This is a genomic window from Citrobacter tructae (assembly GCF_004684345.1).
Classification (GTDB): domain Bacteria; phylum Pseudomonadota; class Gammaproteobacteria; order Enterobacterales; family Enterobacteriaceae; genus Citrobacter; species Citrobacter tructae.
In genome coordinates, this window is the sequence record NZ_CP038469.1 from 346,029 (window position 1) to 403,699 (window position 57,671).

The 57,671-nt window shown below is 52.9% G+C and carries 47 protein-coding genes (2 of these 47 cut by a window edge); 18 read left to right on the forward strand and 29 right to left on the reverse strand.

Features of this window, described 5'->3' with window-relative positions:
* The 6 genes from artJ to E4Z61_RS02245 all read right to left on the reverse strand — a co-directional run.
* A protein-coding gene (gene artJ / locus E4Z61_RS02220) for an arginine ABC transporter substrate-binding protein ArtJ (RefSeq protein ID WP_135321336.1) crosses the window boundary here: on the reverse strand, positions 1 to 75 show its beginning. The gene continues 657 nt to the left of window position 1, outside the view; only the first 75 of its 732 coding nucleotides appear in the window; its start codon is at positions 73 to 75; the stop codon falls past the left edge of the window.
* Positions 76 to 254: 179 nt separating this feature from the next.
* Positions 255 to 923 (reverse strand): arginine ABC transporter permease ArtM, encoded by a 669-nt coding sequence (artM, locus tag E4Z61_RS02225; protein WP_135321337.1) that lies wholly within the window; start codon positions 921 to 923, stop codon positions 255 to 257.
* The gene (gene artQ, locus E4Z61_RS02230) at positions 923 to 1,639 is read right to left on the reverse strand and encodes an arginine ABC transporter permease ArtQ (protein WP_135321338.1); all 717 of its coding nucleotides are present in this window, start codon (positions 1,637 to 1,639) and stop codon (positions 923 to 925) included. The genes artM and artQ overlap by 1 nt, the downstream gene beginning before the upstream one ends.
* Before the next feature lie 6 nt (positions 1,640 to 1,645).
* Entirely contained in the window at positions 1,646 to 2,377 is a 732-nt protein-coding gene (gene artI / locus E4Z61_RS02235) for an arginine ABC transporter substrate-binding protein ArtI (protein WP_135321339.1), read from the reverse strand.
* A 16-nt stretch (positions 2,378 to 2,393) separates the two neighbouring features.
* Positions 2,394 to 3,122 (reverse strand): arginine ABC transporter ATP-binding protein ArtP, encoded by a 729-nt coding sequence (gene artP, locus E4Z61_RS02240; RefSeq protein ID WP_135321340.1) that lies wholly within the window; start codon positions 3,120 to 3,122, stop codon positions 2,394 to 2,396.
* A gap of 227 nt (positions 3,123 to 3,349) precedes the next feature.
* Positions 3,350 to 3,865: a lipoprotein gene (locus E4Z61_RS02245; protein ID WP_135321341.1), complete on the reverse strand. Its 516-nt coding sequence runs from the start codon at positions 3,863 to 3,865 to the stop codon at positions 3,350 to 3,352.
* A gap of 636 nt (positions 3,866 to 4,501) precedes the next feature.
* On the opposite strand from E4Z61_RS02245, the gene cspG reads away from it, so the two are divergent.
* From cspG to E4Z61_RS02270, 5 genes are all read left to right on the forward strand, one after another.
* Positions 4,502 to 4,714 (forward strand): cold shock protein CspG, encoded by a 213-nt coding sequence (cspG, locus tag E4Z61_RS02250; RefSeq protein ID WP_046479624.1) that lies wholly within the window; start codon positions 4,502 to 4,504, stop codon positions 4,712 to 4,714.
* Positions 4,698 to 4,913: a cold shock small protein YmcF gene (gene ymcF, locus E4Z61_RS24005; RefSeq protein WP_135321342.1), complete on the forward strand. Its 216-nt coding sequence runs from the start codon at positions 4,698 to 4,700 to the stop codon at positions 4,911 to 4,913. Before cspG ends, ymcF begins: the two co-directional genes overlap by 17 nt.
* Positions 4,914 to 5,127: 214 nt before the next feature.
* The gene (locus E4Z61_RS02260; RefSeq protein WP_135321343.1) at positions 5,128 to 5,301 is read left to right on the forward strand and encodes a GnsA/GnsB family addiction module toxin; all 174 of its coding nucleotides are present in this window, start codon (positions 5,128 to 5,130) and stop codon (positions 5,299 to 5,301) included.
* Positions 5,302 to 5,764: 463 nt separating this feature from the next.
* On the forward strand, positions 5,765 to 6,088 hold the full coding sequence (locus E4Z61_RS02265; RefSeq protein ID WP_135321344.1) for a heavy metal-binding domain-containing protein: 324 nt from the start codon (positions 5,765 to 5,767) through the stop codon (positions 6,086 to 6,088).
* Positions 6,085 to 6,915 (forward strand): N-acetylmuramoyl-L-alanine amidase, encoded by an 831-nt coding sequence (locus E4Z61_RS02270; RefSeq protein ID WP_135321345.1) that lies wholly within the window; start codon positions 6,085 to 6,087, stop codon positions 6,913 to 6,915. Before E4Z61_RS02265 ends, E4Z61_RS02270 begins: the two co-directional genes overlap by 4 nt.
* On the opposite strand, the gene E4Z61_RS02275 is transcribed toward E4Z61_RS02270, so the two are convergent.
* The 4 genes from E4Z61_RS02275 to poxB all read right to left on the reverse strand — a co-directional run bounded on the left by E4Z61_RS02275 (position 6,912) and on the right by poxB (position 12,221).
* Positions 6,912 to 7,925, reverse strand: coding sequence for an NAD-dependent epimerase/dehydratase family protein (locus tag E4Z61_RS02275; protein WP_135321346.1), 1,014 nt, complete (start codon positions 7,923 to 7,925; stop codon positions 6,912 to 6,914). The genes E4Z61_RS02270 and E4Z61_RS02275 overlap by 4 nt on opposite strands.
* A 98-nt stretch (positions 7,926 to 8,023) precedes the next feature.
* Positions 8,024 to 9,454 carry an SDR family oxidoreductase gene (locus E4Z61_RS02280; protein WP_135321347.1) on the reverse strand — a complete coding sequence of 477 codons (1,431 nt, stop codon included), beginning with the start codon at positions 9,452 to 9,454 and terminating at the stop codon, positions 8,024 to 8,026.
* A gap of 10 nt (positions 9,455 to 9,464) precedes the next feature.
* A complete protein-coding gene (gene ltaE / locus E4Z61_RS02285; protein ID WP_135321348.1) occupies positions 9,465 to 10,466 on the reverse strand; it encodes a low-specificity L-threonine aldolase in 1,002 nt (333 codons plus the stop codon).
* 36 nt (positions 10,467 to 10,502) lie between these two features.
* Positions 10,503 to 12,221: a ubiquinone-dependent pyruvate dehydrogenase gene (gene poxB, locus E4Z61_RS02290; RefSeq protein WP_135321349.1), complete on the reverse strand. Its 1,719-nt coding sequence runs from the start codon at positions 12,219 to 12,221 to the stop codon at positions 10,503 to 10,505.
* A gap of 153 nt (positions 12,222 to 12,374) precedes the next feature.
* Here poxB and E4Z61_RS02295 point away from each other — a divergent pair, with 153 nt between their 5' ends.
* Positions 12,375 to 12,809 carry a DoxX family protein gene (locus tag E4Z61_RS02295; RefSeq protein ID WP_135321350.1) on the forward strand — a complete coding sequence of 145 codons (435 nt, stop codon included), beginning with the start codon at positions 12,375 to 12,377 and terminating at the stop codon, positions 12,807 to 12,809.
* A 69-nt stretch (positions 12,810 to 12,878) separates the two neighbouring features.
* Here E4Z61_RS02295 and E4Z61_RS02300 read toward each other — a convergent pair whose 3' ends face one another.
* The 5 genes from E4Z61_RS02300 to aqpZ form a co-directional block, all read right to left on the reverse strand.
* Positions 12,879 to 14,498 (reverse strand): FAD-NAD(P)-binding protein, encoded by a 1,620-nt coding sequence (locus E4Z61_RS02300; protein ID WP_135321351.1) that lies wholly within the window; start codon positions 14,496 to 14,498, stop codon positions 12,879 to 12,881.
* A gap of 166 nt (positions 14,499 to 14,664) precedes the next feature.
* Positions 14,665 to 15,633: an NADH oxidoreductase gene (gene hcr, locus E4Z61_RS02305; protein WP_135321352.1), complete on the reverse strand. Its 969-nt coding sequence runs from the start codon at positions 15,631 to 15,633 to the stop codon at positions 14,665 to 14,667.
* Positions 15,634 to 15,643: 10 nt separating this feature from the next.
* The gene (gene hcp, locus E4Z61_RS02310; RefSeq protein WP_135321353.1) at positions 15,644 to 17,296 is read right to left on the reverse strand and encodes a hydroxylamine reductase; all 1,653 of its coding nucleotides are present in this window, start codon (positions 17,294 to 17,296) and stop codon (positions 15,644 to 15,646) included.
* A gap of 155 nt (positions 17,297 to 17,451) precedes the next feature.
* Complete coding sequence (locus E4Z61_RS02315; protein WP_135321354.1) at positions 17,452 to 18,351, reverse strand: LysO family transporter; 900 nt, start codon at positions 18,349 to 18,351, stop codon at positions 17,452 to 17,454.
* 146 nt (positions 18,352 to 18,497) lie between these two features.
* Positions 18,498 to 19,193: an aquaporin Z gene (gene aqpZ / locus E4Z61_RS02320; protein ID WP_135321355.1), complete on the reverse strand. Its 696-nt coding sequence runs from the start codon at positions 19,191 to 19,193 to the stop codon at positions 18,498 to 18,500.
* A 369-nt stretch (positions 19,194 to 19,562) separates the two neighbouring features.
* Here aqpZ and E4Z61_RS02325 point away from each other — a divergent pair, with 369 nt between their 5' ends.
* The gene (locus tag E4Z61_RS02325; RefSeq protein WP_135321356.1) at positions 19,563 to 21,221 is read left to right on the forward strand and encodes an ATP-dependent endonuclease; all 1,659 of its coding nucleotides are present in this window, start codon (positions 19,563 to 19,565) and stop codon (positions 21,219 to 21,221) included.
* On the opposite strand, the gene E4Z61_RS02330 is transcribed toward E4Z61_RS02325, so the two are convergent.
* Entirely contained in the window at positions 21,218 to 22,165 is a 948-nt protein-coding gene (locus E4Z61_RS02330; RefSeq protein WP_135321357.1) for a VirK/YbjX family protein, read from the reverse strand. The genes E4Z61_RS02325 and E4Z61_RS02330 overlap by 4 nt on opposite strands.
* A 161-nt stretch (positions 22,166 to 22,326) precedes the next feature.
* Here E4Z61_RS02330 and macA point away from each other — a divergent pair, with 161 nt between their 5' ends.
* Together macA and macB are read left to right on the forward strand one after the other, a co-directional pair.
* Entirely contained in the window at positions 22,327 to 23,442 is a 1,116-nt protein-coding gene (gene macA, locus E4Z61_RS02335; RefSeq protein WP_135321358.1) for a macrolide transporter subunit MacA, read from the forward strand.
* A complete protein-coding gene (gene macB / locus E4Z61_RS02340) occupies positions 23,439 to 25,385 on the forward strand; it encodes a macrolide ABC transporter ATP-binding protein/permease MacB (RefSeq protein WP_135321359.1) in 1,947 nt (648 codons plus the stop codon). Before macA ends, macB begins: the two co-directional genes overlap by 4 nt.
* Before the next feature lie 84 nt (positions 25,386 to 25,469).
* Here macB and cspD read toward each other — a convergent pair whose 3' ends face one another.
* Complete coding sequence (gene cspD / locus E4Z61_RS02345) at positions 25,470 to 25,694, reverse strand: cold shock-like protein CspD (RefSeq protein ID WP_096756563.1); 225 nt, start codon at positions 25,692 to 25,694, stop codon at positions 25,470 to 25,472.
* 322 nt (positions 25,695 to 26,016) lie between these two features.
* On the opposite strand from cspD, the gene clpS reads away from it, so the two are divergent.
* Both clpS and clpA read left to right on the forward strand, forming a co-directional pair.
* Complete coding sequence (gene clpS, locus E4Z61_RS02350) at positions 26,017 to 26,337, forward strand: ATP-dependent Clp protease adapter ClpS (protein ID WP_135321360.1); 321 nt, start codon at positions 26,017 to 26,019, stop codon at positions 26,335 to 26,337.
* Between the two features lie 30 nt (positions 26,338 to 26,367).
* The gene (gene clpA / locus E4Z61_RS02355) at positions 26,368 to 28,644 is read left to right on the forward strand and encodes an ATP-dependent Clp protease ATP-binding subunit ClpA (protein ID WP_135321361.1); all 2,277 of its coding nucleotides are present in this window, start codon (positions 26,368 to 26,370) and stop codon (positions 28,642 to 28,644) included.
* 247 nt (positions 28,645 to 28,891) lie between these two features.
* Here the strand turns inward: clpA and trhP are convergent, their stop codons facing one another.
* The 9 genes from trhP to E4Z61_RS02405 all read right to left on the reverse strand — a co-directional run bounded on the left by trhP (position 28,892) and on the right by E4Z61_RS02405 (position 44,255).
* Positions 28,892 to 30,253 carry a prephenate-dependent tRNA uridine(34) hydroxylase TrhP gene (gene trhP / locus E4Z61_RS02365; protein WP_135321363.1) on the reverse strand — a complete coding sequence of 454 codons (1,362 nt, stop codon included), beginning with the start codon at positions 30,251 to 30,253 and terminating at the stop codon, positions 28,892 to 28,894.
* A gap of 119 nt (positions 30,254 to 30,372) precedes the next feature.
* Positions 30,373 to 31,086 carry a tetratricopeptide repeat protein gene (locus tag E4Z61_RS02370; protein WP_135321364.1) on the reverse strand — a complete coding sequence of 238 codons (714 nt, stop codon included), beginning with the start codon at positions 31,084 to 31,086 and terminating at the stop codon, positions 30,373 to 30,375.
* Positions 31,086 to 33,194 (reverse strand): DUF4034 domain-containing protein, encoded by a 2,109-nt coding sequence (locus tag E4Z61_RS02375; protein WP_135321365.1) that lies wholly within the window; start codon positions 33,192 to 33,194, stop codon positions 31,086 to 31,088. The genes E4Z61_RS02370 and E4Z61_RS02375 overlap by 1 nt, the downstream gene beginning before the upstream one ends.
* Positions 33,195 to 33,273: 79 nt before the next feature.
* The gene (gene baeR / locus E4Z61_RS02380) at positions 33,274 to 33,996 is read right to left on the reverse strand and encodes an envelope stress response regulator BaeR (RefSeq protein WP_135321366.1); all 723 of its coding nucleotides are present in this window, start codon (positions 33,994 to 33,996) and stop codon (positions 33,274 to 33,276) included.
* Positions 33,993 to 35,396 (reverse strand): envelope stress sensor histidine kinase BaeS, encoded by a 1,404-nt coding sequence (gene baeS, locus E4Z61_RS02385; RefSeq protein WP_135321367.1) that lies wholly within the window; start codon positions 35,394 to 35,396, stop codon positions 33,993 to 33,995. Before baeS ends, baeR begins: the two co-directional genes overlap by 4 nt.
* Positions 35,396 to 36,808, reverse strand: coding sequence for an MFS transporter (gene mdtD, locus E4Z61_RS02390; protein ID WP_135321368.1), 1,413 nt, complete (start codon positions 36,806 to 36,808; stop codon positions 35,396 to 35,398). Before mdtD ends, baeS begins: the two co-directional genes overlap by 1 nt.
* Complete coding sequence (gene mdtC / locus E4Z61_RS02395) at positions 36,805 to 39,885, reverse strand: multidrug efflux RND transporter permease subunit MdtC (protein WP_135321369.1); 3,081 nt, start codon at positions 39,883 to 39,885, stop codon at positions 36,805 to 36,807. Before mdtC ends, mdtD begins: the two co-directional genes overlap by 4 nt.
* Positions 39,886 to 43,008 carry an MdtB/MuxB family multidrug efflux RND transporter permease subunit gene (locus E4Z61_RS02400; protein ID WP_135321370.1) on the reverse strand — a complete coding sequence of 1,041 codons (3,123 nt, stop codon included), beginning with the start codon at positions 43,006 to 43,008 and terminating at the stop codon, positions 39,886 to 39,888.
* The gene (locus E4Z61_RS02405) at positions 43,008 to 44,255 is read right to left on the reverse strand and encodes an MdtA/MuxA family multidrug efflux RND transporter periplasmic adaptor subunit (protein WP_135321371.1); all 1,248 of its coding nucleotides are present in this window, start codon (positions 44,253 to 44,255) and stop codon (positions 43,008 to 43,010) included. Before E4Z61_RS02405 ends, E4Z61_RS02400 begins: the two co-directional genes overlap by 1 nt.
* 278 nt (positions 44,256 to 44,533) lie before the next feature.
* Between E4Z61_RS02405 and ibsA the strand changes: the two genes are divergently transcribed.
* Entirely contained in the window at positions 44,534 to 44,593 is a 60-nt protein-coding gene (gene ibsA / locus E4Z61_RS02410) for a type I toxin-antitoxin system toxin IbsA (RefSeq protein ID WP_135324854.1), read from the forward strand.
* 99 nt (positions 44,594 to 44,692) lie between these two features.
* On the opposite strand, the gene yegD is transcribed toward ibsA, so the two are convergent.
* Complete coding sequence (yegD, locus tag E4Z61_RS02415) at positions 44,693 to 46,045, reverse strand: molecular chaperone (protein ID WP_135321372.1); 1,353 nt, start codon at positions 46,043 to 46,045, stop codon at positions 44,693 to 44,695.
* A 136-nt stretch (positions 46,046 to 46,181) separates the two neighbouring features.
* On the opposite strand from yegD, the gene alkA reads away from it, so the two are divergent.
* Complete coding sequence (gene alkA / locus E4Z61_RS02420) at positions 46,182 to 47,051, forward strand: DNA-3-methyladenine glycosylase 2 (protein ID WP_135321373.1); 870 nt, start codon at positions 46,182 to 46,184, stop codon at positions 47,049 to 47,051.
* Here the strand turns inward: alkA and E4Z61_RS02425 are convergent.
* The gene (locus tag E4Z61_RS02425; protein ID WP_135321374.1) at positions 47,019 to 50,348 is read right to left on the reverse strand and encodes a diguanylate cyclase; all 3,330 of its coding nucleotides are present in this window, start codon (positions 50,346 to 50,348) and stop codon (positions 47,019 to 47,021) included. The two genes, alkA and E4Z61_RS02425, sit on opposite strands and share 33 nt — an antisense overlap.
* Before the next feature lie 315 nt (positions 50,349 to 50,663).
* Between E4Z61_RS02425 and udk the strand changes: the two genes are divergently transcribed.
* The 3 genes from udk (at position 50,664) to asmA (ending at position 53,858) form a co-directional block, all read left to right on the forward strand.
* The gene (gene udk / locus E4Z61_RS02430; RefSeq protein ID WP_005128328.1) at positions 50,664 to 51,305 is read left to right on the forward strand and encodes a uridine kinase; all 642 of its coding nucleotides are present in this window, start codon (positions 50,664 to 50,666) and stop codon (positions 51,303 to 51,305) included.
* A gap of 91 nt (positions 51,306 to 51,396) precedes the next feature.
* A complete protein-coding gene (dcd, locus tag E4Z61_RS02435) occupies positions 51,397 to 51,978 on the forward strand; it encodes a dCTP deaminase (RefSeq protein ID WP_135321375.1) in 582 nt (193 codons plus the stop codon).
* A 26-nt stretch (positions 51,979 to 52,004) separates the two neighbouring features.
* Entirely contained in the window at positions 52,005 to 53,858 is a 1,854-nt protein-coding gene (gene asmA, locus E4Z61_RS02440) for an outer membrane assembly protein AsmA (protein ID WP_135321376.1), read from the forward strand.
* Positions 53,859 to 53,906: 48 nt separating this feature from the next.
* On the opposite strand, the gene E4Z61_RS02445 is transcribed toward asmA, so the two are convergent.
* Positions 53,907 to 55,493 carry a TerC family protein gene (locus E4Z61_RS02445; RefSeq protein ID WP_135321377.1) on the reverse strand — a complete coding sequence of 529 codons (1,587 nt, stop codon included), beginning with the start codon at positions 55,491 to 55,493 and terminating at the stop codon, positions 53,907 to 53,909.
* A gap of 655 nt (positions 55,494 to 56,148) precedes the next feature.
* Here E4Z61_RS02445 and E4Z61_RS02450 point away from each other — a divergent pair.
* Complete coding sequence (locus tag E4Z61_RS02450) at positions 56,149 to 57,288, forward strand: polysaccharide export protein (protein ID WP_135321378.1); 1,140 nt, start codon at positions 56,149 to 56,151, stop codon at positions 57,286 to 57,288.
* A 5-nt stretch (positions 57,289 to 57,293) separates the two neighbouring features.
* Positions 57,294 to 57,671, forward strand: partial view of a low molecular weight protein-tyrosine-phosphatase Wzb gene (gene wzb, locus E4Z61_RS02455; protein WP_135321379.1) — the 5' portion only. Its footprint extends 72 nt past the window's final position; 378 of the gene's 450 nt are visible here — the first part of the coding sequence; its start codon is at positions 57,294 to 57,296; its stop codon lies off the right edge, out of view.

The following is a 57,671-nucleotide window of genomic DNA, read 5'->3' on the forward strand; positions in this document are numbered from 1 at the left end:
GAAATTAATTTTATCAGCAGCTGAGGCGCCAGCGGCGAAAGTAGCCAGTAATGCGGCCAGGACTAACTTTTTCATGGTAGAACTCCCGTCTGTCAATCTTATGATTATTTACCGTGTCTGCGGCGTGGATTAACAATGCCAGTTAATGAATTTATATGCAATAAAAACGATTAATTATTTTTAGTTAAATAAAAAAAGGCGGACAGCCCAGAGACATGCCCGCCTTTAATAATCTAATTTATGCAACTACTGACTTAATTCCGATGTTCAAACGCCAGCGCTTTACGCTCGATTAAGCGCATCATCAACGTCAGCAGCCCGTTAACAATCAGATAAATCACGCCCGCCGCGCCGAAGACCATAACGTCATAGGTACGACCATACAACAGTTGGCTGTAACCCATGACTTCCATCAGCGTGATGGTGTAGGCGAGAGAGGTACTTTTAAACACCAGCACCACTTCATTGGAATACGAGGAGAGGGCACGTTTAAAGGCGTACGGCAGCAAAATGGCCAGTGTGTCTTTTTTGCTCATCCCCAGCGCACCACAGGATTGCCACTGACCTTCCGGGATCGCGCGGATAGCACCGTAGAACAGCTGCGTGGTATACGCGGCACTGTTTAGCGACAGTGCAATCAAGGCGCACAGCCACGGTTCGGACAGCAAATGCCAGAGTACTGGATACTCCTGCAACGCCGGAAACTGCCCTGGCCCATAGTAGATCAGGAAGATTTGCACCAGCAGCGGCGTACCGGTAAATAGTGTGATATAGGCGCGCACCACCCACACCAGCACCGGCGTTTTCAGCGTCAGGATGACGGTGAAAATCAGCGCCATGATCAGCGCAACTACGATGGAGGCGACCGTCAGCGTCAGACTGGTATGCAGCCCTTTCATCAATTCAGGTAAATACTCAAGCATCAGCCCGGCCTCCGCTCAAAACGTGTCGCGCGCAGGTCAATGCGTTTGAGAATGTACTGACTCACCAGCGTAATCACCAGGTAAATAGCCGCTGCCACGATGTACCAGGTAAACGGTTCCTGGGTACGCGTAGCAATGCTTTTAGTTTGCAGCATCAGATCGTTGACGCTGATAAGGCTTACCAGCGCGGTATCTTTCAGGAGAACCAGCCACTGGTTGCCCAGCCCTGGCAGAGCATGGCGCCACATTTGCGGCATTACCAGGCGAAAGAAGATCGCGGTTTTGGACAAACCCAGCGCCTGACCCGATTCCCATTGCCCGAGCGGAACGGCTTTCAGCGCGCCGCGCAGCGTTTGCGATGCATAGGCGGCATAGAGCAATGACAGCGCGATAACCCCGCACAGGAACGGGCTGACGTCGAAGTTTTCGATCTGCATCTGTACTGGGATCTGCACAAACCCAAGATTTACCGTAAACCCGTCCGCCAGCGTCAGCAGCAGCTGTGAGGAACCGAAATAGATAAACAGAACTACCAGAATTTCTGGTAGTCCGCGCAGGAGTGTGACCAGAGCCGAGCCTGTCCATGCCACCAGACGCCATTTTGCAGACTCCCAGACGGCAAAAAACATGGCGAGTGCCAGGCCAATGATCAGCGCACAAACGGCAAGGCCGACGGTCATCCCGGCGGCGCTTGCTAAAGGAAAAAATTCATTCATCTAATATTACTTCTGGAACCATTTGTTATAGATGGTTTCGTACGTCCCATCTTTCTTCACTTTTTCCAGCGCAGCGTTAAATTTCTGCTGCAGCTCGGTATTGCCCTGGCGCACTGCGATGCCTAGACCGGTACCGAAGTAATCTTTATCCGTCACTTTGTCGCCAACTGCGTCCAGTTTTGGATTGTCTTTCAGCCATTCAGTCACCACTGCGGTATCACCAAAGACGCCATCAATACGGCCATTCTGCAGGTCGAGCTTGGCATTCTGGTAGCTGTCATACGGGACGGTGGTGACTTCCGGATGTTTATCCATGATGAATTTCTGGTGCGTGGTACCGTTTTGTACGCCGACTTTCTTGCCTTTCAGCTGGTCAATGCTGGTGTATTTACCTTTTTGACCCACAAACAGCGCGGAGTTGTCGTAGTAAGGCGTGGTGAACAGCACCTGCTTTTCACGTTCCGGCGTGATGTCCATACCGGCCATCACCGCGTCGAAACGACGGAATTTCAGGCTGGGGATCAGACTGTCGAAGGCCTGGTTGGTGAACGTACAGGTGGCGTCGATCTCTTTACACAGCGCATTCGCCAGATCAACGTCAAAACCCACGATGTTGTTATTGGCATCGATGGATTCAAACGGAGGATAAGACGCTTCGGTTGCGAAACGAACGGTTTGGGCTGCGGTAGCGGAAAGGCTAAAACCTGCGATTAGCGCGGCAATCAGAACTTTTTTCATTGTACTGTCCCGAATCTTAGTGAGAAAGATAGTTTTTAAACGCTTCGGTTTGCGGGTTGGCAAAGCAGCTCGCATCCCCAAACTCGACGATATGACCGTTTTCCATATACACCACACGACTGGCCGTTTTACGAGCCACTTCCACTTCGTGGGTGACGATCACCTGAGTAATGTTGGTTTCTGCCAGCTCACGGATGATGCTGACGATTTGCGCGGTAATTTCTGGGTCAAGCGCGGCGGTCGGTTCATCAAACAGCAGCACTTGCGGTTCCATCATCAACGCGCGGGCAATGGCTACGCGCTGTTGTTGACCACCAGAGAGATGCAGTGGGTAGCGATCGCTGTAGGGCTTCAGACGCAGACGTTCCAGCAGCTTCTCGGCGCGCGTCAGCGCCTGATTTTTTGTCAGACCCAGCACGCGGCAGGGGGCTTCGATCAGGTTCTGTTGCACCGTAAGATGCGGCCAAAGATTGTATTGCTGAAAGACCATGCCCACGTTTTGACGCAGCTCACGAATGGCCTTATCGGAAGGTGTTTTCGTGAAGTCGAAACGGTTACCGGCAATAGAGAGCGTGCCCGAACGCGGCATCTCAAGCAGGTTGAGTACGCGCAGTAGCGAGCTTTTCCCGGCCCCACTAGGGCCAAGTAACACCAGTGTTTCGCCCTGAGGGCAATCCAGCGTGATATCGAACAGCGCCTGATGTGCGCCGTAGAAGCAGTTAATGCCGTTTAATTGAATACTCATTGACACTCGTATACTGGCAGTCTGATAGCTATTGAAGCCGCAGATACTACCTTTGACAGAATAGTTATGCAATATTTATGCGTTAAAAGTTAAATGCAAACCGCATTCTTATCTAAACATAGCACAAAATAGCGAGGTCACCAGTGGACAAGGATAATTGTCGGCATTCTATGCAGAATGCCAGACAATTTATGGGGGTTATAACGTAACTGATTGAATAAATGGGGTTAACGATTTTCGACAGACTGGCGCAGCGTCCCGGCTGGCGCGTGCACGCTGCCTCCCAGGTAACGGACATCGTCCACGACCCAACATTGACCTTCATGGATCATCAGCACTTCATCACGCCAGGTCTGAGTACCCTGTTTCAACTCCACGCGCAGCGGAATATTGCGTGCATCACTATTTGGAATCGTTGATGCGCTGGCTACGCTGGCGCTATCCGGTAACGTGGCGCGGCTGGAGAAGGGATCGCTGTTAAACAGCTCGCGGTGAGCGTTATCACGGCTGGCATCGGTCAGCAATTTTGCCAGATTGTCGCTTAAGTACGGACGCAGGGCGGTGATGTCGTTGTTACGATGTTGAATGCGGTAATCATAGAACTGTTGAGCCACGCTGTCCGGCCCGCCTTCCACGCAGGCGCCGCTACGCGTGCCGTTGTCTTTATAGGCCGGGGTGACGGTGGTACAGGCGCTGAGAAGAAGTGCACATGGGACCAGCAGAGAGAGTTTCGAGTAGCGCATAATGATTTCCTTATAAGCTTTCTACTATTAGTGTTCTACGATGAACAATTATATCCTTTCAATGATTGTATAATCGATTAACACATTGTTTATCTGACATAAATTTGCAGACTTCACCTTTCAGGACGTCTATGGGTTCTTACTGCTAACCTCGGTTAAGTATATCAAACCGCGACGCGGTGTTGTCGCCAACGATGCTCCATATAGTGTATAGACCATCTAAGTATTTGCATGCCCCATTTGAGATGATAAGTGGGGTGGAACAGACGGTGGCTGTAGGCACAAGTGTGCCGCGAGGGATAACCTTTTCGGGATTGCCACCTGACGGCTTTCAATGCAGACTTCCTCTACTTGTTCAGCGGGAGCGGTTAGCGGACTAAAAATGACGCTATTCATATATAATGGCTGTCAGGGTATCCGGATGGCTAAAATAAAAGTTGATTAATCTCTATGTCCATGCGTTAATAGCTAAGTCGGTTTCAAGAACAGACGATTTACAAAGTAGTTTACTCAAGCAGTTCTCATTTTCAGGTTTATCCAATTATCCCTTCTTTGAGTCTCTCCGCTAAGCACTAAGTCGATTCTGTAATAAAACCAAAAAATATGCCGGAAGGCTCAAGTTAAGGAATAAAATATATGTCTAATAAAATGACTGGTTTAGTTAAGTGGTTCAATCCTGAGAAAGGTTTTGGATTCATCACCCCGAAAGATGGTAGTAAAGATGTGTTTGTACATTTCTCTGCTATCCAAAGTAACGACTTTAAAACGCTGAATGAAAATCAGGAAGTCGAATTTAGTGTAGAGCAGGGACCTAAAGGCCCATCTGCTGTTAATGTTGTGGCGCTCTAAGGTAACTATCATTAATAACAATATTCACTTTCGTTGCCCATGTTGCCATGGTTCGCAGTACAGAACATCGAGCTTCGATGTTACTGACGGAAATCCTTTTGGCGCGAAATGTATTTTTTGCAAATCTAAAATGATTACATTTGATAATATTGCAATGTACATTCGCTCTGGCCAAACGCCACTGGATTTCAGAAAATAATTCTTTAAGGCTCCTGTAAGGGGCCTTTTTTAACGATTGAACTGGTGACTCGGCCTTCTTTTGTGTAATGTGTAAGCATGCTTTGTGTGACTAGTGACCAGTCATGCCTGGGTTATTGAATCTTTCTATTGTATGGTTTATATATATCAAAGGTTATACAGATAATTCTATCTACTGGCGCGTTGATGCCGTTACAGACCAGAAGAGGTGAAAAGTGGACGTCGAAAAGTTAAAAACTAAAACAGAAGCTGATATATCTGAATTTATCACAAAGAAAATACTTGAGCTCAAAAAAAAGACAGGGAAAGAAGTTTCCGATATTCAGTTTATCGCTCGTGAGAAAATGACTGGGCTTGAAAGTTATGATATTAAAATTAAATTGATCTAATTTTCAAACGCAATCCAATATGAGTTAAAGCATCACCATACAGTTACAGTAGAGGTGATGCTTTTTTGTTTCTGTGATCATATTTGGAAAGATGGCTGTACTGTTGTAGGTAGATTTTTTTTGCATTCAATGTGTGTTTGAGAAGTCTGTTTCTATTGCCATAAATGGAATGGCTAACCAATAATCGTGATTTCAAGACGCTTCATGAGTAATGAAGCTAGATAGCTGTTTGGCTTGATGCCTTCAAATTAATTCCCCCGAACATCAAAAAACGAGTTCAGCAAGGCGTTGATGGAATTCAAAGAGTACTCATCTGAACGTTATGCAACATGCTGAAAAATAATATGCTTCTGTACATACTTCGGTCATTTTGAAAATTATACAATCAGAACCTTTCAATGCTAGCGTATCGGTTCGATAATACTTTTAAGACAGCAATCTTAGTGCAATCAGGAGATGAACCATGCAGTTTTCGACCACCCCTACGCTGGAAGGGCAGAACATCGTGGAATACTGCGGTGTGGTAACCGGTGAGGCGATTTTAGGCGCCAATATTTTCCGCGATTTTTTTGCCGGTATTCGCGACATTGTCGGCGGTCGCTCCGGCGCGTATGAAAAAGAGCTGCGCAAAGCGCGTGAGATTGCTTTCCAGGAGCTCGGTGAACAGGCGAAAGCGCTGGGAGCGGATGCGGTCGTTGGTATCGATATTGATTACGAAACCGTGGGCAAAGACAGTAGCATGCTGATGGTGAGCGTCAGCGGTACTGCGGTGAAAACTCGCCGATGAAACGTTTGTTATGTCTGCTGGCGTTTACGCTGTTATTGGCAGGATGTGCGGGTGAGAAAGGTATTGTTGATAAAGACGGGTATCAGTTGGATACCCGCCGTCAGGCTCAGGCGGCCTATCCACGCATTAAAGTGCTGGTTATTCACTACACGGCCGATGATTTTGACTCTTCTCTGGCAACGTTGACCGATAAAAACGTCAGTTCGCACTATCTGATCCCAGCTGTGCCGCCGCGCTACCACGGAAAACCGCGTATCTGGCAACTGGTCCCGGAAAAAGATTTGGCCTGGCATGCGGGGATTAGCTTCTGGCGCGGTGCCACCCGTATTAACGATACTTCGATTGGCATTGAGCTGGAAAACCGTGGCTGGCAGAAATCGGCGGGCGTTAAATATTTTGCGCCATTTGAACCGACGCAGATCCAAGCGTTGATCCCATTGGCGAAGGATATTATTGCTCGCTACGACATCAAGGCGCAAAACGTGGTGGCTCACGCGGATGTTGCGCCGCAGCGCAAAGATGATCCCGGCCCGCTGTTTCCCTGGCGTGAACTGGCGGCACAGGGCATTGGTGCCTGGCCAGATGCGCAACGCGTTGCGTTTTATCTCGGTGCGCGCGCGCCCCATACGCAGGTAGATACCGCAGCGTTGCTTGATCTGCTGTCGCGCTATGGCTACGAAGTGAAGCCGGAAATGACGCCGCGCGAACAGCAGCGGGTGATTATGGCGTTCCAGATGCACTTCCGCCCGGCGTTGTGGAACGGCGTGGCGGATGCAGAAACTCAAGCAATTGCCGAAGCGTTACTGGAGAAATACGGGCAGGATTAACGCGGTAGCTTACCGTGGTCGCGCAGCCAGGCCGCGGTACGCTCAATCCCTTCATCCAGCGTCACTATCGGCTGATAGCCCAGCTCTTCTTGGGCACGGGTGGTATCCAGCGTAAAGTCAAAATTGAGCTTCGACACGCCGTAGTGCGTGAGTTTGGGCTCTTTCGCCGATTTATTACCCAGACGCTCCATACTGCGGGCAATCATGTCGAGCATCGGATAGGGAACAGAGCGGATGCGGCAATCAATATTGAGCTCGTCAATTAGCTTCTGCACGATGCTGCGTAGGGTGCGATGTTCGCCGTTAGTGATGTTATACACGCGGCCTGACGGCAGATTGTCACAGGCTTCCTGACTTGCCAGCCACATCGCGTGAATCGCATTTTCATAATAGGTCATATCTACCATCGCACTCCCGCCGTGTGGGAGCAGGACGCTGCCGTAGTGGTACATCATGTGCGCCAGGCGGGGAATGAAAACCTTATCGTGCGGGCCGAACAAACTTTGCGGGCGTAGAACCGTAAACCGGGTCTGCGGGTTAGCCTGGGCTAACAGCGCAACCACGTCTTCGCCGGCTGCCTTACTGCGGGCGAATTCGTTGGCGAAGCGGTGTGGACGAAAATCCTCTTTGATATCGCGATGATGGTGATAATCAAAATAGAGCGACGGGGAGGAGATATGAATAAAGTTACGCACGCCCCAGGCAACCGCCCATTCACCCAGACGGCGGGTGGCCCGGACGTTCGCCAGGTCAAAGGCTTCCTGAGTTCCCCACGGCGAAGTAAAACTGGAACAGTGCCACAGCGTGTCGATGCCTGCGAGCATTACTTTCGCCTGCGAAGAGACCAGCTCGGTCAAATCCGCATGCACAAATTCTGCACCCATTTTCTCCAGCAGCTTACCCATCGCTTCATTGCGACCGGTGGCTCTGACGCTGATGCCTTTCTTGCGTAAAAACTCAACCGCATTTCGGCCTAAGCCGCTGGTGGCTCCGGTAACCAGTACCTTCATATCAATCCGCTGTGTTTAATAGAACTTCACGCGCATTCTTCCGTGAAATACGCCTGTATGCAATGGGAAACATGAAAGAATACAGTCTCTTTTTGTCTTTAGTCTGTGATTTGTTCTGCAAGTTTGGCGATACGCTTTGCCATCCCTCTGAAAATAAACAGGTGCGCTGGGATCATCAGTAGCCAGTAGAACAGGCCGGGCATGCCGTGCGGGTGCCACCAGGCGCGCACGTCTATGCGTCGGTGATCGCCTTTATCTTCCAGGGTAAAACTCAGACGACCGAGTCCAGGAGCCTTCATGCCAAATAACAGCGTCAGCTGCTTTTCCGGCTCGACGATAATGACCTTCCAGCTATCCACCGTATCGCCGACCTGTAAAATCGGGCGCTCTGGCCGACCTTTTGCCAGCTTATGCCCTACCAGCAGGTCCATTGCTGCGCGCGTTTTCCACAGAATATTGCCAAAGAAATAGCCTTCTTTGCCGCCGAGACGATTCACTACCTGCCATAAAGACTTCAGGCTGGCGGAGGTATCGACGCTGAATCCGGCCTGTTTGGCGAAATAGCCATATTCCGGTCGCCAGCGGGCAAATGCCTGCGCGTCGTAACCCCATTCGCTTGAGTCGACCAATTTTTCTTCTTCCTTGAGCGTGCTGCGTACCGCATCGTCAAAGGCGATGAGCTTTTGGGGTATCAATGCCTTCAGTTCAGTGTCATCGGCCAGCAGGTCGTGTTTCAGGCCCTGTATCAGCGCTTTTGCGGTGGTGGGGGGAACCGAGGTGATCACATTTAAAAACCACACTGAAATCCAGCGGGTCGGAAAAGGGATTGGGATGAGCAGGCGATGCTTGCCGCTGACCGCCATAAAATGTTCGAACTGTTCCTGGTAGCTTAATACCTGCGGGCCTGCCGCTTCGAGTACGCGATGGCTGCTTGCCGGATGTTCCAGCAGAGCAACTAAATAATGCAGCAAGTTCTCCAGCGCGATAGGCGTGGTGCGCGAACGCACCCAGCGCGGTGGGGTCAACACTGGCAGGTTGTAGACCATATCACGCATCACCTCAAAGGCCGCAGAGCCAGCCCCGACGATAATGCCCGCCCGTAACTCCGTGACCGGTACGCCAGATTCACGCAGCGTGTCTGCCGTTATCTGACGTGCGCGCAGGTGATCGGACTGTTCATGTTTGGGGGCTTGCAATGAGCTCAGGAAAATCAGCTGTTTGACTGGCGTATTGCGTAGCGCATCGCGGACATTCAGCGCCACCTGACGTTCGTGGGCGATAAAATCACCCCCTTCGCCCATCCCGTGCACCAGATAATAGACCGTATCAACACCCGTCAGCAGTGGCGTCAGGTTATCTGGCCAGTTTAAATCGACCTTATAGCAACAGACACCAGGCAGTTGCTGTTTATCTAGTCGTTCAATGCGACGTGCCGCAGCCAGGACCTGATGCCCTCGCTGGCTGAGCGCCTGTACCAGATGTTGTCCAATGTAACCACTGGCACCAAGTACCAAAATCCGTTGCGGCACGCTTGTCTCCTTAGCGATTTAAGAATGCGCGCCAGTGGGCGGCGACTTCAGCAAGTTGTTCACGCGAGACGTCCAGATGCATCACCAGACGCACAATCGGCGAGGCGTTAATCAGGACGTCTTTAGACTTCATGTACTCGCCCAGCGCGGCGGCGTGTTCTTCACCCACTCGGACAAACAGCATATTGGTGTCGTGACGCATAACGTCAGCACCCGCTTCACGCAGTTGCTCCGCCATCCAGGCGGCGTTGTCGTGGTCCTCCTGTAAACGCGCCACGTTATTTTTTAACGCATACAGCCCGGCTGCCGCCAGAATACCAGCCTGACGCATTCCACCGCCGGTCATTTTACGCCAACGAATGGCGCGTTTGATGTAATCATGGCTACCGACCAACAGTGAGCCGACCGGCGTCCCCAGCCCTTTGGAGAGACAAATGGTGAACGAGTCGCAGTATTGCGTGACATCTTTTAACTCACAGCCATAGGCGACGATGGCGTTAAAAATACGTGCGCCGTCGACGTGCAGGGCCAGATTACGCTCACGGGTGAATTCCCAGGCCTCTTTCAGATACTCGCGCGGCAGCACTTTACCGTTATGGGTATTTTCCAGACTGAGCAGGCGGGTACGGGCAAAGTGGATATCGTCGGCTTTGATTTTTGCAGCCACTTTGTCCAGCGGCAGAGAACCATCCGGCGCGGCATCGATAGGCTGCGGCTGAATGCTGCCGAGCACCGCTGCGCCACCGGCTTCGTACAAATAGTTATGTGCCCCCTGACCTGCGATGTACTCTTCGCCGCGCTGACAATGGCTGAGCAGTGCCACCAGATTCGCCTGGGTGCCGGTAGGTAAGAAAATAGCCGCTTCTTTGCCAGAAAGCTCAGCGGCATACTGCTGAAGGGTGTTGACGGTAGGGTCGTCGCCGTACACATCGTCCCCGACCGGGGCGGCCATCATTTCTTCGAGCATGGCGCGACTTGGTCGGGTGACAGTATCACTGCGTAAATCAATCACGGGCATTCCTTGGTAAGTGAGGTAATGCCCTCTGTTTTACCTTAGCCAGTTAGTTTTCGCCAGTTCGATCACCTCATCCCCGCGTCCGCTGATGATGGCACGCAGCATATACAGGCTGAAACCCTTCGCCTGCTCGAGTTTAATTTGCGGTGGAATGGCAAGCTCTTCTTTCGCTACCACCACGTCGACCAGTACCGGACCATCAATCGACATAGCCCTTTGTAGCGCTTCATCAACCTCTGAGGATTTCTCTACGCGAATGCCCGTAATGCCACAGGCTTCGGCAATCCGCGCGAAGTTGGTGTCGTGTAGTTCTGTCCCGTCGGTCAGATACCCTCCGGCCTTCATCTCCATCGCCACAAAGCCCAGCACGCTGTTATTGAATACGATGATTTTTACCGGCAGCTTCATTTGCACAACCGACAGAAAATCGCCCATCAGCATACTGAAGCCACCGTCACCGCACATGGCGACGACCTGGCGTCCCGGTTCGGTCGCTTGTGCGCCGAGCGCCTGCGGCATAGCATTGGCCATCGACCCATGGTTAAACGATCCGAGCAGGCGGCGTTTGCCGTTCATTTTCAGATAGCGTGCGGCCCACACAGTCGGCGTGCCGACATCGCAGGTAAAGATCGCGTCGTCGGCGGCGAAATGACTGATCTGCTGTGCCAGATACTGCGGGTGAATGGCTTTATCGCTGGGTTTGGCTAAATCATCCAGCCCTTTGCGTGCATCACGGTAGTGTCCCAGCGCTTTGTCGAGAAACGTCCGGTCAGTTTTTTCTTCCACCAGCGGCAGCAGGGCGCGGAGTGTGGATTTAATATCGCCTACCAGCGCCATATCAACTTTACTGTGCGCACCAATGCTCGCGGGGTTGATATCAATCTGAATAATCTTGGCGTCGGTGGGGTAGAACGGGCGATAGGGGAATTGGGTGCCGAGTAAAACCAGTGTGTCGGCATTCATCATGGTATGGAATCCGGATGAAAAGCCAATCAGCCCGGTCATGCCCACGTCGTACGGGTTGTCGTACTCAACATGTTCTTTGCCACGCAGAGCGTGCACAATCGGTGCTTTGATTTTAGCCGCAAACTCAACCAGCTCTTTATGCGCACCGGCGCAGCCGCTGCCACACATCAGGGCGATATTGCTGGAGTAGCGCAACAGTTGCGCCAGTTTTCTCAGTTCTTCTTCTTCCGGGGTGACCACCGGGAGCGGCGCATGATACCAGTGCGTACTGGCGCTTTCCGGTGCAGCTTTCAGCGCAACGTCGCCCGGCAATACCACTACGGAAACACCCCGATTTAGTATCGCTTTACGCATGGCAATTGCCAGCACCTGCGGGATCTGTTCAGGGCTGGAAACCAGCTCGCAATAGTGGCTACATTCGCGGAACAACTCTTGCGGGTGGGTCTCCTGAAAATAGCCGCTGCCAATTTCACTGGAGGGGATGTGTGCGGCAATCGCCAGCACCGGGACGTGGTTGCGGTGACAATCAAACAGGCCGTTGATCAGGTGCAGGTTTCCTGGTCCGCATGAGCCGGCACAAACAGCCAGTTCGCCCGTCAACTGCGCTTCAGCGCCTGCGGCGAAGGCAGCAACCTCTTCATGACGGGTTGGCATCCAGTCAATCGTTCCCATACGATTCAGACTATCACTGAGACCATTCAGTGAGTCTCCCGTTACGCCCCAAATACGTTTCACGCCAGCTTGTTCAAGGGTTTTAGCAATAAAAGCGGCAACCGTTTGTTTCATGGTTTTCCATCTCCTTTAATGTGATACCGGTTACAAGTTTAGATGAAGATAATAGTTATGCTTCTCATTCCCCCCTTATTTTCGGCAGCTTACATTTCACTAAGATAACGCGTAGCTTGACAGTGGTTATGGTAAAACAAGGAATAAATTCATATGGTTACGAATCTATTAAATGCAGTGAATCGCGTATTGGCGCATGAGGATTTTGGCAAGTTTTTGTTACGCCTTGCTGTTGGGGGGCTGATGCTGTTTCATGGCCTGCATAAACTGTTCGCCGGGATTGACGGCATCAGCGGCATGCTGATAGCGAAAGGTTTTCCAGGTTTTATCGCTTACGGCGTTTTGCTCGGAGAGGTGCTGGCGCCATGCCTGATTATTCTCGGTATTCTGACGCGCCCGGCCGCGTTAGGGCTGGCATTTACGATGGTTGTCGCGTGGCTGATGGTCGGGATGGGAGAAACCTGGGCGCTGGATAAAACCGGTGCATGGGCGATTGAAAGCCTGGTGTATTTCTTTATCGGCGCACTGGCTGTGGCGTTTTTAGGCGCGGGGAAATATGCGTTGGGCGGTCATTCGGCCTGGCGGTAGTTTGCCATCGGGCTATCATACGGAGGCGAGAGCGCGTAATATTTTTGCTCGCCTCCCAATAAAAGAAGGTTACTCGTCAATATCGTTATTGCCCCACAGTTTCCGCCGACGAGCCACCTTGCCTTGCGTCAACGCGTTTGCCATGGCCGCGCCGATTTCAGCGCTGACCACTAATCCCTGAATAAAAGGACGGTCGTGCATTAACCACGGCAGCCCGCCAAAGGCGATACGACCGCAGGCATCTTTTGGCGCACGTAGCGTGTAATCTTCGCCAATATCCGGGATCTCATCGCCACAGGCGAGGAGCTGATGACGCAAGCTGGGGAAGGGGATATCTTTGCTTTTCAATGCCTTCTGCCCTCTGGCATCAATAAATACATCAAATTCACGGCGTTGACTGTCGTGGTAGATAATCGTTTTATCCTGTTCATTTTTGCGTTGGTAATCTGAGCCCAGCGCCAGGATTTCGATCAGCCCAACGTCGCGCAGCGCCAGTAACCGACGAATGGATTCCGAAGGGATCGCCGCGTAGTTATCGATAAATACGCGCCCTAGCCCACGCTTAAAGCGTTCTTTGTCAGAATCGTCAAGATGGGACACGACCTGTTCGATAACCTCGTGTAGTCGCAGTAGGGTATAGCGCCACGCGACGGTGTGTTGTTTGCGCTTATTGCGTTCGACTTCCAGCAGGTTGCGCTCCGCCCAATCAAATGGATCGTGCTGTATCCTGTCTGCAAAGTAGATGTCGGAAAACGTATCTGCCGTCAGCGTCTCAAGTGCGACTTGCTGGCTCCACTGCGGTGCCGCGTTTTGCAGTTGTTTTACGATAAGCCGGAAGAGACGATCCAATAATCCTTGTTGACCTTGTGCAATGATGTGTTCGATCGCCTGTTCGGTGGTGATATTTAGAGGTTCATAAGGAAGAGGACAATAAAAATCAGCCTCCGGCAGCACACCGGTGCGCGACATTAGGGTCAATTTTAGGTTTTGGCTATCAGGTTTGCGCGTAAAATAGAGGGTGTTGTCAGTATGGGTGGTGAAGGTACCATGCTGGCTGGCCACTGCAACCGCTGCGTCGATTGCGCTTAATGAGGTTCCCAGTATGCCCACTCTACAGGCGTTAATCTGTGCGTCCATCAGACCGGTCCACGGGCTTGGGAAAAACTCCCGTGGTGAGTCGTTGTTTTCAGGCCACAGATGACCCGTGGCGATAACGGTGAAATCCACCTCTACGGGCTGCGTCGCGTGGTTGATCCACAACGTGACACCATTCGGATCCGCTCGAAGATCGGTGACTTCACTTGATTCATGAACGGAGACCTCGAAGCCAGATCCTCGAGCCTTACCAACAATGGCTAAGAAGCGATCACGATAATAGTCGCCGAGGATCACGCGGGGTAAAAATTGCCGTTCATGCAAAGACGTGCGTTCAATACCAAATTGCGTCAGATAGTCATCGCTTTGGTTCTGTAGCCACGTCAGGTAGGTTATATAAATCGGTGGGATCTCAATGCTGGCAATATTCGCAAGCATATGGTCTGTATTATTGTTGCTGTTGTAAGGCATACCTACGCCCGCTTCTTTAGCTCGCTCGTAGAGCTTTACTGCCAGCGGTTCGCCTCGTTCAACTAGGGCATGAAACGTATAGATTCCAGTGGGGCCGATGCCGACGATGGCCACTTTTTTCATGAGGATCCTTATTTTGCACGCTCGATGTTGTGGTCCGGATTTTTGATAAGTTGACGAAGAATAAGTGTGGTCGATAAATCGCTGGGGGGAGAGTTTATTTCGGTGAAGCAAAAAAAAGGCCGCCCAGTATAACCAGGCAGCCTTTTCACATTAGGGGTTGAACAACTTACGCCAGCACCAGATCACCCTGCGGATGACAGGAGCAGGCCAGTACATAACCTTCAGCAATTTCCGCCTCGGTCAGCGTCATGGTGCTGTCGACCGTGTAGTTACCGTCAACCACTTTGGTTTTGCAGCAGCCGCAAACGCCCGCACGACATGCGGCGACAACCGGTACTTTATTGCTTTCCAGCGCTTCCAGCAGCGTACTGCCCACCGGCGCATAAAACTCTTTCGCCGGCTGCAGTTTGGTGAACTTCAGACCGCTGGTGGCAGCTTCGGCAACCGGGGTGAAGAACTGCTCTTTGAAGAAGCGCGTCACGCCCAGCGCTTTGACTTCTTTCTCGACCAGATCCATATAAGGTGCCGGGCCACAGGTCATTACGGTACGCGAGGTCAGGTCAGGTACGCTTTTCAGCAGGTCGGTGGTCAGTCGGCCAGAAACAAAACCATGGGTAGCGTTGTTTTCAGCGACTAATGTCACCGGATATTCACGCCATTCGTCGGCAAAAATGACATCTTCCGGTGAACGCACGCTAAAGATCACCTGCACATCGGCCTCTGGACGGTACTTCGCCAACCAGCGACGCATCGACATGATTGGCGTCACGCCACAGCCGGCAGCCAGCATCAGGAACTTATCTTCCGCTTTATCTTCACAGGTAAATTCACCCATGGCATCGGACAGCCAGATATAATCGCCGCGTTTCACGTCGCGGGTCAGCCACTGTGAACCTGCGCCATCGTCAATCCGGCGGATGGTCAGCGTGATGTATTCGCTAACGCCCGGCGTTGAAGAAAGGGTGTAAGCTCGCAGCGTATCCGCTGAGTTACGTACGCTGACCAGTGCATACTGCCCGGCGCGGTACGGATAATAGTCGTGGCATAGCAACGAAATTGTCCATACATCCGGCGTTTCCTGATGGATGTGATGAACCTGCATCCGCCATGGGCACTGAGGGGTTGGCATTGTCATTCTTTACTCCTTACGCGCTCAACAACTGCTTCATGTCTTCTTCAACGGTGGTCACGGAACGCAGACCGAATTTCTCGTTGAGGACAGCCAGCAGATCTGGCGTGAAGAAGCCCGGTGCAGTCGGTCCGGTGACGATGTTTTTCACGCCCAGTGACAGCAGGGTCAGCAGAATAACAATCGCTTTCTGTTCGAACCAGGAGAGTACCAGTGACAGCGGCAGGTCGTTCACGCCACAGCCCAGTTTCTCCGCCAGGGTAACTGCCAGGATGATGGCAGAGTAAGCATCGTTACACTGACCGGCATCAACCAGACGCGGCAGACCTTCGATATCACCGAAATCCAGTTTGTTGAAACGGTACTTACCGCAGGCCAGAGTCAGGATCAGGCAGTCGTCAGGTACGCTGGTGGCGAAGTCGGTGAAGTAGTTACGTTCACCGCGAGCACCATCGCAGCCGCCAACCAGGAAGATGTGGCGCAGTTTTTCGCGGCTCACCAGGTCGATCAGCGTATCAGCGGCACCCAGCAGTGTCTGGCGACCGAAACCAACGGTGATCAGGTGCGGAATTTCGCTATACGGGAATCCCGCCATTTGTTGTGCCTGGGCAATAACCGGACCAAAGTTGTCGCCTTCGAGGTGGCTCACACCCGGCCAACCGACGATGCTACGCGTCCAGATACGGTCGTCGTATGCGCCAACGGTTGGGTCGATGATGCAGTTAGAGGTCATCACTATCGGTCCCGGGAAGCGAGCGAACTCAACCTGCTGGTTCTGCCAGCCGCTGCCGTAGTTACCGATCAAGTGTTTGAATTTACGCAGTTCTGGATATCCGTGCGCCGGCAGCATTTCACCGTGGGTATAGACGTTCACGCCGGTACCTTCGGTCTGCTCCAGCAGGTTGTACAGATCTTTCAGGTCGTGACCAGAGATCAGGATGCATTTGCCTTCGGTCGCTTTAACGTTGACCTGAGTCGGCGTTGGGTGACCGTATTTGGTGGTTTCACCGGCATCAAGAATACTCATTACTTTGAAGTTCATCTGGCCGATTTCCATAGAGCACTCCAGCAGAGCGTTCATATCGGAAGGCCAGGTACCCAGCCACGCCATAATTTTGTGGTACTGCGCGTAGATATCGTTGTCGTACTGACCGAGAACGTGTGCGTGCTCCATATAAGCTGCCGCACCTTTCAGGCCGTACAGGCACAGCAGACGCAGGCCGAGAATGTTCTCGCCGATGGTCGCTTTGTCTTTGTTAGGGGTAAATTCAGCTGCTTGACGCTGCAGGTCGCCCAAATCGTTGCTCACCAGTTGCAGGTCAGCCATTGGGTTATCAACCGTTGCGCTGGCGTCAATGTTCAGACACTGCGCTTTCAGGGCGTCACGCATAGCGATAGCTTCACGGGCATAGCCGACAATACGCGGAGAGTCGAAGTTAACGTTGGTCAGGGTAGAGAAGAATGCGCGCGGGGCAAAGTTATCAATTTCATGATCGATGATACCGTATTCACGCGCTTTAACGGCCCATGCAGACAGACCTTGTAGAGAAGCAATCAGCAGATCCTGCAGATCGGAGGTTTCCGCTGTTTTACCGCACATACCCTGCGCGTAAGAGCAGCCGTTCCCTGCCGGAGTACGGATGGTTTGTTCACATTGCACACAAAACATGGTCACACCTTTTAAAGTTATATTTAATATACATGTTTAAGATTATGCCTGCGCGCGAAGGGATTAAAGGGATTTCTTCTACAACTTACAGGGAGATTGATTTAGCGCAATTTTGGCGGTAGATGACTACCGCCAGAGAGGTATGTATCGGTGTGTCAGGCGGAGAAAAAGGCCATCAACAGAGGCACTAACAGACTCAGAATAAAGCCGTGAACGATGGCTGCAGGTACCATTTCCAGACCGCCGCTGCGTTGTAAAACGGGCAGGGTGAAATCCATTGAGGTGGCGCCACAGAGTCCTAATGCGGTGGAGCGGCTGCGACCCACTAAACCCGGGATCAACATAATGGCGACCAGTTCGCGGGCCAGATCGTTAAAGAAAGCCGCGCTACCAATTACTGGCCCGAATGATTCGGTCAACAGAATGCCGGACAGGGAATACCAGCCAAAACCTGAAGCCATCGCCAGTGCGGTTTTCAGCGGCAGACCAAGGATTAGCGCATTGATCACGCCAGCCAGCATTGAGCTTGCCACCACCACGACGGCAACAATCATCCCCCGGCGGTTCAGCACAATCTGTTTTAAGGTCATGCCGCTGTTGCGCAGTTGAATACCCACCAGGAACAATAAAAAGATCAGCGTATATTCGCTGGCTTCAGTGGCGTGTTGTAAGAATGAAATCCCCGTGAGGCCGAGCAGGAAACCCAGCACGACAACGCCGCAGAGTTGTAACGACTCCAGCGCCATGGCAATGCGTGACGGGAGTTTCTCCTGCCGGTGGTTGTGCCGCCAGGGAAGCGAACGCTCGAGCCACAGCAGTGCGGCAATATTACACAGCAGAATGACCGTCACGCTGACGGCAGAATAATGCAGTATGGATAGCAGATTACTGGCGAGATTATCCAGAAACGCCAGGCTGATGCCCATAAAAAAGAGAATAAGGTAAACGATCCAGCTCAACAGGCGATTGATGAGTTTTAAGGCGGCCCTGTGCCGAAGCGGAATAAGATAGCCCACAATAAGTGGAACCAGAATGATTAACAGCCCTGAAAACATGAAAACCCCGGTCCTTGCTGAGAAGTAATACGAAATGCGCCAGCACACACTACTCAATGCAAAGAAGGGAGTAAAGTTGCAAATAAAAGGAAATAAAGCGGGGGAAGGAAAGACCTGATAAAAAATCAGGTCTTTTTTGTTATCGATTAATCACGTTTTTCGAGCAGCGTTCGATAAATAAGGCCACCAAGGATCCCGCCGATAATCGGCATGACCCAGAACAGCCACAGTTGTTGTAACGCCCAACCACCCTGGAAGAGGGCAACTGCGGTGCTACGCGCCGGGTTTACGGAAGTGTTAGTGACCGGAATACTGATCAGGTGAATCAGCGTCAGTGCGAGACCAATAGCAATCGGCGCAAAACCTGCTGGTGCATGTTTATCAGTTGCACCGTGGATCACTAATAAGAAACCTGCGGTCAGCACAATTTCAATAACAATGGCAGAAAGCATGGAATAACCGCCTGGTGAATGTTCACCATAGCCATTTGATGCAAAACCACTGGCTGTTGCGTCAAAACCTGCTTTACCGCTGGCGATCAAATATAATACTGCTGCCGCGACAATCCCGCCGATAACCTGAGCGATAACATAGCCAATAACGTCTTTAGCCGGGAAGCGACCGCCAGCCCATAAGCCGAATGTCACTGCCGGGTTAAAATGGCCTCCGGAAATATGACCAACGGCGAATGCCATGGTCAATACCGTCAGACCGAATGCCAATGCGACACCGGCAAAGCCAATCCCTAACTCCGGGAATGCTGCGGCCAGCACGGCACTCCCACAGCCACCAAAAACAAGCCAAAACGTGCCGAAGAATTCAGCTGCTAATTTCCTGAACATAACCACCTCAATTAAAAGTTCCGGGTTCGTTTACCTGATCCGGTATTTCATCGCTAAAAGGGACGATGATTAAAGAGCGTGTATTTTAGAAAAAAATCTCATCTCTTTGCTACTTAAATTAATAAGAAAATTTGATTTAAGGCAATATGACGTGAATCCTTTTTGGCATTCTGATAAATAACGCAGAGTTTAATTAGCGGAAAGCAAATGGTTGTCCGTTGTGATTATATCCGGTGTAAATTTTAAGAAGAATATTCCTAGTTTTTTTGTCACAGTTTTACGTCTGTGCGATCGCGGGTATTCTGCGCGGCGGGTTGCCGCTATACTCCTGATAACTTGAAGGAAAAAGTTAGCATTTCCGGAGGCTATATGATTCTCGAACGCGTTGAGATTGTTGGGTTTCGTGGTATTAATCGGCTGTCGTTGATGCTGGAGCAGAACAACGTGCTGATTGGGGAGAACGCGTGGGGTAAGTCCAGCCTGCTGGATGCGCTAACCCTGCTGCTGTCACCGGAATCGGACTTGTATCATTTTGACCGCGAAGACTTCTGGTTCCCGCCGGGCGATATTCAGGGCCGGGAACATCATCTGCATATTATCCTCACCTTTCGTGAATCTCAGCCGGGTCGTCATCGGGTACGCCGCTATCGCCCGTTGGAAGCCTGCTGGTCGCCGTGCCACGATGACTACCACCGTATTTTTTATCGACTGGAAGGCGAGTGTGCGGATGACGGTAGCGTTCTGACGCTGCGCAGTTTCCTCGATGGTGAAGGTCGTCCGCTAGCGCTCGACAATATTAACGATCTGGCGCGTCACCTTGTCCGTCTCATGCCGGTGCTACGTCTGCGCGATGCACGTTTTATGCGACGGATCCGTAATGGAACGATGCCGGACACGGCGGAGGTTGAAGTGACGGCCCGCCAGCTGGATTTCCTGGCGCGAGAGCTGGCGACCCGTCCGCAAAATCTGACAGATGGGCAGATTCGCCAGGGACTATCGGCGATGGTACAACTGCTGGAACACTACTTTTCTGAGCAGGGTTCCAGTCAGTCCCGCTATCGTCTGATGCGACGGCGCTCCAATAACGAGCAACGTAGCTGGCGCTATCTGGACATAATTAACCGTATGATTGATAAGCCCGGAGGACGCACACACCGTGTGATTCTGTTGGGACTATTTTCAACGTTGCTACAGGCTAAAGGTACGCTAAGACTGGACAAAGACGCCCGTCCTTTGTTGCTGGTGGAAGATCCCGAAACGCGTTTACACCCTATTATGCTGTCAGTTGCCTGGCAACTGCTGAACCTGTTGCCTCTGCAACGTGTGGCGACCACCAACTCGGGTGAATTGCTGTCACTTACGCCCGTTGAGCATGTCGTTCGTTTGGTGCGCGAATCTTCCCGTGTCGCCGCATGGCGGTTAGGCCCGGGTGGTCTGAGCCCAGAGGACGGGCGACGCATCGCCTTTCATATTCGTTTCAATCGGGCATCGTCGTTGTTTGCCCGTTGCTGGCTGCTAGTGGAAGGTGAAACAGAAACCTGGGTAATTAACGAACTGGCCCGCCAGTGTGGACATCACTTTGATGCCGAAGGAATTAAAGTCATTGAATTCGCCCAGTCCGGTCTTAAACCGCTGGTGAAATTCGCTCGGCGGATGGGAATCGAGTGGCATGTGCTGGTCGATGGCGATGAGGCCGGTAAAAAGTACGCGGCCACGGTGCGTGGTTTGTTGAATAACGATCGCGAGGAAGAACGCGAGCATTTAACCATGCTGCCCGCGCTGGATATGGAACACTTCATGTACCGGCAGGGGTTCTCTGATGTTTTTCACCGGGTGGCGCAAATCCCGGAAAACGTGCCGATGAATATGCGTAAAATCATCTCGAAAGCGATTCATCGCTCTTCAAAACCCGATCTGGCGATTGAAGTAGCGATGGAAGCTGGGCGGCGTGGCGTCGATGCCGTTCCCACCCTGCTGCGAAAAATGTTTTCGCGCGTGCTGTGGCTGGCACGCGGACGCGCTGATTAGTGGCGGAACATCAGCGACAACTGTGCGTGGATAGTGTCCAGTAACTGATAGCGGCGGCGATATTCAGCACGCTTCTTACTGGCAATATCCACCTCGCTTTTTCGCGCCAGCGTGCGCGGAATATGATAATACCCGTGGCTGTCGCATTCGCCGCCAACCGACTCCCAAAAAGCATTATAGTCGGAAAGAATAACCTTGTTTTTATCATGGTAACGCGGGCCGCGAAAGATATGCTGTTCATTACTGACAGCCATAACGTGTTCGATATTCAACTGTTCTGCTAAACGGCAAATGGTTTCCATCACAATACGTTTCGGGAAAATTCCGTGACAAGACTTTGTTGCTTTCTGTATTGCCTCGTGAGGGAGTTGTGAATTTCCCTGTACGCCGCCAATAAAAATCGTACTTTTCCCATTATATTCGCAGAACGTAAATGTCATTTTAGTCAGCACGTCTCCGGCGCCATTGCGCACCAGAATGGTACTTTCTCCTTCTTTATCCAGTACGGGGAACATCATCATGGTGACGGTAAATATTTCGCCATCTTTGCCCTCAATTTGCGCCAGCTGTAAGCCGTCATTGCTTAACAGAGCGTTAAATTCGGCAGGTAAGAATGCGTGGCGGATGACATGATAGTGAAAACGTACGGCATCTAAGCGCATTTTACGATCGAAGTTTACGGCAAGGTAAGGACGGTGCAGGCGAACTGGCAGCCGGGGTTGACGGGCAAGCAGGTGTTCAAGATCCGGCCATTGCGCCAGTTCAGTCATCCATTCCTGGGTGAGACGAGGTATCAGTATTGAGCGCCAGATAAACTTACGGCGAAAACTCCGCTTATCCCAGCATTGTCCTGGCCGTAATTGACCGCGGCTCAGGCTGTAAAAAAGGCTAAAACTTGTGGCTGGTTTGGTAGAAAGAAAAGTGCTTTCAGTTAGTTGGCTCATAATATAAATCCGATTGATACCCTGGTACTAATTTCAGCACAGCGGATCTTAACCATTCATCAATAACTCTGTTATTCTTGGCGCTTTTCAACGGCTATTTATTTATCGTTGACGTTTAACACTCCACTCTGATGGACGTATTGGGGGAAATTGGGACATTTATGAAGCTCAAGGGAAAAATCAAAAAACGCTATTTTATCTTCGCCGTCATCATTATTGTGGCGATAATTGCACTTTGGCGAATGCTTAATGCTCCATTACCTCAGTATCAAACATTAATTGTTCGACCAGGTGATCTTCAGCAAAGCGTGCTGGCAACCGGGAAACTGGATGCGCTGCGTAAAGTTGACGTCGGGGCGCAGGTGAGCGGGCAGTTAAAAACGCTGTCAGTGGCCATTGGCGATAAAGTCAAAAAAGATCAGTTGCTCGGCGTTATCGATCCTGAACAGGCGCAGAACCAAATTAAAGAAGTTGAAGCGACGCTGATGGAATTACGCGCCCAACGTATGCAGGCCGAGGCCGAGTGGAAACTGGCGCGGGTGACTCTATCTCGCCAGCAACAGTTAGCGAAAACGCAGGCGGTTTCGCAGCAGGATCTCGACACGGCAGCAACGCAGATGGCAGTCAAACAGGCGCAAATCGGCACTATTGATGCGCAAATTAAGCGTAATCAGGCCTCTCTCGACACGGCAAAAACGAACCTTGATTATACCCGTATTGTGGCGCCGATGGCCGGTGAAGTGACGCAAATCACCACCCTGCAGGGGCAAACTGTGATTGCCGCCCAGCAGGCGCCGAACATTTTGACGCTGGCGGACATGAGTACCATGCTGGTCAAAGCGCAGGTGTCTGAAGCCGATGTCATTCACTTGCATCCAGGGCAAAAAGCCTGGTTTACCGTGCTGGGCGATCCACAGACGCGCTATGAAGGTACGCTCAAAGATGTACTGCCTACACCTGAGAAAGTGAACGACGCGATTTTTTACTACGCGCGCTTCGAAGTACCTAACCCGAAAGGGATCCTGCGACTGGATATGACCGCGCAGGTACATATCCAGCTGACGGATGTCAAAAATGTACTGACGATCCCGTTGTCGGCGCTGGGCGATCCTATTGGCAACAATCGCTATAACGTCAGGTTGCTGCGAAACGGCGAAACCCGCGAGCGTGAAGTGTCTATTGGCGCGCGTAACGATACCGATGTGGAGATCGTGAAAGGACTGGAAGAGGGTGATGAAGTCATCATCAGTGAGGCGAAACCTGGAGCGGCGCAATGACGGCATTGCTTGAACTGAGCAATATCCGCCGCAGTTACCCGTCAGGCGAAGGGCAGGTTGAGGTGTTAAAGGATGTATCCTTGAGCATCCATGCCGGCGAAATGGTGGCGATTGTTGGGGCATCTGGCTCGGGAAAATCGACGCTGATGAACATCCTCGGGTGTCTGGATAAGCCTTCCAGTGGCACGTATCGGGTGGCGGGGCGTGACGTTTCAACACTCGATAGCGATGCGTTAGCCCAATTGCGGCGCGAGCACTTCGGCTTTATTTTCCAGCGCTATCATTTGCTCTCGCATTTGACGGCGGCACAAAACGTCGAAGTGCCTGCGGTCTATGCCGGGACAGAGCGTAAGCAGCGTCTGGCTCGGGCGCAGGAATTACTCCAGCGGCTGGGGCTGGGTGACAGGGTGGACTATCAACCTTCCCAGCTTTCCGGTGGGCAGCAGCAGCGCGTCAGTATTGCGCGTGCGCTGATGAACGGTGGTCAGGTGATTTTAGCCGATGAACCCACCGGCGCGCTGGACAGCCATTCCGGCGAAGAGGTGATGGCGATTCTGCACCAGCTGCGCGATCGCGGACACACGGTGATTATCGTCACGCACGACCCGCAGGTTGCGGCGCAGGCTGAGCGGGTGATTGAAATTCGCGATGGCGAGATTGTACGTAATCCGCCATCGCAAACTGCCACTGGCGGGCGCGGCATTGCCGAACCGACGGTGACGACATCCTCTGGCTGGAGCCAGTTTGTCAGTGGTTTTCGCGAAGCGCTGACCATGGCCTGGCTGGCAATGGCCGCCAACAAGATGCGCACGCTGCTCACTATGCTGGGCATCATTATTGGTATTGCGTCGGTGGTGTCGATTGTGGTGGTCGGAGACGCGGCTAAACAACTGGTGTTGGCTGATATTCGCGCCATCGGCACGAACACTATCGATATCTATCCCGGCAAAGACTTTGGTGACGATGACCCGCAATACCAGCAGGCGCTAAAGTATGACGACTTGACGGCAATCCAGAAGCAACCGTGGGTCAGTTCGGTGACGCCTGCGGTGTCGAAGAATTTACGGCTACGTTATGGAAATATCGACGTGGCAGCCAGCGCTAACGGCGTGAGTGGGGACTATTTTAACGTCTATGGTATGACGTTCAGTGAGGGCAATACCTTTAATGCCGAGCAGCTCGCAGGGCGGGCGCAGGTGGTCGTGCTGGACAGTAACACCCGACGCCAGCTGTTCCCCAATAAAGCGAAAGTGGTGGGCGAGGTCGTCCTTGTCGGCAACATGCCCGCCACCGTCATTGGCGTGGCGGAAGAGAAGCAGTCGATGTTTGGCAGCAGTAAGATCCTGCGGGTCTGGCTGCCTCACAGCACCATGTCCGGGCGCATTATGGGACAATCGTGGCTGAACTCCATTACCGTGCGCGTGAAGGACGGTTTCGACAGCACTCTGGCTGAGCAGCAGCTTACCCGACTGCTGTCTTTGCGGCATGGCAAAAAAGATTTCTTCACCTGGAATATGGACGGCGTCCTGAAAACCGCTGAAAAAACTACGCGCACCTTACAGCTGTTCTTGACGCTGGTGGCGGTGATTTCGCTGGTGGTTGGCGGGATTGGAGTGATGAATATTATGCTGGTTTCGGTGACCGAACGAACGCGCGAGATTGGTATTCGTATGGCGGTTGGCGCCCGTGCCAGTGACGTGCTACAGCAGTTTTTGATTGAAGCTGTGCTGGTGTGCCTGGTCGGCGGTGCGTTAGGCATCAGCTTGTCGATGCTGATTGCCTTCACCCTACAGCTTTTCCTGCCCGGTTGGGAAATAGGATTCTCACCTTTCGCGCTGTTGACGGCGTTCCTGTGTTCAACGGCAACCGGGATTTTGTTCGGCTGGCTCCCTGCGCGCAATGCCGCAAGGTTGGATCCGGTTGATGCCCTGGCGCGGGAATAACGTGTTGTATTGAAAAAGAAATAAAAATGCCAGCTCGAGGGGCTGGCATTTTGTCTGCGGGATGTACACAATGAAACAGAAGAGTTATGCGACAGCTTCTGCTTCAAGCACAGGCACAATAAGACTGGCGTGATTGCCTTTGGGCCCTTGGTGGACATCAAACTGGACAGATTGTCCGGCTTTTAGCGTTCTGTAACCATCCATCTGAATGGTGGAGTAATGGGCGAAAATATCTTCGCCACCGCCTTCGGGGCAGATAAAACCGAACCCTTTAGCATTGTTGAACCACTTGACAGTACCCGTTTCCATACTTCGACATCCTTCGTAAATCTTATATAAGTAAGATGGAATGAACCGGTGGCGGAGTGGGGGCTGTTCAAAACCTCGCCAACTCTCGAGTCTACAATTTAGAGAAATCAGGCGGGGCGTCAAGCGCCAGGCTTGTGGAATCGGATAAAAATGCATCAAAATTTGAAGCAGTTAACGCTATTGTCGGTTATGTGACAGATGTCTCGGATGACACTGATAGATGATAGTTATCTAATAATTGAGGTAGATTGATTGTGCGCATAGGCTCTTGTCAGCGGCAAGTTATTCTGCCGGTAACCGTAACTGAAGATGACGACTGACAATGGGTAAGACGAACGATTGGCTGGATTTCGATCTGCTGGCGGAAGACAAATTGCGCGACGCGCTAAAACCGCCATCTATGTATAAAGTGATATTAGTCAATGATGATTACACTCCGATGGAGTTTGTTATTGACGTGTTACAAAAATTCTTTTCTTATGATGTAGAACGTGCAACGCAACTGATGCTTGCCGTTCACTATCAAGGTAAGGCTATCTGCGGCGTATTTACCGCCGAGGTTGCAGAGACCAAAGTGGCGATGGTGAACAAATATGCAAGGGAAAACGAGCATCCGTTGATGTGTACGCTGGAAAAAGCCTAAATGCAGGCATAAATATTGGGGGAGGTGCCTATGCTCAATCAAGAACTGGAACTCAGTTTAAACATGGCTTTCGCCAGAGCGCGCGAGCACCGACATGAGTTTATGACCGTCGAGCACTTGTTACTGGCGTTGCTCAGTAACCCATCGGCCCGCGAAGCGCTGGAAGCGTGTTCTGTGGACCTGGTGGCGCTCCGTCAGGAACTCGAAGCCTTCATTGAACAAACCACTCCTGTATTGCCTGAAAGCGAAGAAGAGCGCGACACGCAGCCAACGCTGAGTTTTCAGCGTGTACTGCAACGTGCTGTCTTTCATGTTCAGTCCTCGGGGCGTAATGAAGTGACTGGCGCTAATGTGCTGGTTGCTATCTTCAGCGAACAAGAGTCTCAGGCGGCTTACCTGCTGCGCAAGCACGAAGTCAGTCGTCTGGATGTGGTGAACTTTATTTCACATGGCACGCGCAAAGACGAACCGAGTCAGTCTTCTGACTCCGGTAATCAGCCAAATAGCGAAGAGCAAGCTGGCGGGGAGGACCGTATGGAGAACTTCACCACTAATCTTAACCAGCTCGCTCGCGTGGGCGGGATTGACCCGCTCATTGGCCGAGAAAAAGAGCTGGAGCGAGCCATTCAGGTACTGTGCCGCCGCCGTAAAAACAACCCGCTGCTGGTGGGTGAGTCTGGCGTAGGTAAAACGGCGATTGCCGAAGGTCTTGCCTGGCGTATTGTCCAGGGCGACGTGCCGGAAGTCATGGCTGATTGCACGCTCTACTCACTGGATATCGGATCGCTGCTGGCGGGCACCAAATACCGCGGTGATTTTGAAAAACGCTTTAAAGCACTGCTGAAACAACTGGAACAGGATACCAACAGCATTCTGTTTATCGATGAGATCCACACCATTATTGGTGCGGGTGCGGCATCGGGCGGCCAGGTGGATGCGGCAAACCTGATCAAACCGCTGCTTTCCAGCGGCAAGATCCGCGTGATTGGCTCAACCACCTATCAGGAATTCAGTAATATTTTCGAGAAAGACCGTGCGTTAGCGCGTCGCTTCCAGAAAATCGATATTACGGAACCGTCGGTGGAAGAGACCGTACAGATCATCAACGGACTGAAACCGAAGTACGAAGCACACCATGACGTTCGCTACACCGCAAAAGCCGTGCGTGCAGCGGTAGAGCTGGCGGTGAAATACATCAACGATCGCCACCTGCCGGATAAAGCGATTGACGTGATCGATGAAGCGGGTGCGCGTGCACGCCTGATGCCGGTCAGCAAGCGTAAGAAAACCGTCAATGTGGCGGATATCGAGTCCGTGGTGGCCCGCATTGCGCGAATCCCAGAGAAGAGCGTTTCGCAAAGCGATCGCGATACGCTGAAAAACCTGGGCAACCGTCTGAAAATGCTGGTCTTCGGACAGGATAAAGCCATTGAGGCACTGACTGAAGCTATCAAAATGAGCCGGGCTGGCCTGGGTCATGAACACAAACCTGTCGGTTCGTTCCTGTTTGCCGGCCCGACCGGTGTCGGGAAAACCGAAGTCACGGTGCAGTTGTCCAAAGCGCTGGGAATTGAACTGCTGCGTTTTGATATGTCTGAGTATATGGAACGTCATACCGTTAGCCGTCTGATTGGTGCGCCTCCGGGATATGTCGGTTATGACCAGGGGGGATTGCTGACGGATGCGGTCATTAAGCACCCACACGCGGTGCTGCTGCTGGATGAAATCGAAAAAGCGCATCCGGATGTCTTTAACCTGCTGCTGCAGGTGATGGATAACGGTACGTTGACCGACAATAACGGGCGCAAAGCGGATTTCCGCAACGTGGTGCTGGTGATGACGACCAACGCCGGGGTGCGTGAAACCGAGCGTAAATCGATTGGGCTTATTCATCAGGACAACAGTACTGATGCGATGGGCGAAATCAAAAAAGTGTTTACGCCGGAATTCCGTAACCGTCTCGACAACATTATCTGGTTCGATCACCTTTCAACCGAGGTTATCCATCAGGTGGTTGATAAATTTATTGTCGAGCTACAGGTACAGTTGGATCAGAAAGGCGTCTCTCTGGAAGTGAGTCAGGAAGCTCGTGACTGGCTGGCGGAGAAAGGCTATGACCGCGCAATGGGCGCACGCCCGATGACGCGAGTAGTCCAGGACAACCTGAAAAAACCATTGGCCAACGAACTGCTGTTCGGCTCACTGGTTGATGGCGGACAGGTGACCGTTGCGCTGGATAAAGAGAAAAATGAGCTGACCTATGGCTTCCAGAGTGCGCAAAAGCACAAGCCAGAAGCTGCACATTAACCTCTTATCACATAACAGACCGGGCGTAATGCCCGGTTTTTTTTCGCCTGATGCCAGAAAAAAGATGAATGACAGGCAAAAAATAAGCCTGCGTAAGGGAGATTACGCAGGCTAAGGAGGTGGTTCCTGGTACAGCTAGCATTTATGGGTTATGTTTTTCAGCAGGTCGGATAATACCCTTATTGAACGAAACGGTATGTGATCGGTTTCTAAGAATCTTCCGAACGCTGAAAATAACCGTAACTCACTATTTATCATGTGGGTTGCGTGTGGACTCACCGGCAAAATTACGCATCAACAAGGCATAATTCAGATCGATATCCTCCGGGACCGGCATCCAGACGGTGTAGCCATCGCCCGGTGCCACCGGCATCGCTTCGCCTTTGACATTTTCCATCTGCTCGAGCGTGAAATTGATGTTGCCCTGTGGGGTCATCAACTCCAGGCTGTCGCCGATGGTGAATTTATTCTTCACGATAACAGCAGCCAGTGCACCTTTGCGCTCACCGGTGAATTCGCCGACAAACTGCTGGCGCTCCGAAACGGAGAAACCGTATTCGTAGTTCTGATAATCGTCGTGCGTATGGCGACGCAGGAAACCTTCGGTATAGCCACGATGTGCTAGTCCTTCCAGTGTCTCCAGCAGTTGCGGGTCGAATGGTTTACCGGCCGCAGCATCATCAATGGCTTTGCGATATACCTGCGCGGTTCGTGCGCAGTAATAGTAGGACTTGGTACGGCCTTCGATTTTCAGCGAGTGCACACCCATTTGGGTCAGACGCTCGACGTGGGCAATAGCACGTAAATCTTTGGAGTTCATGATGTAAGTGCCGTGCTCGTCTTCAAACGCGGTCATGTACTCGCCCGGACGCTGGGCTTCTTCGATCATAAACACTTTATCCGTCGGCGCGCCAATTCCCAGCGTCGGCTCAACGTTTTGTACCGGGATGGGTTCGTACTTGTGCACGATATTTCCCACAACGTCTTCTTTGCCTTCCTGCACGTTGTATTCCCAGCGGCAGGCATTGGTACAAGTACCCTGGTTCGGGTCACGCTTGTTGATGTAACCGGAGAGCAGACAACGGCCGGAGTAGGCCATGCATAGCGCGCCGTGAACGAAGATTTCAAGCTCCATATCCGGCACTTGAATGCGGATCTCTTCGATTTCTTCCAGCGACAGTTCGCGGGACAGGATCACACGGGTCAGCCCCATCTGCTTCCAGAATTTCACCGTTGCCCAGTTTACGGCGTTCGCCTGAACTGACAGGTGAATATCCATATCCGGAAAGTTTTCACGCACCAGCATAATCAGACCTGGATCGGACATGATTAATGCATCCGGCCCCATTTCCACTACCGGCTTCAGGTCACGAATAAAGGTTTTCAGCTTGGCGTTGTGCGGCGCAATGTTGACCACCACATAGAATTTTTTACCCAATTCATGGGCTTCATTGATGCCGAGTTGCAAGTTTTCGTGATTGAATTCGTTGTTGCGTACGCGCAGGGAGTAACGCGGCTGGCCCGCATAGACGGCATCTGCGCCATAGGCAAAAGCGTAACGCATGTTCTTCAGCGTTCCCGCCGGGGAAAGGAGTTCCGGTTTAAACATAATTTTCTCGTTCTGATGACAGGTCAGACTCGCCTCACTCGGTGAGGCGGTTAGGGGAGTGCCCCCATATTAAGGGCGGGCATTGTAGCGCTGCGCGACGATGCAGTAAACCTTGGGACTTAATCAACCCGCAGATAATGCCCATCGGCACTTACATACATACCGAAACCGCAGTTTTGCGGATCGTTCGTGCTGACGTCGATGGCGTCGGGCGCGACCGTGAGCGCGATATCACAATGGATGTAGTCGCCTTCTCTGATCGCTATCACACCTTTATGGTCGCGGAGCGTGACATATTCGGAGAATTCACCCACGTTTGGACCAGAGTAAAGAGCCATCATGCCAAAATAATACCCTTGGAAATCAACCTGATAATCTGATTTTTTCTTCAGGGGTTTTATGATTAGCGTTCCCCAGGTGGCCAGACCGGCGTAGTTCCAGTATTCACCGGCGACAGAATCGTTCTTAGGCAGTGCAGCCAGCTTATCTTTGATAAGCCCGAGGTTGTAGACTGACTTAGCATCATTGGGATTGATCATCAGCCAGGCCTGCGCTTTACGCCATTCACCCTGACGCATCCAGGTCAATGCCACGTTGTTGTATGCCGTCGCTACGGTTTTATCATCAAGCCGGCAACCTTCACTCCAGGTTACCTGTTTTTCAAAGGCTTCACGCGCTCTGGCATAGTTCTTCGCTTTATAGAACTGCTCGCCCTGGCTGGCGTAGGTCGGGACTTTCGCACAGTCAGCCTTGATTTGCTGCTCGGTGATTTCTGCTCTGGCAGCGGTGCAGAGCAGCAACAGGGGGAAAAAAGAGAATAATTTTAGGCGCATTACTCGTACCTTACATTTATATCCGGCAGCTCAGAATCTTCAATTTTGGAGGTATGCCAGGCAAAGCGACAGCGTTTTGCGAGCGTATCGAAATGCAGATCGCTTAATTCAGTAAATAATTCGTGCTCCGGGAAGAGCGTGATAAAGAAATAGGCCCAACGCGCGCTGGTTTTCATATCGAACAGTTTCTTGTCGAGCTTATTACCGTACAGGCGCGATAGCGTCACCATGGCTTCCGCCGTTCCGTTATCGCCTTCTTCTTGCAGCAGGTTGAGATATGAATGCGCCAACGTTAAATCTTTTACCGTGTGAATATTCAGCAGGAAAGATCGCCAGGCATTTTCCGAACCGAACTGAGTGGCTTGATATAAATTATCGAGCAGGTTTTTTTCGTAAACGGAACGCATTCCAGCATAGGTTTCTTCCTTTGCCAAACGTTCGTAACCGAGAGCGATATTGATATGAATATCTTTCAGGTCACTTTTATAGGCGTGATAGCCTGAATTGATGACCAGCCGATATGGGTTACTCTCTTGCTGCGCGACCTGTTGGTGTAAAATCTCTGCCGCACGTTGAAAGTAACTCAGCGCGGTAACGGGATCGTAAGGGAGCAGGCTATTGTTGTCCGGGTTGTTGTATTCGATAGCCAGCAAGTTGAACGCGCTGGGAAGGTTTCTCTGCATACCGAGCTCGCCCATCAACACGAAATGTTCTGGCAGCTCAAGCCAGTCAAAATCTTTTATAACTGACTGCCAGTTATAGTTATATTCCAGTGCAGATAAGCTATCGAGCGCGGCATTGCCTTGCGCTTCATTTTTTTCAAAGCCGAAGAGTCCCGCGTGCTGGAAATAGCCGCAGTAGAGTTTAGCGGCGTTGAACTCGTTTTGATGGGCGTTTTGGCGCAAGAAATTATAAATCCACCAGGTATCCGGGAAATCGTGCAGAGCAAATTTTAAGGCGTAAACGGTGTAGTAATGGCTAAGTTTGAAATTGTCCGTTACCGCCCGCTGGATGGTACACCACAGCGCGTCGAGATCGCCTAGATCGTTATAACAGGTTAATAACCAGCCCAGTGCATGATGACGAGAACTTTGGCTATGCGCCCGTTGAGCAATTTCTTCGGCTTTAGCGATAAGCACTTCCCGTTCTGGTGGGTACTCGACCTCTTTAATGCGTAGATCGCGATTGTTGTCCCACCAGATTAATAATTCCAGGTGTTCGCGCTCTGCAGCACAAAGATGAGCGCATGTTGTTGAGGCCAGAAATTCACGAATGCTTTCGTGAGAACCGCCCCAGCGCGGCATGTGAAAAGGAATGTATTCATCCAGTGCGTAAAACGCGCGAGGAAAAATGCTCAGACATACGGAGAGCCAGTATGCTTCCCCGGCGTCGCCCTCGCAATCTGGCAGTAGCGACGGACGAGGCAGAATTGGACACACCGTATCTTCCAACGTGAGCCCGGAAAAGGCCATCATCGCTTCCATTTCCTGCGGCGAATCTTGATGATATTTCGCCAACATCTGCATCAGCGGTTGCCCGGAGAAATCTTTACCTTCAAGGAATTCAACCAGCCAGGCTGGCTGGCCAAAGACGGCTGTATTGGTGCTGGTGAGTAAGGCAACCATCCACTGGCGTGGCTCGCAATCGATGGCATTCAGCGCGGCGATGACCATTCGTTCGTTGCAGGCCCCGGCGCAAACCCACATCGCGGCAGTTGTGTCTTCTGCCCAGCCGTAGCTGCGGTAAAGCCACGCGCGGTGGTTCCAGTACTGGGCTTCGGCAAGCCAGGCGTGAGTCGAACGAGGGCGGGCGTGTTGCCAGGCTTTGATAAGGGCTAATCCTTGCGGACCCGCATCGACGAGTGCATCCATGTCATAAAAATGGTTGCACATTTGGGTCCACGCAAGGAAATAGCGCTTTTCGGCTTCACGGCTGGTGAAGCTCTCCGTCAGCGCCTGGTTGTAGCGGGCGTCCAGTTCATCGTAACGCGCTTCGCGCAGCAGGCTGGGAATATCGGCGATTTGCCAGACGCGTTGTTCGTTATTATGCGGAAGTTTGGTATTGCACATCTCACGCATTGCGTTGAGTATGCGTTCATCCTGAACCATGGACAGTCCTTTTAGCGGCAGTATGTGTGTAAATTCAATACACTGTAGCCTATATCCGCGTAGTGTGAGATTTTTTTAATTACGCTATCCGACAGGCATCCGCTTCCCAGCGATACCCCACACCGTATACCGCACGGATAAACGACTGCTCGGCGTCCAGCGACTCTAGCTTGCGACGCAGGTTTTTGATGTGGCTGTCGATGGTGCGATCGGTGACGACGCGATAATCATCGTACAGATGATTGAGCAACTGCTCGCGGGAGAACACTTTTCCCGGCTCATGCGACAGCGTTTTCAGTAAGCGGAATTCCGCGGGGGTTAAGTCGAGCATCTTCCCACACCATGATGCCTGAAAACGGCCTTCATCAACGATGAGCGGGCTGGCGGCATCCAGTTGCTGCAGTTCGCGCAGGGGTTTACAGCGACGCAGGATCGTCTTCACGCGGGCAACAACTTCGCGCGGACTGTAGGGTTTACAAATGTAGTCATCGGCACCGATCTCCAGTCCCAACAGGCGGTCAATTTCTTCGATTTTGGCGGTGACCATCATGATGGGCACGTCAGAGAATCGACGAATTTCCCGACACAGGGTCAGACCGTCGGTGCCGGGCAGCATCAAATCCAGCAAAATCAGGTCGGGTGGCGTCTGGCGCACGTAAGGTAATACCAGATCACCGTGGTTGATGAGCGTCGGCGCATAGCTTGCGGCCCGCAGGTAGTCGATAAGCAATTGCCCCAGCTTGGGTTCATCCTCCACGATCAGGATGCGTGGCGTGTTTTCATCAATGGGTAACTCAGTCATACATCTCTCTGTAAATCGCGTTCCAGCGGTAACTCTACTGTAATGCTAACCCCGCCAAAAGGCGAATGGGCGGCACGGATATGCCCATTATGCGCCTGGACGATATTGACGCAAATCGCCAGACCCAGGCCGGAGCCTCCGCTGGCGCGGTTACGGGAACCTTCTGTGCGATAAAATCGCTCAAACAGTTTCTGCAACTGGTCGTCACTTACTCCGGGAGCGGAATCAGCGAAGGTTAATAAAACCATACGCTCGCGTTGTTCGGCGCTGATGTGCAACCCGCCGCCGCTATCGGTGTAACGCAGGCTATTTTCCAGCAGGTTATTAAACAGCTGCATCAGGCGATCCCTGTCGCCAAACACCGTCATGCTGTCCGGCAGCGAGAGCTGTATCGTAAGCCCGCGGCTGGCAAAACGTTCGCGAAACGCACCGCTTGCTACTTCCAGGAGAGGGATCAGATCCAACGATGTTTTCTGATAAGCCAGCGCCCCCTCGTCGGACATGGAGAGCTGGTGTAAATCATCTACCAGTTTGGTGAGCGTACCCACTTCGGCCTGTAAAGAGGCTACGGAATCAGGGGTGAACTGGCGGACGCCATCCTGAATTGCTTCCAGTTCGCCGCGCAAAACCGCCAGCGGCGTGCGCAGTTCGTGAGAAATATCGGCCATAAAATCACGACGCATCTGCTGGTTTTTTTCCAGCGTACTGGCGAGTTGGTTGAAGTCCTGCGCCAGTTTACCCAGTTCATCCGTACTGGTCGGCGCAACGCGGGTGGTGAAATCGCCCGCAGCCAGTTTGTGCGTACCTTCAACCAGCCGTTTGACCGGGGCCAGCAGACTGCGCGCCAGCGTAAACGTTGCCAGCGCTGCCAGGATCGTGGAGAGTGCGACGATCAGCCAACTAGAACGCCTTTGCTGCATGTCGAAATTAATATCCGTATTACGCGTTAAGCGCTCCACGGGAGAGGCGATCACGGCACCCACTTCGCTACCGTTGACGCGGATGGGATGGCGCATACCGTCGCGGGGGACCGGAGCACGCGGGCCGACCAGTACGCGGGCGTTTTGGTCAATAACCCAAAACTGGGTGCGCCAGCCGTGCGGTGGCATTCCGGGGCCTGGCTTGTCATCGTCGTTGTCATGTTCAAAAGAGCGCAGGATCTGAAAAACAAAGCGATCGTTGTTGCGTAAGAATCGCCAGTTACCGTGCTGCTCATACTGCTCGCTCAATGCATCGCTGAGCATTTGCAGTCGCTGTTCGTTACCGTGCTTGATGTAGTCAATAAATCCGCGTTCGAAGCTGACACGTACGGCCCAGTGCATACTGATCAGCAACACAATGCAGGTGGCGAAAATTGCCAGAAACAGTTTGCCGGTGATACCGGGCCGCCAGAACGTCATCAGGAGCTCCTTTTGCGCCGTGAAATCACCGCGTTGGTTTGCGTGTCGTTCGGCACGCGGGTAAAAATAATGGCAGGCAGCGCAATAATGAGCGCAATGCACAACCAGGTGTACATAAAGACGGTATGCGTGCTACCGCTGTCGATGGCGATATGCTGTTGACCAAACATACCCAACAGCAGACCGGCGATGGTTACCCCGATACTCATCGACAGCTGCATGATCATCGACAGCAGGCTGTTTCCGCTGCTGGCGAGATCGTCAGGTAAGTCTTTTAAAGTCAGGGTGTTCATTGATGAAAAACGGGTGGAGTTGACCATTCCTTGTAAAAATAGCACGAAGGGTAGGGCGTAATACCATCCGAGCAGCGCGGTGGCCATCAGCAGCAGGCTGACCAGCGACAGGCCAATCGTGGTGGCAACCAGCACCCGACGATAGCCGAACCGGTTGACGACCTGTACCACGATACGCTTCATGCCCATACTGCCTAACACCATGGGAATCATCATCAGCCCGGCATGAAACGGTGAAAACCCCAGCCCAATCTGCAAAAATACCGGCGTCATAAACGGCAACATACCGCTACCAATGCGCCCGGCAAAGCTGCCAAACAAACCTAACGAGAAGGTGGGTGTGCGAAACAGATGCAGACTGAACAGCGCGCGTGGGTTATTTCTGGCGTGCCTGATGTACAGCAGAATTGCCAGCACGCCGCAGATAATCAGCGCCGCCAGCGTAATGTCAGAGATCCCACTGCCTTTGCTGCCATCCAGCGCCAGCGTAAGTACCGCCATGCCAACTGCCAGCAGCATAAATCCTGAAAGATCGAAGCGTCGGGTTTGCATGGTGTAGTTAGGCATCAGCATTAATGTGGCTATTGCTCCAACGATACCGACCGGAATGTTAATCAGGAAAATCCAGTGCCAGGACGCGTACTCCACCAGAATGCCGCCTAACGCCGGACCGAGCAACGGGCCAATTTGGCCCGGCAAGGTGACGAAAGTCATCGCTGCCATATACTGCTCGCGTGGGACAATTTTCATCACTGTTAGCCTGCCGACTGGCACCATCATTGCGCCGCCGACGCCCTGTAACACACGCGCCATAACCAGTTCATTGAGCGTGCTGGACCAGGCGCAAAACAGCGAGCCAAGAGTAAACAGAATGATGGCGGTGAAGAAAATATTACGTACGCCAATCTTGTCCGCCAGCCAGCCGCTGGCGGGCAGCATCACCGCTACGGTTAATACATATGACACAATGACCATATGCATATGCAACGGGCTTTCCCCGAGGCTTTTGGCCATCGAGGGAAGCGCGGTGTTGACGATGGTGGTATCCAGCGACTGCATAAAAAAGCCGAATGCCACAATCCAAAGTTGCCAGCGGGTGCTGTCGGGAAGTTCTGTCATAACTCTGCTACCGGGTTGCTGTTTTTACGCGAAAAACGCAGACGCAGACGGTCGAAAAAGAGATACACCACTGGAGTGGTGTACAGCGTCAGGAGTTGGCTCACGACCAGCCCGCCGACAATGGTTATCCCCAATGGCTGGCGCAGTTCAGAGCCGTCGCCTGCCGATAACACCAACGGTAGCGCACCAAACAGTGCCGCCAGCGTGGTCATCATTATTGGGCGAAAACGCAGCAGGCAGGCCTGGAAAATCGCCTCTTCCGGTGTCAGCTTACCGTTTCTCTGCGCGTCCAGCGCAAAATCGACCATCATGATGGCATTTTTCTTCACAATGCCAATTAATAGCATGATCCCTATCAGGGCGATTAGGCTGAACGGGGCATTGAACAGCTCCAGCGCCAGTAGCGCGCCGACGCCGGCAGAAGGCAGCGTCGAGAGGATGGTCAGGGGATGAACGTAGCTTTCATACAACATGCCCAGCACGATGTAGACCGTTGCGATGGCGGCGATTATCAGGATCACCTGTGAGTTCATGGTGTCCTGAAAGACCTGTGCCGTTCCGGCGAAACTGCCGCGCACCGTTGAGGGAACACCAAGTTGGGTCATGGTTCTGTTAATGGCCTCTGTTGCCTCAGAAAGCGAAGCACCGGTCGGCAGGTTAAACGACACGGTTGAGGCGGCAGACAGCCCCTGATGGTTCACCGACAGCGGGGCGTTCGCCGGTTGCCATTTGGCAAAGTACGAAAGCGGGATAGCCTTTCCGTCGCCATTAATGACGAACATCTTATCCAACGCGCTGATGTCCTGGGTGTAGCGTGGGTCGACCTCCATCACCACTTTGTACTGATTCATCGGCTGGTAGATAGTCGATATTTGCCGCTGACCAAAGGCATTATTCAGCAGGCTGTTGGCGGCCTCAACGTCGATCCCTAGACGTGACATGGTGTCACGATCGTAGGTCAGATTCATCTCCGCGCCGTTGTCTTGCTGATCGGAGTTGACGTCAGCCAGTTGGGGCAGGGTGGCTAACGCTTTACGGATTTTTGGTTCCCATTCCCGCAGTGCGGCAAGATCATCCGACAGCAGCGTGTACTGGTAGCTGGCGTTGGCCTGACGCCCGCCGACGCGAATATCCTGCACCGCCATCAGAAACAGGTTTGCGCCCGGCTCTTTGGCTAACTTGACGCGCAGCCTGTCGATCACCTGCTGAGCGGTTTGCTGGCGTTCTCCGCGCGGCTTGAGGGTAATAAACATCATGCCGCTGTTGACGCGGGAGCCGCCGGTAAAACCGGTGACGTTATCCACTGCTGGATCGTCGCGAATGATCTTCATAAAATCCTGCAACTTCCCGCGCATCGCCTGAAACGAAATGCTCTGGTCGGCCTGGATCCCGCCCATTAATACCCCGGTGTCCTGCTCCGGGAAGAAGGTTTTGGGGATGGAAATATACAGCCAGACGTTGAGCGCAATAGTTGCCAGTAACACGACGCCTACCATTCGCGTATGACGTAATACCCACTGCAGTGAGGTGGCGTAGCTCTGCTGCAAAGCGACCAGCACTCGGCCAAATCCTCGCTTGCGTGACTGCTCACGTGGGGCGCTGGATTTGAGCATCCAGCCGCACATCATTGGCGTGAGCGTTAGCGAGACCAGCAATGAGATACCGATGGCAACTGACAGGGTCACGGCAAATTCGCGCAGTAGTCGTCCCGGCAGGCCACCCATGAGCAGCAGCGGCAGGAAGACCGCTACCAGCGACAGACTCATGGAGAGCACCGTAAAGCCCACTTCACGTGTACCCTGTAACGCAGCCTGGAGAGGCTTCATTCCCGCTTCCAGGTGACGGGATATATTTTCCAGCACCACAATGGCGTCATCGACCACAAACCCCGTGGCAATGGTCAGCGCCATTAACGACAGGTTGTTCAGGCTGAACCCACACAGATACATGGCGGCAAAGGTGCCAATCAGCGAGACCGGAACCGCTACGGCGGGGATCAGCGTTGCGCGACCGGAACGCAGGAAGACAAACACCACCAGGATAACCAACGCGACGGAGATAACCAGCGTCTGCTCTACTTCCTCCAGCGACGCCCGAATGGTCGGCGAACGATCCTGGGCAATTTGCAAATCGATGGCGGCTGGGATCAGCGTTTGTAATTCCGGTAGTTTGGCCCGAATGCTGTCTACCGTCTGGATGATATTGGCTTCCGGGAGCTTGCGGATTATCAACAGAATGGCCGGTTTGGCATTGGTCATCCCGGCGTTACGCACATCCTGCACAGAGTCAGTGACGGACGCAACGTCACCCAGACGCACGGCGGCACCGTTGTTGTAGTGAATAATCAGCGGTTGATATTCAGACGCGGTTTTTAGCTCGTCGTTGGTTTGCACTTGCCAGCGGCGGGTTTTGTCTTCCAGCGCTCCCTGAGGCTGTCGTACGTTGGCGCTATTGATAGCGCTACGCACATCGTCCAGTGAAACACCCTGGTTAAACAGTGCCTGCGGATTCAGGCCAACGCGCACGGCGGGCAGGGAACTGCCGCCGACGTCCACGTCGCCAACGCCGTCAATTTGCGCGATGGTTTGCGCCAGTTGTGTGGAGGCGAAATCGTACAGCTCACCCTGTGAATACGTATCCGACGTGAGCGTCAGGATCATGATCGGCGCATCAGAAGGGTTAGCCTTCCGGTAAGTCGGACGGCTGGGCATTCCGCTGGGTAGCAGGCTTTGTGCGGCGTTAATGGCGGCCTGAACGTCCCGCGCCGCGCCGTTGATGTCGCGATCGAAGTTAAATTCAAGAATAATGCGCGTGCTGCCAAGCGAACTGCTTGAGGTCATTTCATTCACGCCCGCTATGCGTCCAAGTGAGCGTTCCAGCGGCGTTGCGACGGACGACGCCATAGTTTCGGGGGACGCCCCCGGTAGCGATGCGCTCACCATGATCACCGGAAAATCTACCTGCGGTAGCGGGGCGACCGGTAACAGGCGAAAACCCAGAATGCCGCACAGCGTAATGGCGACAGAAATGAGAATGGTCGCTACCGGACGATGAATGAAAAGAGCGAAAAATTTCATTTACGCTTCCTCTTCCTGACGCGGAAAGCGGTTTTTCACGTACAGCGACAGCCGGTCAAACAGCAGGTAAATCACCGGCGTGGTAAACAGGGTTAAGACCTGACTCACCAGCAGCCCGCCGACCATGCCAATCCCTAATGGACGGCGCAACTCCGCGCCTACGCCGGTACTTAACATCAGCGGCAACGCCCCCAGCAGCGCTGCCAGCGTGGTCATCAGGATCGGGCGAAAACGCAGCAGACACGCCTGGAAAATGGCGTCACGTGGTGCCATGCCCTGTTCGCGTTCCGCGGCAAGTGCAAAGTCGATCATCATGATGGCGTTTTTCTTGACGATCCCGATCAGCAAAATAATGCCGATGATCGCGATAACATCCAGCTCACTTCCGGCAATCATCAGCGCCAGCAGCGCCCCGACGCCCGCAGTTGGCAACGTGGAGAGAATAGTGATGGGGTGAATAAAGCTTTCATACAACACGCCGAGCACGATATACATCGCGACCACTGCCGCCACAATCAGCCAGATGGTGTTGCCCAGCGCAGCCTGGAAGGCCAGCGTGCTGCCCTGGAACTGGGTCGTAATACTCGACGGCAGATTTAGCGTTTTTTCAGCCTGCAGAATCGCCTCTACCGCATCGCCCAGCGACTGGTTGTCCGGCACGTTGAACGAGATAGTTGTGACCGGGAACTGATCGAGATGGTTAATCGACAATGGCGCAAAACGTTGTTCGACGCTGGCGATGGTGCTAAGCGGTACGATCCCGCCGTCGCTGCTGGTCAGGCGAATGGTGTCCAACGCGGAAAGCCCTGGCGTGCTGGCTGTGTCATGTTCCAGCACCACCCGATACTGGTTTGCCTGGGTGTAAATGGTTGAAATCAATCGTTGCCCGAAGGCGTTATACAGCGCGTTATCGACATCTGCCATGCTGATGCCTAAACGGCTGGCGCTGTCACGATTAACATTCACATAGGCTACCAGTCCCTGGTCCTGCCAGTCGCTGCTGACATCAGACAGCTGAGGTAACTGCTGCAGTTTTTCCAACAGCTGCGGCACCCAGGTGCTGAGGGCGTCCAAAGAGGTAGCTTGCAGCGTAAACTGGTACTGTGTCCGGCTTACCTGGGTATCAATCGTCAGATCTTGTGTGGGCTGGAGATAGAGATCGACGCCGGGAACGGTATCCACCGCATCCTGCAGGCGGGCGATCACTTTTTGCACGCGGTCATCGCGTTCATCCAGTGGCTTGAGGTTAATTTGCAGGCGCGCGCTGTTCAACGCCGGGTTGGTGCCGTCAACGCCGACGAACGAGGTCAGGCTTTCTACTGCCGGATCCTTGAGGATCACATCAGAGACCAGGCGCTGGCGCTGCGCCATGTTGGCAAATGAGCTGGACTGCGGTGCCTGCAACGTACCCTGAATAATGCCGTTATCCTGGATCGGGAAGAAGCCTTTTGGGATAAAGACCCACAGCATGACGCTGAGCACCAGCGTGCCGAGTGCGACGCCAAGCGTCAGCCACGGGTGGTTGAGCACTTTTGCCAGCCAGTGACCGTATCCGGCGATGACACGTTCAAACATTCTCTCCGAGGCGCGGGAGAAGCGGTTTTGCTTACGTAACGACGCCTGGCTGAGCATGCGGGCGCACATCATTGGCGTGAGGGTCAGCGACACGACGGCGGAAATCAGAATCGCGACAGCCAGCGTGACGGCGAACTCACGGAATAATCGCCCGACGATATCGCCCATAAATAGCAGCGGGATCAATACCGCGATCAGCGAAAACGTCAGGGAGATGATGGTAAAACCAATCTCGCCTGCACCTTTCAGGGCGGCGGTCAGCGGCTTTTCCCCTTTTTCGATATAGCGCGAAATATTCTCGATAACCACAATCGCGTCATCGACCACAAAACCTGTGGCGATGGTGAGCGCCATCAGCGTCAGGTTATTGATGGAAAAATCGAGAAAAACCATCACCGCAAAGGTGCCAATCAGTGACAGCGGCACGGCGACAGCGGGAATAATCGTTGCCGGAATATTGCGCAGGAACAGGTAAATAATCATCACCACCAGTGCAATCGCCAGCATCAGTTCAAACTGGGTGTCAGAAACGGAAGCGCGGATATTGGTCGTGCGATCCGAAAGTACCGTAACGTTGACCGATTTTGGCAGGCTTTCCGTCAACTGCGGCAGCATCTGGCGAATGCTGTCTGCGGTGGAGATAATGTTCGCACCGGGCTGGCGCTGAACGTTCATCACAATGGCTTGTTGCTTATTGGCCCACGCGCCCAGCCAGCTGTTTTCCGCCCCTTGTTCGACGGTGGCGACATCGCCAAGGCGCACAGGTGCACCGTTTTTATAGGCAATAATTAGCTGACGATATTCATCGGCAGACTGCATCTGGTCGTTGGCTGACAAGGTGACGGCACGCGTTGGGCCGTCAAGGCTGCCTTTTGCTGAATTAACGTTAGCACCGGTGATAACGGTACGGATGGTTTCGCTGGTCAGTCCCAGTGCGGCAATGGCCTGTGCGTTAAGTTTTACGCGTACAGCCGGGCGTTGCCCGCCTGACAGCGTGACCAGACCCACGCCGGAGACCTGAGAAATTTTCTGCGCCACGCGTGTTTCCACCATATCTTCCACCTGCGTCATTGGCATGGCGGTAGAGGTGACGGCCAGAGTCATGATCGGCGGATCTGCCGGATTAACTTTGCTGTACACCGGCGGGTTGGGCAGATCGCTCGGTAATAAATTGGTGGCGGCGTTAATAGCAGCCTGAACTTCCTGTTCGGCGACGTCCAGCGGCAGCGTTAGCTGGAACTGCAATGTCACCACCGATGCGCCACCGGAGCTTTGTGATGACATCTGTTTCAGGCCGGACATCTGACCGAACTGGCGCTCAAGTGGGGCGGTAACGGCGGAGGTCATTACATCCGGACTGGCACCAGGATAGAGCGTCACCACCTGAATGGTAGGGTAATCCACTTCTGGTAACGCCGCGATGGGCAGAAAGCGATAGCCTATAATCCCGGCGAGTAAAATAGCCACCATCAGCAGCGTGGTGGCGACAGGGCGCAAAATAAACAGGCGCGATGGGCCGCCTGTGTTGCCCGGAGGTAACACCTGCATCAGGAGCGCGCTCCTTTTTTGCCGTACTCGCGTGCGGTGGCTTTATCGTCTGCGGTCGTGGCGGCATGTGCCTCAACAACTTCCACTTTTGCCCCTTCCGTCAGGCGGTCAATACCGTCGGTGACGACGCGATCGCCTGCCGACAGTCCGGCAGTAATCACCACTTTTTGACTGTCCTGAATACCCGGTTTGACCAGATGTTTACTGACCTTATTCTCTGTATTTAGCACCCAGACAAAGTGGCCTTCATTGCCCATTTGTAATGCAGCAGAGGGGATCACGACGGCGTTTTGTTCAGTGTCGACTAGCATCCGGGCGTTAACGAACTGGTTCGGGAACAGTGTGTCGTCCTGATTGTTAAAACGGGCTTTCGCTTTGATGGTGCCGGTGGTGGCGTCAATCTGGTTGTCCAGACTGAGCAGAATGCCTTCGCTAAGTTTCTGTGAATTGGTGCGATCCCAGGCCTCAACTTTCAGCGGGTTGCCCGTTTTTTGCGCCCGTAGCACGGTTGCAATATCGTTTTCAGGCAACGTGAAGATAAGGTCAATGGGATGCGTTTGCGTAATGACGACAATCCCGGTGGTATCGCTGCTGGAGATTTGGTTGCCCACATCGACCTGTTTCAGACCGACGCGCCCATCAACAGGAGCGGTGACGCGGCACCAATCGAGCTGCAACTGTGCGCTGGCGACGCTGGCTTCATCGGCTTTAATCGTCCCTTGCGTTTCGTTCACCAGCGCCTGCTGTGCATCCAGTTCCTGGCGAGAGACCAGGTTGGTTTTAACCAGTTGCTGATAGCGGGCGAGATCGCGACGGGCATTTGCCAGTGTGGCTTTATCTTTGGCTAACTGCCCCTGCGCTTGAGCCAGAGCGACTTTGAACTGGCTGGGGTCTATCTCTGCCAGCAGGTCGCCGGCTTTCACCTGCTGTCCTTCTTGAAAGTGTAACGCGATGAGTTGGCCATCGACCCGACTACGTACCGTTGCGGTGTTAGCCGCAGTAACGGTGCCCAAGCCCGTCAGGTAGCGTGGAACTGCTTCCTCCGTGGCGGTGGCGGCCTGCACGGGAGACAACGGTCCGGAACGCATTCCGCGACGGCCCGAGCCTGCGGCATGCTGTGCTTGCCCGGTAGCCCCGGGTGCGTTCCCCTGAGATTCACTGCGACTCTGCCAGAACCAAAATGCGACGATGGCGGCCACGACGATCACGATTGCTATCACCCAGCGGGATTTGTTACTGCCTTTCATTGTTATAAGTTTCTCATCCTGAAACGTTTCGCGGAATGATACTAGTTTAGCCAGCGATCAAGGGAGAAAGATGGAGGAATTATGAAACACTGTCGGGATTCGTCTGAATGACGGCGCGGCTTTGCGAGGCGTTACGCAACAATTAGCGGCGAAAATAGCGAACGAGTAATAGTGCGATAGAGTGCGGACAAGGCAAAAGGAGGTAAGCCAAGGATTTCAGCCGGACGCTGGAACGGGAAAGCCCCTCCCGAGGAAGGGGCCAAAATAAGGAAAGGGTTATGATGAAGCACGTCATCATACTGGTGATACTCTTAGTGATTAGCTTCGAGGCTTACTAAGACACCAGGGGGAGGGGAAACCCTCCCTAACCCTCACTCCTGAAAATAAGCTACAGCAACGGTGATGTCAATACGCGCACTTTTCAGCCTGCGAGCCACTTAGCGGAAAACCACTTCCGCCCAGCGCGCCAGACCTGCGGTAACCGAGCCGAAATCATCGCCCCCGGCAATCGGGATCCCCGGAAGCTGTTCGGCAAGCGCCTTTTTGATAAGCGGTGAGCGTGCGCTGCCGCCGGTCAAATAAATGACATCCGGTTTTTCCTGGGCATTATCCAGAGCCAGTTGCACCTGCTCCAGAATACGTGCCAGTGGTTGATTGAGCGCAGTTTCCAGCCCCTGTTGGCTGATTGCGGCAGCCAGTTCATCACTGATAAACGGCAGTGCCGCCGTGACGTTTGCCTGAGCGGAAAGCGCAATTTTGCTTTCTTCAGCGCTACGTACCAGGCGGTAGCTCAGACGCTCGCGCCAGACTTTGAGTAACAGCGCGACTTTGTCTGCTTCACGAGCATCACGGATAAGATCGTTCAACAATCGACCGTTGGCGGTACTGTAAAAATCACTTTGTGCGGGGACATCGTTAATGGCGACGGCGTTCCACCAGGGCAGAATAGGTAATGCGATACCTTTTTCGGTTTCGCCTCCCATGCCGAGTAACGGCATCAGGTGTTTAAAGGCCAGCGCGATATCCAGATCGTTACCGCCTACGCGACACCCACTGTGACCTAACAGGCTGGTTTCGCGATCGGCGCGCTGATGCCACTGCGGCCCCATCAGCAGCAACGAGCAGTCGGTGGTACCGCCGCCAATATCCACCACCAGTACGCGTTTTTCTTCTTGCAACGTGGCTTCGTAATCCAGTCCCGCCGCGACAGGCTCGTACTGAAACACCACATCCTGAAAACCAGCGCGTTTTGCCGCGCGCTCAAGAATACCCTGCGCCTGGGCGTTGGCGTCGTCGCCGCCTAACCCCTGGAAGTTTATCGGGCGACCGATGACGGCCTGGGTAATGGCTTCGGGGAGTTGATTCTGTGCCTGGTTGCGGATGTGCAGCATCATCGCGCAGACTAAATCCTCAAACAGCGCAACCTGCTGCGGTTTCAGGCCGCTGGCGCCCAGAAACGATTTAGGGGATTTCACGAAGTAGACCTCTTCAGGGTCGTCAATATATTGACCCAGAGATGCCAGACCAAACTGCACGCTATTGGCGTTAACATCGATGTCTTCTTCGCGGTTAAAGCGCACCGCTCGACGCAGCAATGCCTGCGTTTCGTCATCCGTTGCCGGGACATCATGATGGCGATACAGCCATTCGCTGACCGCTTCACGCGTAGGGGCACAAAGCATAGAGGGCAGCAGCGTGCTGTCATTTTCCATTTTGAGCAATTGAGGCTGCCCATCACGCATGACGGCCACTGAACAGTTCGCCGTACCGTAGTCAAAACCAATAAACACCGTAAAACTCCCCAGGGCAGTGAAGAAGGGGCGAGACTTTAGCGAAATGTTGTCGCCCCGACAACTGGAATATGAAAGCAAGGCGCATCGTCGGGATAACGTTTATGCTGTAGGCTGGCAAAAAAAGGAAGCTTACATGTTTACTCTGAGCTGGCAACCGCCCTACGACTGGCCCTGGATGCTGGGGTTTCTGGCTGCCCGTGCCGTTGGTGGTGTAGAAACCGTAAGTACATTGCATTATGCAAGAAGTCTGGCGATTGGCGAGCATCGCGGGGTGGTGAGCGTCGTACCGGACCTGAAAGCCAACGTGCTGCAGGTGACGTTAAGCCCTGGACTGCAGCCCGTAGCCCACGAGTGTCTGGCAAAAATAGAGCGGTTGTTCGATCTGAACTGCTGTCCGCAACAAATCGTCAGCGCATTGGGGAGTCTGGGAACGGCGCGTCCTGGACTGCGGTTACCGGGCTCGGTTGATGCTTTTGAACAAGGTGTGCGCGCGATTTTGGGTCAGTTGGTCAGCGTGGCGATGGCAGCGAAACTGACGGCGAAGGTGGCACATCTCTATGGTGATACGCTTGCCGATGCGCCAGAGTATGTCTGCTTTCCTACCCCTGAGGCACTGGCCGCCGCACAACCGCTGGACCTGAAAGCGCTAGGCATGCCGCTCAAACGTGCAGAAGCGCTGATTCATCTGGCTCAGGCGACGTTGGATGGCACGCTTCTGCCCGTTGCCCCACTTGATATCGAGCAGGGGGTGAAGCAACTACAAACGTTTCCGGGAATTGGGCGCTGGACGGCCAACTACTTTGCGCTGCGCGGTTGGCAGGCGAAGGACATTTTTCTCCCGGATGATTACCTGATTAAACAGCGTTTTCCTGGCATGACACCGGCGCAAATCCGGCGCTACGCAGAGCGCTGGAAGCCCTGGCGTTCCTACGCGCTGCTGCATATCTGGTATACGGAAGGCTGGCAACCGTCAGTTGATAGCGAAATTACTGGTGTTGAGTAGCAGATCCAGCGGTTGGGCGTCGGCAATGATATCGCCATAAATCATATCGATGCCGATGCCGGACAGGGCATCCATAATCAGCGGTATTTGTACCGGACCGGCGATAGTTTTGATATCCAGACGTTGTGCGTGGCCCTGAATAATAGAAACCCACATTTCGTCCGTCAGATTGCCGTGTGCGCTGGCGCTAAGTTCGCTGTCGAGTAACAGGTAATCGGCTACGTGATACTTGAGATTATCAAACACCTCTAAATCACGGCCTACGTTGCCTAAAATGATGCGGCAACCCGCCTGACGCAGTCGATGGATTGCGGAGACGGCCTGCGTTGGATTGGTTTTTATCACTTCTACCGGCACGCTCAGATGCAATAACCGTGGTGGTAGTGGGCTACTTTCCACCAATTCCAGCAGTTCATCAACCAACACGGGATTGAGCAACCCGGCGGCGGAAAGGGGCAGGGCGATGCTGAGTCCCTTACTGGCAACCGCAGAGGCTGAATGCTGGAAAAATTCATTCAATACCCGACGGTCGAGGGCGTGATTGAGTGCGGGATCGAGCAGACCGGCACGGAAAGCCTGTTCCTCAATGACTTCCCCTTCGCTGTTCCATAAGCGTAAAGAGAGAAGCCAGAAGCTAAATGTCTCAGGAATGCGCGGTGACGCGACGCCGCGGGCGACCATCAGTATTGGGTTGTGGGTTATGACCTTGCGCTGTTCATCCGGCGACAGCAGCCCTCGCGCCGCATGCGCCTGGCCCTGCTGTGGTTCATAGACGCATACCCGCCCACGACCGCTGTTTTTAGCCGCATAGCAGGCGATATCCGCTTGGGACATCACCTCGGTGGCAACATGGTTTTTGTCATCGATCAGCGTGATCCCGGCGCTGGCGCCAATGCGGTGTAAGCGACCTTCCCACGTAAAGTGGTAATCGTTGATGGCGCTAATGATGCGACCAGAGATAAATCGGGCACTTTCGATATTACAATCCGGTAGCAGCAGCCCGAACTCATCGCCGCCAAGACGCGCCAGCACATCGCTGGAACGCAGCATGCTGAGCATCAGTGAAGACAGTTCGCGCAGCAAGGCATCGCCTGCGGCATGACCGGCGCTATCGTTGACGGCTTTAAAACGGTCCAGATCGATAAAGACCAGTGCATGACGCTGATGTGAATTGTGTACAGCGTGCAGCAATTGTTTCAGATGGTTCTCGAAGCTGACTCTGTTAGCCAGATGCGTGAGATCGTCATGCGATGCGCTGTAACTGAGCTGACGCAACATTTTGCGCGACTCGGTGACATCCTGAATAACCAACACGGACCCGATGCTACCGCCGTCGAGGGTGCTGAGCGGCGTGATGCTGTACTGAATATCGTAACTGGTGCCGTTACGACAATGCAGAACCACCTCTTGCTCAATGGCTGTACGCGACATATCGGCGCTGTAGATATTTTCCATCAGCGGACCGTTATCGCCGAAGGTAATGCGCAGTACTGTCAGTAGCGGGATCCCCAACGCACTCTCCTGCGACCAGCCGCTCATTTTTTCGGCCACCGGATTCATAAAGGTGACGTTCAGCTCGACATCAATACAAATCACTGCTTCGCCGATGGAATCCAGCGTAATATGCAAACGCTCTTTTTCCTGATACAGCGCCTCATTGAGTTGCTTCACCTCAGTCATATCCAGGTTGATGCCGAGCAAACGTTCAACTTCACCGTCTTTATTCAGCACCCGGTTAGCCAGTGAGCGGATATGCCGAATGCCGTCTTTGACCGCAATGCGGAATTCGAGTTTGAAAGGAATGCGTGCCGCCAGGGAATCGCGAATCACGCTTTCGGCATGTTCGCGATCTTCGGGCACCACGCAGTCATACCAGACCTGCCAACTGGGTTTGATGTGCGCAGGGACCTCATAGAGATCGAACATGCGCTTATCCCAGCTGATCACATCCGGCTGCAACTCCCATTCCCAGATGCCAATACCACCGGCTTCATTCGCCAGCGTGATGCGTTCCATCAACCGTTTATTGATCCACTCCGTGTGCTTCAGGTCGTTAATGTCTTCAACCTGGGCAATAAAGTAGAGCGGGGTATTATCGCTATGACGGACCAGTGAAACAGCCAGCAGTGCCCACACGACTTCGCCTGCGCGGGTGTAATAGCGTTTTTCCATCGAATAGCTATTGATTTCGCCACGTGCCAGCATTTGCAACTGCTCAAGGTCGTTGTTTAGATCTTCCGGCCAGGTCAACTGCTGGAAGGTCAGAGAGCGCAGCTCTTCCTGACTGTAGCCCAGAAACTGACACAAGGCTTTGTTGGCCTGCAGCCATTGCCCTTCGGTGCCCACCAGCGCCATGCCGATGGCGGAGTATTCCATGGCGTTGCGAAAACGCGTTTCGCTTTCTGAGATGTGTTTACGTTCGGCGCGAAACGCGTACATCACCATGGTCATCATGTTGGCCGGTAACAGAATCATCAAAAATGGCAGCCACGGCATGCTGGACATAACGAACGTTTTCGAGGTGGAGAGCAGCGCAGGGTTCGCGGCCAGCATCAGCGAGACCATCATCACAGTGCTGAGGAAAATCAAAAACGCTTCCATACGCGGCAGGCGCACGGCGCTCCACATTAGCAAAACAATCACGCAGGTAAACGGCCATGGAACGTACATCATTGACAACCAACTGAATGTTAAGGTCACCAGCAGGGTGATGAGCGTCTCAAGCAATAAACGGGGATTGCGGTGGCGCAGCAGATAATGTGGCTTAAACAGCAAACCTAACGGCACCAGCGCGAGTGCGCCGATGGATTCTGAAAGCACCCAAATGAGAAACGTATTTAACGAGGTTTCACCCGGAAGCAGCAGCCACATCAAAAAGCCGCCCAACAGCGGAGGGACCACGGCGCTGCCGAACGCCAGACGCGCCCAGTCATTCAGATTTTGTAAGGGGTTGTACCAGGGCAACAGCTTGCGCAATAACATGGCGCCCGCAACGGCCTCAATAATATTGATGGCGGTGTAGACGAAGTTTAGCGTTGCGGTCGGGAAGAACAACAACGACGCGCCGATACTGCCAAATGAGCATGCCAATGCGATCCCCGGCCACATCCTTCCTGCATGACGGTAAAAGGCTACCATCATGATCGACGTCGGGAACCACAGCGGCGCCAGCTGCGTACCGTAGCGCGACAGCTCCAGCGAGAACAATGTAAAGATAAACGCCACCAGACCTAAACTGGCCAGGCGCAGTAGAGGATGCGGTAAGGTAACTAAAACATGTTGGGATTGTTTACTCATTACCACTTTACCCGAATAGCCGAAGTCGCCGTGGCGAAGATGCCGGACGCATCATGTTTAATCTGTGATTATGCTAGTACAAACATTTTACAATTTATACGCCAGCTGCTCATAAAATAACACTCTCAAGCTATTAATTCCTAAGGCGGGCGAATAAATATTGCGCCTGATTTAAAACTAACCATTTTAATTTGCGACAGGGACAGCATTGGTGCAGCCTGGGCTGGCATCGCGCCGCTGAAATCCCTATAATTGCCGCGTTTGGCGTTTCGACGCCCCCTTCCTAACATCCAGGTTAATCAGGTCGCTAAATTTATGACTGATCAGTCTCATCAGTGCGTCATTATCGGCATTGCCGGCGCATCGGCTTCCGGCAAGAGTCTTATTGCCAGTACTCTCTATCGCGAATTGCGTGAACAAGTGGGTGACGAACATATTGGCGTTATTCCCGAAGACAGTTATTACAAAGATCAAAGCCATCTGTCGATGGAAGAACGTGTAAAAACTAACTACGACCATCCGAACGCGATGGATCACAGTTTGCTGTTTCAGCATCTGCAAACGCTGAAACGCGGTTCGGCAATTGAATTACCCGTCTACAGCTATGTTGAACACACGCGTACGCAAGAGACCATTCATATCGAACCCAAGAAAGTGATTATCCTGGAAGGCATTTTGCTGCTGACGGATGCACGTTTACGTGACGAGATGAACTTTTCTATTTTTGTTGATACTCCGCTCGACATTTGTCTGATGCGCCGTATCAAGCGGGACGTCAACGAGCGTGGCCGCTCTATGGATTCGGTGATGGCGCAATACCAGAAAACCGTGCGTCCAATGTTCCTGCAATTTATTGAACCCTCAAAACAATACGCTGATATCATCGTGCCGCGCGGGGGTAAAAACCGCATTGCCATCGATATTCTGAAGGCGAAAATCAGTCAGTTCTTTGAATAAGTTCAGCGAATTGTGTACCGTTCAGTGATAACCTGGTTCACCCTTAACGCGCCTGGCGTTAAGGGGTTGAAGCACGAAAGGAGAAAGTGCCATGCGTTTATGTGACCGAGATATTGAAGCCTGGTTGGATGCAGGTCGTCTGTCTATCGATCCACGTCCTCCTGTCGAGCGTATTAATGGCGCAACGGTAGATGTGCGTCTTGGCAATAAATTTCGTACGTTCCGTGGTCATACGGCGGCGTATATCGATTTGAGTGGGCCGAAGGCTGAAGTCAGCGCCGCGCTGGATCGCGTGATGAGCGATGAAATTGTCCTCGACGAGGGCGAGGCGTTTTTCCTGCATCCCGGTGAGTTAGCCCTGGCCGTGACCTTTGAGTCCGTGACGCTTCCGGCAGACTTGGTTGGCTGGTTAGACGGACGTTCATCGCTGGCGCGTCTGGGTCTGATGGTTCACGTGACCGCGCACCGTATCGATCCGGGCTGGTCAGGCTGCATTGTGCTGGAATTTTACAACTCCGGGAAATTACCGTTGGCCCTGCGTCCGGGTATGCCGATTGGCGCGCTGAGTTTTGAACCGCTTTCCGGTCCGGCTGCGCGTCCTTACAATCGTCGTCAGGATGCGAAGTATCGCGACCAGCAGGGCGCAGTAGCCAGCCGGATTGATAAAGACTGAGTAGTTTTCAGTCCTTTGGGGATAGCATGAGACGATTTCTGACGACGCTGATGATTCTTCTGGTCGTGCTGGTGGCCGGTTTTTCTGCGTTAGTAATGTTGGTTAATCCAAATGATTTTCGCGCGTACATGGTGAAGCAGGTTGCTGCACGTAGCGGATATCAATTGCAACTGGACGGCCCCCTTCGTTGGCACGTATGGCCCCAGCTTAGCATCCTCTCCGGACGCATGGTGTTAACGGCTGAAGGGGCCAGCGAACCGCTGGTTCGTGCCGATAATATGCGTCTGGACGTCGCGTTATGGCCGCTATTGAGCCACCAGCTCAATGTTAAGCAAGTGATGCTTAAAGGTGCGGTTATTCAACTGACGCCGCAGACCGAAGCGGTGCATAGCAAAGATGCGCCGATTGCCCCAAAAGACAATATGTTGCCGGATGTCGCTGAAGATCGTGGATGGTCGTTTGACATCGCCCGCCTGCGCGTTGCCGACAGCGTACTGGTGTTCCAGCATGAAGACGATGAACAGGTAACGGTTCGCGATATTCATCTGGAAATGGAACAGGATACCCAGCACCGCGGTACATTCGGCTTCTCTGGTCGCGTAAACCGCGATCAGCGCGATCTTAATCTGGCCTTTAACGGTACCGTTGATGCGTCTGACTATCCGCATAACTTAGCGGGCAATATCGAAAAACTCAGCTGGCAGCTGCAGGGCGCAGATTTGCCGCCGCAGGGGATCCAGGGGCAGGGCACGCTTCAGGTTCAGTGGCATGAAGAGAATAAACAGCTCACGTTTAACCACATCAATTTGACGGCCAACGACAGTTCACTGGCCGGGCAGGCACGTGTCTCGCTGTCTGATAAACCGGACTGGTCTGTCGATCTGCGCTTTGGTCTGCTCAATCTGGACAACCTGCTTGTGCAGCGCGACGTCACGGTGGCGACAAACGGTGGGTCACAACAGGGTCAAAGCCCTTCGACGCTCGCGCGACCGGTTATAGCGTCCCAAGTCGACGCCGTCTCGTATCAGGGACTCAGAGGGTTTTCTGCTGACATCGCGTTACAGGCAGACAAAGTTCTCTGGCGGAAAATGGCCTTTGATAACGTCTCCGCAAAGATGGCGAATCAGTCTGGCTTGTTGAATATAACCGAGTTACAGGGAACAAATGATGGTGGGCTGATTTCTCTGCCTGGCAAGCTGGATGCCAGAAAGGCGCAGCCACTTGCGGTCTTTCATCCGCGTCTGGAAAATGTCGAAATCGGTACCATTCTGAAGGCCTTTAACTATCCGATTGCCCTCACCGGCAAGCTGTCGCTGGCGGGCGATTTTTCCGGTTCTGATATTGACGCTCAGGCGTTCCGCCACAGCTGGCAAGGGCAGGCCCACGTTGATATGAGCGATACGCGAATGGAAGGGATGAACTTCCAGCAGCTGGTGCAGCAGGCCGTTGAGCGCAGCGGCGGCGACGTAAAATCTCAGCAGAATCTGGATAACGTGACCCGACTGGATCGTTTTGTCACCGATCTGACGCTGGATAACGGTAAGGTATCGCTGGATGACATGGAAGGGCAGTCTGCAATGTTGGCGCTTTCAGGTAAAGGTACGCTGGATCTGGTTGAACAGGCTTGTGACACGCAGTTTAACGTGCGCGTGCTGGGCGGCTGGGATGGTGAAAGCAAACTGATTGATTTCCTGAAAGCCACGCCGGTTCCGCTGCGCATCTATGGCCCGTGGCAGGCGTTGAACTACAACCTGCAGGTGGACCAGTTGCTGCGTAAGCATCTGCAGGATGAAGCGAAGCGTCGGCTGAACGACTGGGCCGATCGAAACAAAGAGTCCCGTAGCGGCAAGGATGTTAAAAAACTGCTGGATAAACTCTGACAGAGAATGCCGGATGGCGGCGCATAAGCGTCTCATCCGGCACGTCACCTACACTTCGTAATCCATCTCTTCTTCATTATTGTGCAGCGGTATCAACTGGACCTTTTGCACCCGGTGGTTTTCCACCTGCAACGTTTTCAGCCGATAGTCTCCCACCTGCACTTCTTCCCCGGTTTTCGGGATGCGCTGCAAATATTCCATCAACAGCCCGGCAATGGTGTGGTATTCCCGTTTCTCATCGAGAGGTATAGGAACGTACTGCACCAGATCTTCCAGCGGCATATGCCCGTTAGCCGTCCATGATCCGTCGGCATTTTTCTGAATGTCGTGGCGGGCATCGATCTCTTCCACTTCATTAGGCAGGTTACCGGCGATGGTCTCCATCACGTCGCTCAGTGTCACAATTCCCTCTACGGAACCAAACTCATCCGCCACAAATGCGAAGTGGGTGCGGGCGTTACGAAACTGCTCCAGTGCTGGCAGCAGCGGCAAGGTCTCAGGGAACACCAGCGGCTGGCGGATCAAGGCGCGTAGGTTGAGTGGTTCGCCGTGCAGCGACTGTTGCAACAGGTCGATAACGTGTACCACACCGAGCAGTTCTTCCTGCTCGTCTTCCCCGGTGACCACCAGACGCGTGTGCTGGTTTTTCTCCAGCAGGGCGCGGACTTCGGCTTCGGGCGCGTTGAGATCGATGTGCTCAATATCATGGCGCGAGGTCATAATGCTGCTGACGGTGCGTTGATTGAGATTCAGCACGCGCTCGATCATCCGGCGCTCCTGCGGGGCAAAAATCTGACCTTCATGATGGTCTGCCAGCATGGCGGCGGTTTGTGCATCCAGTTCAGCGTCTTCTTTTTGTCCGCTCAGCAGACGCATCACCGCCTCGGCGGTGCGCTGGCGCAGGGTTTGGTTGGCTGACAGAAAACGGCGGCGGTTAAAGATAGCCAGCTGATTTAATGCCTCAATCATGACCGAGAAGCCGATAGCCGCGTACAGGTAGCCTTTTGGAATGCGGAAGCCAAACCCTTCGGCGACCAGGCTGAAACCGATCATCAGCAGGAAGCTAAGACACAGAATGACGATGGTAGGGTGGCTGTTGACAAAGCGGGTCAGCGACTTGCTGGCCAGCACCATCAGGCTAATTGCAATAATGACGGCTGCCATCATCACGGCCAGATGATCGACCATCCCCACGGCGGTGATCACCGAGTCGAGAGAGAAGATGGCATCCAGCACGACAATTTGTGCGACCACGCCCCAGAACTTCGCCCCTTTACGTTGGGTGGGGTTGTCGCTGTCTTTCCCTTCCAGCCGCTCATTGAGTTCCATTGTGGCTTTGAACAGCAGGAAGAAGCCCCCGAAGAGCATGATCAGGTCCCGCGCGCTAAAGCTCAGATCCCGAATACTAAACAGCGGTGTCGTTAGCGTCACCAGCCAGGAGATTGAGGCCAGCAGCAGCAGGCGCATCACCATCGCCATCAGGAGCCCGGTAATACGCGCCTTGTCCCGCTGGGCAGGAGGCAATTTCTCCGCGAGGATGGCAATAAAAACAAGATTATCAATGCCAAGAACGAGTTCGATCACGATTAGCGTGACGAGCCCGGCCCAGATTGACGGATCGGCAATCCATTCCATAGTAAAAGCTATACCCATAGTTGTATGACAATTGTCACAATTCGATCATGGATAAAGCCAGCGAAAAATGCAATGCCGGGAAAGGATTTCTCTGTCATTTATATCAGGTAGTCAGTTGGGGGGATAGCCTTAATGTTACTGCAGGAAATAACTTTTTAACGCTGACTATATTTAAGAAATATCGCATGTGGAATATTTAAATATTATCACTGTCAATATCAATAAAATCCTAAAAACATTCTATTTTCACTCTTAATATTAATCTTAAAAGCAACTGGCAGAGGTGTTGTTATCTTGCCTGCTATTCTTTTAGCTGCAACAATTCTTTCCGCATTCTAAGAATAGACATATTTAGTCCCCACCCTGCGTTGCATTTCCTGATGCGCTGCAACTATGGATGTGATGAAAATAAAGGAGAAAGTGAAAATTCAAATTAATCAGTGCATTGGTAGCTAACTAAGCCAGGGGCGGTAGCGTACCTGGACGCCTGATGAGCCGCCTGAATTATTCAGTCAATAGACCACGGATGACTTCAATATTTTAGGATTGATGCCAGTTAATTTTCTTTTCAATTAACGGCAAGGTAAAGGTGAACAGGCGAAATTGCTATTTAGAAAGCACGTGATAATTACTCTGTCAAAGTGATAAATAATCAATGATGAAATCCAAAATTAAATTGATACCTGTCCTGGTGTCGGTAATCTTGATAAACGGTTGTACCGTACTACCGGGCAGTAATATGTCGACGATGGGTAAAGACGTGATTAAACAGCAGGACGCTGATTTCGATCTCGACCGCATGGTGAATGTTTATCCACTGACGCCCCGACTGGTAGAACAATTACGTCCGCGACCGAACGTCGCCCAGCCCAATATGTCACTGGACCAGGAGATCTCCGGATACCAGTATCGCGTCGGCCCGGGGGATGTGTTGAATGTGACCGTCTGGGACCATCCAGAACTGACCACGCCGGCGGGGCAGTACCGCAGCTCCAGCGATGCCGGCAACTGGGTTCAACCCGATGGCACCATGTTTTATCCCTACATTGGCAAAGTCAACGTGTCCGGGAAAACGTTGGCAGAAATCCGCAGTGATATTACCGGGCGCTTAGCGAAGTACATTGCTGACCCGCAGGTGGACGTTAATATCGCCGCTTTCCGCTCGCAGAAGGCTTATGTCTCCGGGCAGGTGAACAAATCCGGCCAGCAGGCGATTACCAATGTGCCGTTAACCATTCTCGACGCCATTAATGCCGCAGGTGGCCTGACTGAGGCGGCGGACTGGCGCAACGTTGTGCTGACCCATAACGGGCGGGAGCAGCGTATCTCTCTGCAGGCGCTGATGCAAAACGGCGACCTGAGCCAGAATCGGCTGCTCTATCCTGGCGACATCCTGTTTGTTCCACGTAACGACGATCTGAAAGTCTTCGTGATGGGCGAAGTGAAGAAACAGAGCACCCTCAAAATGGACTTCAGCGGTATGACGCTAACCGAAGCGCTGGGTAATGCGGAAGGTATCGACCTGACCACCTCCAATGCCAGCGGCATCTTCGTCATTCGACCATTGAAAGGCGAGGGCGGGCGCAACGGCAAGATTGCCAACATTTACCAGCTTGATATGTCCGATGCCACCTCTTTGGTGATGGCGACGGAATTCCGCCTCCAGCCTTACGACGTGGTGTATGTCACTACCGCACCGGTCGCCCGCTGGAACCGTTTGATCAATCAGTTGCTGCCGACCATTAGCGGTGTTCGTTATATGACGGATACGGCCAGCGACCTTCACAACTGGTAATCGACATGTTTAACAAAATCTTAGTTGTCTGCGTGGGGAACATTTGCCGTTCTCCTACGGCAGAGCGCCTGTTAAGACAATTTCACCCGGCTTTGACGGTCGCGTCTGCAGGACTGGGGGCGCTGGTGGGCAAGGGGGCAGATCCGTGCGCTGTGAGCGTGGCGCAGGCACATAACCTGTCGCTGGAGAATCATTGTGCGCGGCAAATCTCGGGAACCATGTGCCGGGATTACGACCTGATCCTGACTATGGAGAAGCGGCACATTAGCGCGCTGTGCGAAATTGCGCCGGAGATGCGCGGCAAGGTGATGCTTTTTGGCCACTGGGACAGCGAGCGCGAAATACCCGACCCGTATCGTAAAAGCCAGGACGCGTTTGACGCG

Excerpts from the sequence above, each read along its gene's own strand:
- artM (WP_135321337.1), bottom strand. The coding sequence starts at position 923 with ATGCTTGAGTATTTACCTGAATTGATGAAAGGGCTGCATACCAGTCTG.
- artQ (WP_135321338.1), bottom strand. The coding sequence starts at position 1,639 with ATGAATGAATTTTTTCCTTTAGCAAGCGCCGCCGGGATGACCGTCGGC.
- artI (WP_135321339.1), bottom strand. The coding sequence starts at position 2,377 with ATGAAAAAAGTTCTGATTGCCGCGCTAATCGCAGGTTTTAGCCTTTCC.
- artP (WP_135321340.1), bottom strand. The coding sequence starts at position 3,122 with ATGAGTATTCAATTAAACGGCATTAACTGCTTCTACGGCGCACATCAG.
- E4Z61_RS02245 (WP_135321341.1), bottom strand. The coding sequence starts at position 3,865 with ATGCGCTACTCGAAACTCTCTCTGCTGGTCCCATGTGCACTTCTTCTC.
- cspG (WP_046479624.1), top strand. The coding sequence starts at position 4,502 with ATGTCTAATAAAATGACTGGTTTAGTTAAGTGGTTCAATCCTGAGAAA.
- ymcF (WP_135321342.1), top strand. The coding sequence starts at position 4,698 with ATGTTGTGGCGCTCTAAGGTAACTATCATTAATAACAATATTCACTTT.
- E4Z61_RS02265 (WP_135321344.1), top strand. The coding sequence starts at position 5,765 with ATGCAGTTTTCGACCACCCCTACGCTGGAAGGGCAGAACATCGTGGAA.
- E4Z61_RS02270 (WP_135321345.1), top strand. The coding sequence starts at position 6,085 with ATGAAACGTTTGTTATGTCTGCTGGCGTTTACGCTGTTATTGGCAGGA.
- E4Z61_RS02275 (WP_135321346.1), bottom strand. The coding sequence starts at position 7,925 with ATGAAGGTACTGGTTACCGGAGCCACCAGCGGCTTAGGCCGAAATGCG.
- poxB (WP_135321349.1), bottom strand. The coding sequence starts at position 12,221 with ATGAAACAAACGGTTGCCGCTTTTATTGCTAAAACCCTTGAACAAGCT.
- E4Z61_RS02295 (WP_135321350.1), top strand. The coding sequence starts at position 12,375 with ATGGTTACGAATCTATTAAATGCAGTGAATCGCGTATTGGCGCATGAG.
- E4Z61_RS02300 (WP_135321351.1), bottom strand. The coding sequence starts at position 14,498 with ATGAAAAAAGTGGCCATCGTCGGCATCGGCCCCACTGGAATCTATACG.
- hcr (WP_135321352.1), bottom strand. The coding sequence starts at position 15,633 with ATGACAATGCCAACCCCTCAGTGCCCATGGCGGATGCAGGTTCATCAC.
- hcp (WP_135321353.1), bottom strand. The coding sequence starts at position 17,296 with ATGTTTTGTGTGCAATGTGAACAAACCATCCGTACTCCGGCAGGGAAC.
- E4Z61_RS02315 (WP_135321354.1), bottom strand. The coding sequence starts at position 18,351 with ATGTTTTCAGGGCTGTTAATCATTCTGGTTCCACTTATTGTGGGCTAT.
- aqpZ (WP_135321355.1), bottom strand. The coding sequence starts at position 19,193 with ATGTTCAGGAAATTAGCAGCTGAATTCTTCGGCACGTTTTGGCTTGTT.
- E4Z61_RS02325 (WP_135321356.1), top strand. The coding sequence starts at position 19,563 with ATGATTCTCGAACGCGTTGAGATTGTTGGGTTTCGTGGTATTAATCGG.
- E4Z61_RS02330 (WP_135321357.1), bottom strand. The coding sequence starts at position 22,165 with ATGAGCCAACTAACTGAAAGCACTTTTCTTTCTACCAAACCAGCCACA.
- macA (WP_135321358.1), top strand. The coding sequence starts at position 22,327 with ATGAAGCTCAAGGGAAAAATCAAAAAACGCTATTTTATCTTCGCCGTC.
- macB (WP_135321359.1), top strand. The coding sequence starts at position 23,439 with ATGACGGCATTGCTTGAACTGAGCAATATCCGCCGCAGTTACCCGTCA.
- cspD (WP_096756563.1), bottom strand. The coding sequence starts at position 25,694 with ATGGAAACGGGTACTGTCAAGTGGTTCAACAATGCTAAAGGGTTCGGT.
- clpS (WP_135321360.1), top strand. The coding sequence starts at position 26,017 with ATGGGTAAGACGAACGATTGGCTGGATTTCGATCTGCTGGCGGAAGAC.
- clpA (WP_135321361.1), top strand. The coding sequence starts at position 26,368 with ATGCTCAATCAAGAACTGGAACTCAGTTTAAACATGGCTTTCGCCAGA.
- trhP (WP_135321363.1), bottom strand. The coding sequence starts at position 30,253 with ATGTTTAAACCGGAACTCCTTTCCCCGGCGGGAACGCTGAAGAACATG.
- E4Z61_RS02370 (WP_135321364.1), bottom strand. The coding sequence starts at position 31,086 with ATGCGCCTAAAATTATTCTCTTTTTTCCCCCTGTTGCTGCTCTGCACC.
- E4Z61_RS02375 (WP_135321365.1), bottom strand. The coding sequence starts at position 33,194 with ATGGTTCAGGATGAACGCATACTCAACGCAATGCGTGAGATGTGCAAT.
- baeR (WP_135321366.1), bottom strand. The coding sequence starts at position 33,996 with ATGACTGAGTTACCCATTGATGAAAACACGCCACGCATCCTGATCGTG.
- baeS (WP_135321367.1), bottom strand. The coding sequence starts at position 35,396 with ATGACGTTCTGGCGGCCCGGTATCACCGGCAAACTGTTTCTGGCAATT.
- mdtD (WP_135321368.1), bottom strand. The coding sequence starts at position 36,808 with ATGACAGAACTTCCCGACAGCACCCGCTGGCAACTTTGGATTGTGGCA.
- mdtC (WP_135321369.1), bottom strand. The coding sequence starts at position 39,885 with ATGAAATTTTTCGCTCTTTTCATTCATCGTCCGGTAGCGACCATTCTC.
- E4Z61_RS02400 (WP_135321370.1), bottom strand. The coding sequence starts at position 43,008 with ATGCAGGTGTTACCTCCGGGCAACACAGGCGGCCCATCGCGCCTGTTT.
- E4Z61_RS02405 (WP_135321371.1), bottom strand. The coding sequence starts at position 44,255 with ATGAAAGGCAGTAACAAATCCCGCTGGGTGATAGCAATCGTGATCGTC.
- alkA (WP_135321373.1), top strand. The coding sequence starts at position 46,182 with ATGTTTACTCTGAGCTGGCAACCGCCCTACGACTGGCCCTGGATGCTG.
- E4Z61_RS02425 (WP_135321374.1), bottom strand. The coding sequence starts at position 50,348 with ATGAGTAAACAATCCCAACATGTTTTAGTTACCTTACCGCATCCTCTA.
- udk (WP_005128328.1), top strand. The coding sequence starts at position 50,664 with ATGACTGATCAGTCTCATCAGTGCGTCATTATCGGCATTGCCGGCGCA.
- dcd (WP_135321375.1), top strand. The coding sequence starts at position 51,397 with ATGCGTTTATGTGACCGAGATATTGAAGCCTGGTTGGATGCAGGTCGT.
- asmA (WP_135321376.1), top strand. The coding sequence starts at position 52,005 with ATGAGACGATTTCTGACGACGCTGATGATTCTTCTGGTCGTGCTGGTG.
- E4Z61_RS02445 (WP_135321377.1), bottom strand. The coding sequence starts at position 55,493 with ATGGAATGGATTGCCGATCCGTCAATCTGGGCCGGGCTCGTCACGCTA.
- E4Z61_RS02450 (WP_135321378.1), top strand. The coding sequence starts at position 56,149 with ATGATGAAATCCAAAATTAAATTGATACCTGTCCTGGTGTCGGTAATC.